General features: G+C 43.8%; 55 protein-coding genes and 2 tRNA genes (2 of these 57 cut by a window edge). 39 read left to right on the top strand and 18 right to left on the bottom strand.

Features of this window, described 5'->3' with window-relative positions; all coding sequences use genetic code 11:
* The 4 genes from xerC to N480_RS08695 all read left to right on the top strand — a co-directional run.
* Positions 1–473, top strand: the 3' portion of a protein-coding gene (gene xerC, locus N480_RS08710) for a tyrosine recombinase XerC (RefSeq protein WP_063372119.1). It extends 454 nt beyond the left edge of the window; 473 of the gene's 927 nt are visible here — the last part of the coding sequence; the start codon falls outside the window, past its left edge; the stop codon is at positions 471–473.
* A gap of 84 nt (positions 474–557) precedes the next feature.
* Positions 558–1,259, top strand: coding sequence for an HAD-IA family hydrolase (locus N480_RS08705; protein ID WP_063372118.1), 702 nt, complete (start codon positions 558–560; stop codon positions 1,257–1,259).
* Between the two features lie 358 nt (positions 1,260–1,617).
* Positions 1,618–2,496, top strand: coding sequence for a dTDP-4-dehydrorhamnose reductase family protein (locus tag N480_RS08700; RefSeq protein WP_063372117.1), 879 nt, complete (start codon positions 1,618–1,620; stop codon positions 2,494–2,496).
* Between the two features lie 29 nt (positions 2,497–2,525).
* Entirely contained in the window at positions 2,526–3,680 is a 1,155-nt protein-coding gene (locus N480_RS08695) for a retropepsin-like aspartic protease (RefSeq protein WP_063372116.1), read from the top strand.
* A gap of 37 nt (positions 3,681–3,717) precedes the next feature.
* Here the strand turns inward: N480_RS08695 and N480_RS08690 are convergent, their stop codons facing one another.
* The 3 genes from N480_RS08690 to N480_RS08680 all read right to left on the bottom strand — a co-directional run bounded on the left by N480_RS08690 (position 3,718) and on the right by N480_RS08680 (position 5,845).
* On the bottom strand, positions 3,718–4,431 hold the full coding sequence (locus N480_RS08690) for a hypothetical protein (RefSeq protein WP_155732799.1): 714 nt from the start codon (positions 4,429–4,431) through the stop codon (positions 3,718–3,720).
* A gap of 117 nt (positions 4,432–4,548) precedes the next feature.
* A complete protein-coding gene (locus N480_RS08685; RefSeq protein ID WP_063372114.1) occupies positions 4,549–5,388 on the bottom strand; it encodes a glycosyltransferase in 840 nt (279 codons plus the stop codon).
* 151 nt (positions 5,389–5,539) lie between these two features.
* Complete coding sequence (locus tag N480_RS08680; protein ID WP_063372113.1) at positions 5,540–5,845, bottom strand: DUF6482 family protein; 306 nt, start codon at positions 5,843–5,845, stop codon at positions 5,540–5,542.
* Positions 5,846–5,972: 127 nt separating this feature from the next.
* Between N480_RS08680 and N480_RS08675 the strand changes: the two genes are divergently transcribed.
* On the top strand, positions 5,973–6,695 hold the full coding sequence (locus N480_RS08675) for a pseudouridine synthase (protein ID WP_231102241.1): 723 nt from the start codon (positions 5,973–5,975) through the stop codon (positions 6,693–6,695).
* Here the strand turns inward: N480_RS08675 and N480_RS08670 are convergent.
* Positions 6,684–7,067 carry an MAPEG family protein gene (locus tag N480_RS08670; RefSeq protein WP_063372112.1) on the bottom strand — a complete coding sequence of 128 codons (384 nt, stop codon included), beginning with the start codon at positions 7,065–7,067 and terminating at the stop codon, positions 6,684–6,686. The two genes, N480_RS08675 and N480_RS08670, sit on opposite strands and share 12 nt — an antisense overlap.
* A 291-nt stretch (positions 7,068–7,358) precedes the next feature.
* On the opposite strand from N480_RS08670, the gene N480_RS08665 reads away from it, so the two are divergent.
* Both N480_RS08665 and N480_RS08660 read left to right on the top strand, forming a co-directional pair.
* Complete coding sequence (locus tag N480_RS08665; protein WP_063372111.1) at positions 7,359–8,231, top strand: DMT family transporter; 873 nt, start codon at positions 7,359–7,361, stop codon at positions 8,229–8,231.
* Positions 8,232–8,326: 95 nt separating this feature from the next.
* Positions 8,327–9,397, top strand: a complete 1,071-nt coding sequence (locus N480_RS08660) for a sensor domain-containing diguanylate cyclase (RefSeq protein WP_063372110.1) — start codon at positions 8,327–8,329, stop codon at positions 9,395–9,397.
* A 15-nt stretch (positions 9,398–9,412) separates the two neighbouring features.
* Here N480_RS08660 and N480_RS08655 read toward each other — a convergent pair whose 3' ends face one another.
* On the bottom strand, positions 9,413–11,722 hold the full coding sequence (locus tag N480_RS08655; RefSeq protein ID WP_063372109.1) for a penicillin acylase family protein: 2,310 nt from the start codon (positions 11,720–11,722) through the stop codon (positions 9,413–9,415).
* 244 nt (positions 11,723–11,966) lie between these two features.
* Between N480_RS08655 and N480_RS08650 the strand changes: the two genes are divergently transcribed.
* From N480_RS08650 to folX, 6 genes are all read left to right on the top strand, one after another.
* Positions 11,967–15,296, top strand: a complete 3,330-nt coding sequence (locus tag N480_RS08650; RefSeq protein ID WP_063372108.1) for an ATP-binding protein — start codon at positions 11,967–11,969, stop codon at positions 15,294–15,296.
* A 106-nt stretch (positions 15,297–15,402) separates the two neighbouring features.
* On the top strand, positions 15,403–16,017 hold the full coding sequence (locus N480_RS08645; protein ID WP_063372107.1) for a YceH family protein: 615 nt from the start codon (positions 15,403–15,405) through the stop codon (positions 16,015–16,017).
* 89 nt (positions 16,018–16,106) lie between these two features.
* Complete coding sequence (gene nadE / locus N480_RS08640; RefSeq protein ID WP_063372106.1) at positions 16,107–16,943, top strand: ammonia-dependent NAD(+) synthetase; 837 nt, start codon at positions 16,107–16,109, stop codon at positions 16,941–16,943.
* 236 nt (positions 16,944–17,179) lie between these two features.
* On the top strand, positions 17,180–17,887 hold the full coding sequence (gene folM, locus N480_RS08635) for a dihydromonapterin reductase (RefSeq protein ID WP_063372105.1): 708 nt from the start codon (positions 17,180–17,182) through the stop codon (positions 17,885–17,887).
* A gap of 66 nt (positions 17,888–17,953) precedes the next feature.
* Positions 17,954–18,511 (top strand): GTP cyclohydrolase I FolE, encoded by a 558-nt coding sequence (gene folE, locus N480_RS08630; RefSeq protein WP_063372104.1) that lies wholly within the window; start codon positions 17,954–17,956, stop codon positions 18,509–18,511.
* A gap of 19 nt (positions 18,512–18,530) precedes the next feature.
* A complete protein-coding gene (gene folX, locus N480_RS08625; RefSeq protein ID WP_063372147.1) occupies positions 18,531–18,902 on the top strand; it encodes a dihydroneopterin triphosphate 2'-epimerase in 372 nt (123 codons plus the stop codon).
* A gap of 39 nt (positions 18,903–18,941) precedes the next feature.
* On the opposite strand, the gene N480_RS08620 is transcribed toward folX, so the two are convergent.
* Positions 18,942–19,367 carry a YqaA family protein gene (locus tag N480_RS08620; RefSeq protein WP_063372103.1) on the bottom strand — a complete coding sequence of 142 codons (426 nt, stop codon included), beginning with the start codon at positions 19,365–19,367 and terminating at the stop codon, positions 18,942–18,944.
* 100 nt (positions 19,368–19,467) lie between these two features.
* On the opposite strand from N480_RS08620, the gene N480_RS08615 reads away from it, so the two are divergent.
* The gene (locus N480_RS08615; RefSeq protein ID WP_063372102.1) at positions 19,468–19,977 is read left to right on the top strand and encodes a TlpA family protein disulfide reductase; all 510 of its coding nucleotides are present in this window, start codon (positions 19,468–19,470) and stop codon (positions 19,975–19,977) included.
* 26 nt (positions 19,978–20,003) lie between these two features.
* A complete protein-coding gene (locus N480_RS08610; RefSeq protein WP_063372146.1) occupies positions 20,004–20,435 on the top strand; it encodes a DUF2721 domain-containing protein in 432 nt (143 codons plus the stop codon).
* Between the two features lie 315 nt (positions 20,436–20,750).
* On the opposite strand, the gene N480_RS08605 is transcribed toward N480_RS08610, so the two are convergent.
* Positions 20,751–24,791: a S8 family serine peptidase gene (locus tag N480_RS08605; RefSeq protein WP_063372101.1), complete on the bottom strand. Its 4,041-nt coding sequence runs from the start codon at positions 24,789–24,791 to the stop codon at positions 20,751–20,753.
* A gap of 363 nt (positions 24,792–25,154) precedes the next feature.
* Here N480_RS08605 and N480_RS08600 point away from each other — a divergent pair, with 363 nt between their 5' ends.
* Positions 25,155–25,607: a c-type cytochrome gene (locus N480_RS08600; RefSeq protein ID WP_063372100.1), complete on the top strand. Its 453-nt coding sequence runs from the start codon at positions 25,155–25,157 to the stop codon at positions 25,605–25,607.
* 83 nt (positions 25,608–25,690) lie between these two features.
* Here N480_RS08600 and N480_RS08595 read toward each other — a convergent pair whose 3' ends face one another.
* Positions 25,691–25,873 (bottom strand): PA3496 family putative envelope integrity protein, encoded by a 183-nt coding sequence (locus tag N480_RS08595; RefSeq protein WP_063372099.1) that lies wholly within the window; start codon positions 25,871–25,873, stop codon positions 25,691–25,693.
* A 353-nt stretch (positions 25,874–26,226) separates the two neighbouring features.
* On the opposite strand from N480_RS08595, the gene N480_RS08590 reads away from it, so the two are divergent.
* On the top strand, positions 26,227–27,015 hold the full coding sequence (locus N480_RS08590; RefSeq protein ID WP_063372098.1) for a DUF2884 family protein: 789 nt from the start codon (positions 26,227–26,229) through the stop codon (positions 27,013–27,015).
* Between the two features lie 35 nt (positions 27,016–27,050).
* Here the strand turns inward: N480_RS08590 and N480_RS08585 are convergent, their stop codons facing one another.
* Positions 27,051–28,481, bottom strand: a complete 1,431-nt coding sequence (locus N480_RS08585; RefSeq protein ID WP_063372097.1) for a PLP-dependent aminotransferase family protein — start codon at positions 28,479–28,481, stop codon at positions 27,051–27,053.
* A 122-nt stretch (positions 28,482–28,603) separates the two neighbouring features.
* Between N480_RS08585 and N480_RS08580 the strand changes: the two genes are divergently transcribed.
* On the top strand, positions 28,604–29,530 hold the full coding sequence (locus tag N480_RS08580; RefSeq protein WP_063372096.1) for a DMT family transporter: 927 nt from the start codon (positions 28,604–28,606) through the stop codon (positions 29,528–29,530).
* Here the strand turns inward: N480_RS08580 and N480_RS08575 are convergent.
* The gene (locus N480_RS08575) at positions 29,523–30,356 is read right to left on the bottom strand and encodes a diacylglycerol/lipid kinase family protein (protein WP_231102243.1); all 834 of its coding nucleotides are present in this window, start codon (positions 30,354–30,356) and stop codon (positions 29,523–29,525) included. The two genes, N480_RS08580 and N480_RS08575, sit on opposite strands and share 8 nt — an antisense overlap.
* Positions 30,357–30,611: 255 nt before the next feature.
* Between N480_RS08575 and N480_RS25290 the strand changes: the two genes are divergently transcribed.
* The 4 genes from N480_RS25290 to N480_RS08560 all read left to right on the top strand — a co-directional run bounded on the left by N480_RS25290 (position 30,612) and on the right by N480_RS08560 (position 32,095).
* On the top strand, positions 30,612–30,761 hold the full coding sequence (locus N480_RS25290) for a hypothetical protein (RefSeq protein ID WP_155732798.1): 150 nt from the start codon (positions 30,612–30,614) through the stop codon (positions 30,759–30,761).
* A 210-nt stretch (positions 30,762–30,971) separates the two neighbouring features.
* Positions 30,972–31,062: transfer RNA gene (locus N480_RS08570), tRNA-Ser, on the top strand.
* Between the two features lie 19 nt (positions 31,063–31,081).
* Positions 31,082–31,174, top strand: a tRNA-Ser gene (locus N480_RS08565).
* Between the two features lie 168 nt (positions 31,175–31,342).
* Positions 31,343–32,095 carry an MBL fold metallo-hydrolase gene (locus tag N480_RS08560; protein ID WP_063372094.1) on the top strand — a complete coding sequence of 251 codons (753 nt, stop codon included), beginning with the start codon at positions 31,343–31,345 and terminating at the stop codon, positions 32,093–32,095.
* Positions 32,096–32,099: 4 nt separating this feature from the next.
* Here N480_RS08560 and N480_RS08555 read toward each other — a convergent pair whose 3' ends face one another.
* Both N480_RS08555 and N480_RS08550 read right to left on the bottom strand, forming a co-directional pair.
* On the bottom strand, positions 32,100–33,212 hold the full coding sequence (locus tag N480_RS08555) for an aminotransferase class V-fold PLP-dependent enzyme (RefSeq protein ID WP_063372093.1): 1,113 nt from the start codon (positions 33,210–33,212) through the stop codon (positions 32,100–32,102).
* Entirely contained in the window at positions 33,199–34,392 is a 1,194-nt protein-coding gene (locus N480_RS08550; RefSeq protein WP_063372092.1) for a PrnB family protein, read from the bottom strand. Before N480_RS08550 ends, N480_RS08555 begins: the two co-directional genes overlap by 14 nt.
* Before the next feature lie 137 nt (positions 34,393–34,529).
* On the opposite strand from N480_RS08550, the gene N480_RS08545 reads away from it, so the two are divergent.
* Genes N480_RS08545 through N480_RS08530 form a run of 4 tightly spaced genes read left to right on the top strand, consistent with a single transcriptional unit; the run spans position 34,530 to position 40,159 of the window.
* Positions 34,530–34,991 (top strand): Lrp/AsnC family transcriptional regulator, encoded by a 462-nt coding sequence (locus N480_RS08545; protein ID WP_063372091.1) that lies wholly within the window; start codon positions 34,530–34,532, stop codon positions 34,989–34,991.
* A gap of 20 nt (positions 34,992–35,011) precedes the next feature.
* Positions 35,012–37,759, top strand: a complete 2,748-nt coding sequence (locus N480_RS08540) for an ATP-binding protein (protein WP_063372090.1) — start codon at positions 35,012–35,014, stop codon at positions 37,757–37,759.
* On the top strand, positions 37,735–39,006 hold the full coding sequence (locus tag N480_RS08535) for an alpha/beta hydrolase (protein ID WP_063372089.1): 1,272 nt from the start codon (positions 37,735–37,737) through the stop codon (positions 39,004–39,006). The genes N480_RS08540 and N480_RS08535 overlap by 25 nt, the downstream gene beginning before the upstream one ends.
* Complete coding sequence (locus N480_RS08530; protein WP_063372088.1) at positions 38,996–40,159, top strand: GNAT family N-acetyltransferase; 1,164 nt, start codon at positions 38,996–38,998, stop codon at positions 40,157–40,159. Before N480_RS08535 ends, N480_RS08530 begins: the two co-directional genes overlap by 11 nt.
* Here N480_RS08530 and N480_RS08525 read toward each other — a convergent pair.
* On the bottom strand, positions 40,139–40,729 hold the full coding sequence (locus N480_RS08525; protein WP_063372087.1) for a DUF938 domain-containing protein: 591 nt from the start codon (positions 40,727–40,729) through the stop codon (positions 40,139–40,141). The two genes, N480_RS08530 and N480_RS08525, sit on opposite strands and share 21 nt — an antisense overlap.
* Positions 40,730–40,927: 198 nt before the next feature.
* Here N480_RS08525 and N480_RS25285 point away from each other — a divergent pair, with 198 nt between their 5' ends.
* From N480_RS25285 to N480_RS08505, 5 genes are all read left to right on the top strand, one after another.
* Complete coding sequence (locus N480_RS25285; protein ID WP_155732797.1) at positions 40,928–41,098, top strand: hypothetical protein; 171 nt, start codon at positions 40,928–40,930, stop codon at positions 41,096–41,098.
* A gap of 98 nt (positions 41,099–41,196) precedes the next feature.
* A complete protein-coding gene (locus N480_RS08520) occupies positions 41,197–41,568 on the top strand; it encodes a hypothetical protein (protein WP_231101537.1) in 372 nt (123 codons plus the stop codon).
* A gap of 8 nt (positions 41,569–41,576) precedes the next feature.
* Complete coding sequence (locus N480_RS08515; protein ID WP_063372086.1) at positions 41,577–42,953, top strand: class II fumarate hydratase; 1,377 nt, start codon at positions 41,577–41,579, stop codon at positions 42,951–42,953.
* 223 nt (positions 42,954–43,176) lie between these two features.
* Entirely contained in the window at positions 43,177–43,758 is a 582-nt protein-coding gene (locus N480_RS08510; RefSeq protein ID WP_081231799.1) for a hypothetical protein, read from the top strand.
* Positions 43,755–44,141 carry a hypothetical protein gene (locus tag N480_RS08505; protein WP_063372085.1) on the top strand — a complete coding sequence of 129 codons (387 nt, stop codon included), beginning with the start codon at positions 43,755–43,757 and terminating at the stop codon, positions 44,139–44,141. Before N480_RS08510 ends, N480_RS08505 begins: the two co-directional genes overlap by 4 nt.
* Positions 44,142–44,477: 336 nt before the next feature.
* Here the strand turns inward: N480_RS08505 and N480_RS08500 are convergent, their stop codons facing one another.
* Complete coding sequence (locus N480_RS08500; RefSeq protein ID WP_063372084.1) at positions 44,478–45,470, bottom strand: zinc-dependent alcohol dehydrogenase family protein; 993 nt, start codon at positions 45,468–45,470, stop codon at positions 44,478–44,480.
* A 98-nt stretch (positions 45,471–45,568) separates the two neighbouring features.
* Between N480_RS08500 and N480_RS08495 the strand changes: the two genes are divergently transcribed.
* On the top strand, positions 45,569–46,459 hold the full coding sequence (locus tag N480_RS08495) for a LysR family transcriptional regulator (protein ID WP_063372083.1): 891 nt from the start codon (positions 45,569–45,571) through the stop codon (positions 46,457–46,459).
* Positions 46,460–46,464: 5 nt separating this feature from the next.
* On the opposite strand, the gene N480_RS08490 is transcribed toward N480_RS08495, so the two are convergent.
* Both N480_RS08490 and N480_RS08485 read right to left on the bottom strand, forming a co-directional pair.
* On the bottom strand, positions 46,465–47,271 hold the full coding sequence (locus tag N480_RS08490; RefSeq protein ID WP_063372143.1) for an SDR family NAD(P)-dependent oxidoreductase: 807 nt from the start codon (positions 47,269–47,271) through the stop codon (positions 46,465–46,467).
* A gap of 148 nt (positions 47,272–47,419) precedes the next feature.
* Positions 47,420–48,127 carry a DUF2306 domain-containing protein gene (locus N480_RS08485; RefSeq protein ID WP_063372082.1) on the bottom strand — a complete coding sequence of 236 codons (708 nt, stop codon included), beginning with the start codon at positions 48,125–48,127 and terminating at the stop codon, positions 47,420–47,422.
* A 189-nt stretch (positions 48,128–48,316) separates the two neighbouring features.
* On the opposite strand from N480_RS08485, the gene N480_RS08480 reads away from it, so the two are divergent.
* The 7 genes from N480_RS08480 (at position 48,317) to N480_RS08450 (ending at position 55,854) form a co-directional block, all read left to right on the top strand.
* A complete protein-coding gene (locus N480_RS08480; RefSeq protein ID WP_063372081.1) occupies positions 48,317–49,540 on the top strand; it encodes a helix-turn-helix domain-containing protein in 1,224 nt (407 codons plus the stop codon).
* Positions 49,541–50,108: 568 nt separating this feature from the next.
* Positions 50,109–50,894 (top strand): iron-containing redox enzyme family protein, encoded by a 786-nt coding sequence (locus N480_RS08475; RefSeq protein ID WP_063372080.1) that lies wholly within the window; start codon positions 50,109–50,111, stop codon positions 50,892–50,894.
* Positions 50,887–52,158 (top strand): pyridoxal phosphate-dependent aminotransferase, encoded by a 1,272-nt coding sequence (locus N480_RS08470; RefSeq protein ID WP_063372079.1) that lies wholly within the window; start codon positions 50,887–50,889, stop codon positions 52,156–52,158. Before N480_RS08475 ends, N480_RS08470 begins: the two co-directional genes overlap by 8 nt.
* Positions 52,159–52,204: 46 nt before the next feature.
* Entirely contained in the window at positions 52,205–53,944 is a 1,740-nt protein-coding gene (locus N480_RS08465) for an FAD/NAD(P)-binding protein (RefSeq protein WP_063372078.1), read from the top strand.
* A 21-nt stretch (positions 53,945–53,965) separates the two neighbouring features.
* Positions 53,966–54,496 carry a cupin domain-containing protein gene (locus tag N480_RS08460; RefSeq protein ID WP_063372077.1) on the top strand — a complete coding sequence of 177 codons (531 nt, stop codon included), beginning with the start codon at positions 53,966–53,968 and terminating at the stop codon, positions 54,494–54,496.
* Positions 54,496–55,251: a sulfite exporter TauE/SafE family protein gene (locus tag N480_RS08455; protein WP_063372076.1), complete on the top strand. Its 756-nt coding sequence runs from the start codon at positions 54,496–54,498 to the stop codon at positions 55,249–55,251. The genes N480_RS08460 and N480_RS08455 overlap by 1 nt, the downstream gene beginning before the upstream one ends.
* 18 nt (positions 55,252–55,269) lie before the next feature.
* Positions 55,270–55,854, top strand: a complete 585-nt coding sequence (locus N480_RS08450) for an O-methyltransferase (RefSeq protein ID WP_063372075.1) — start codon at positions 55,270–55,272, stop codon at positions 55,852–55,854.
* An 8-nt stretch (positions 55,855–55,862) separates the two neighbouring features.
* Here the strand turns inward: N480_RS08450 and N480_RS08445 are convergent, their stop codons facing one another.
* The gene (locus N480_RS08445) at positions 55,863–56,081 is read right to left on the bottom strand and encodes a TIGR02450 family Trp-rich protein (protein ID WP_063372074.1); all 219 of its coding nucleotides are present in this window, start codon (positions 56,079–56,081) and stop codon (positions 55,863–55,865) included.
* Positions 56,082–56,178: 97 nt separating this feature from the next.
* A protein-coding gene (locus N480_RS08440) for a methyl-accepting chemotaxis protein (protein ID WP_063372073.1) crosses the window boundary here: on the bottom strand, positions 56,179–57,671 show its 3' portion. The gene runs 499 nt beyond the window's last position; 1,493 of the gene's 1,992 nt are visible here — the last part of the coding sequence; its start codon lies off the right edge, out of view — the gene reads right to left on this strand; it ends in the stop codon at positions 56,179–56,181.

The following is a 57,671-nucleotide window of genomic DNA, read 5'->3' as shown; positions in this document are numbered from 1 at the left end:
TCATGTATTCCAGCGGCTTGCGCGTGAGCGAGCTGGTTAACACAAACTTGCACGACATTCGCGAAGGTGAAATACGCGTACTCGGTAAAGGCAGTAAAGAACGGGTTATCCCTGTGGGGAAAAAAGCCCTTGAAGCCATTGAAACTTGGCTTAAGTTTCGACCTCTTTTTGCCCACGATGAAGAGCAGGCTTTGTTTGTTAGCAAACGAAAAACACGCATTTCTGTGCGACATGTTCGGGCACGCATGAAAGAATGGGGCATAAAGCAAGGTATCTCAGCCAATGTCCATCCACATAAGTTGCGTCACTCATTTGCCAGCCATTTGTTAGAGTCCAGTGGCGACCTTCGGGCTATTCAGGAAATGCTGGGCCACAGCAGCTTGTCTGCCACGCAAGTTTATACGCATGTCGACTTTCAACACTTGGCCAAGGTATATGATCAAGCGCACCCCCGCGCCAGACAAAAGAAATAATACACATTAGACACTTGCATTTTGCTCCGTAGCCGTGGTTTTCGCGTACAATAGAATGATACAGCACTGAGCACAAAGAGTACTATGCGATTTAATAGAGCTATTTCTCCCATCAAGGTTTTAAGCTTTGATTTAGATGACACACTTTACAATAACCACCCTATTATTCTTAATGCCATAGAGGCAATGCAAAGTTACTTGCAGTCAATCCCTGAGTGGGCCAATCAAGAGGGCGACTATTGGCTTAAGTGCAGACGGCACATTGGTGAAACGAAGCCGCATTTAAAAGATGATGTCACAAATTGGAGAAAGGTCGCACTTGAATATGGTATGTCACAACTAGCATTAACAAATGAAGAAATAGCAAGACATTCATCCAATGCTTATCAAGCATTCGCCAATGCACGTAGCAACATTACTGTGGCTCAATCCGTCTTATCCTTGTTACAAGCACTAGACAAAAAATATACGCTTATTGCGATTACCAATGGCAATGTGGAAGTTGAAAAATTTAATCTTGCAGGCGTCTTCACGCATGTGTACCTTGCAGGCCCTGACGGAAAAGCAAAGCCTGATACTGCCTTGTTTGAACGTGCATGTCATGACCTTAAGGTCAATCCATCAGAGATATTGCATATAGGGGATAGCTTGGATACCGATGTGCAAGGTGCTAATTTAGCTGGGTGCCACAGTGTATGGCTCAATAATCAGTCAGCTAGCTATGCGTACAAAGGGTTAGCAGACATTGAGATCCAAGATATTCATCAACTCGCCTTTTTAAAATAGGTTAAGTTAGCAACCGCGAATTGCACCACCAAACCCGCGGGCTATGCCCGCTTAAACTCTACAACTTCCTACACAAGCATTCGTGCGCCTGAAAAGAATACACGTCATTTAGAGTAAGCAATGATTTGCGTCTCAGTATATTAAACACCGTCGTTAATTTATGGCTGAACCGTTCATCATGTGTTTAGCACGTACTTTTATTGTTTCGTAAATATTATTTGTTCCTTTTGCTGGCACATCCTACAATCTAAATAACGAAGGTGTCCCCAATTAAATAAGTAAATTATCGATATTACTTTTTATAAGCTGCCTTCCAAGGTTAAGATGAAACAAAAGACGATGAGGTTACACTCTGTTTATGAAGAAGATAGCTGTTACTGGTGCTACAGGTTTACTGGGACGCACACTCATGCAAGTGCTCGCACATTCAAATACGGTCATTGGCACAGGTTTTAGCAGAGCAAAACCGCCTATTGAGCAACTCGATTTGAACCAAGAAACGGCTGTTGTCGACTTTTTAGATAAGCACCGACCCGATGTGTTAATTCATGCTGCCGCTGAGAGAAAACCAGATATCTGTGAGAACGACCATCAGGCCACGATTGCATTGAATGTGAAAGCAGCAGAGTTTCTAGCTAACCAATGTAAAGCGCGTAAAATTCACTTTATATTTGTCAGTACTGATTATGTTTTTGATGGAACATCAGCACCTTACCTTGAAGATGCGCGCCATTCTCCAGTCAACTTTTATGGTCAAAGTAAAGCCCAAGCGGAACAAGCTATTCTCAGCAACAGCGCACTTCATACCATTATTCGCGTGCCTGTATTGTATGGTGAAGTCGAATATCTCGCAGAATCTGCGGTCACGGTCATTGCTCAACAGATACTTGAACAGCCAAACAGTCAACATGATGATTGGGCAGTTCGATTCCCAACCCATGTTGAAGATATCGCTTTAACGTTACAAGCACTCTTACAGCAACCAGAGTCAAATCTTGGCGGGATTTTCCATATTTCCGATAACCAATCCATGACCAAATATGACATGGCCAAACATATTGCAAAGGTCGTAGGTAAGGACGCTTCGGAGCTCATTTCTGTCCCAGAACCAACGCAAAATGCAACGAGGCCCTATAATTGTGCCTTAAAAGATTCTCGGTTATCGGCACTCGATATTCAATTCACCCGCGAATTTGCAAATGCCATCAAGCAAGTATTAACGCCTCATCTCAAATAGTAAAATAGGTAATTAGGGAGCCCTTAACCATGCGTTCAATAATCAATCTGATTCTACTTTGCTCCCTATCATTGAACATCTACTTAGATTGGCAACGACCTAACTCATTGTTGCAAAAAGTATTGGGTGATGATGTAGCAACACCGTTAGTTACAAATGCTGTTGCTAGTTACACGGCAGAAAAAGTTGACCAACCGCCAACTCATCCAGCCCTTGCCCAAACTCAAAATAACGCTGCAGAACAAAGTTTTGCGAATGGCGACCTACTAGAAGCCCTTGCGCAGTGGCGAGCATCTCCCTCACAATCACCGTCAATCAGTACCGTTCATAACTGGATCAATAAGCTCAAAAACTCCCTAAGCAGCGCTACGTCTACGGCACTCGCTGAGTATCTTTTGTTTGTGCAAAACTATCTTGCCATCGTGCCTAATGACTTTCTCGCATTGCAATTTGAGGCAGAGATTTATGTGGCACAAGGGGAGCGAGTTGAAGCAATTTACCGTTTTATACGACTTTTTCAACAGTATCCAGAGCATGCGTACCTTAAAGAGATTATCACCGAACTCATTAGTATGGAGTTAAATGAATTACTCGAGCAAAGTAATTGGCATGAATTAATTGAAAAAGGTCAACTTTGGCTGAGTGAGCAGCCTGAAAACCTCGTTTTAATTGCACATATTGCCAAAGCTTACTTAGCACTCGATAATAATTTAGAAGCGGAGTTGTTACTGACCCAATTGAGCAAACAGCAGCAACAACACCAATTGATTGCTCCGCTCCTCGCAGAGCTTGATAGCAAGCATCAGCAAGTTGAAACTATCCCGCTAGTTCGACATGGCGAGCATTATATTTTGCAAGCCAAAATAGCCGGACAACAGATTGACTTAATGATAGACACAGGAGCGAGTACAACAGCGCTCACCTCGGCGCAATTTGACCTGCTGGCCTACGATGTCAACTTTTTAACTTCGCGACGGGTAAGTACAGCAAATGGGATTGTCGAGATACCATTTTATCAAAGTGCGGGGATCCAAATTGGGTCTAAACAGCAAACCCCTTTCGAATTCGGTGTCATGACATCTTCCACACAAGGACCAGGGTTACTCGGGATGAATTTTTTGCGCCATTTTAAGTTTGAAATTGACCAGCAAAATGCCCAACTCATTCTCAAGCCACGACAATAAAGAAGATAAATTCCAAGAGAGCCTACAAACGGTGGGATTACTTTGCCGAGGTTGAAAGTCTTCTATTCATAAAAGTTAATTCAAGCGGTGATTGATTCGCCTCACCTATTCCACCACCTGAGATATGCACAACTTCAAAATGCTCAGACATACGCTCAATAAATTGCGTGACCTTAGACATGCAATCAGGTACTGGTGATAGTTCGATTGTCACAACACTCAACATACTCTCAAGTTTAATAATGTCGTCAACCATATGATATTCATCACACGACATGCTGATATTTAGCATCGTCGCGTTATCTTCAATGGTCCCGTATACCGCAATGAGTGTTTCTAAACTAATATCCACTTCATTGGTATGATCACTGACACGGCGACGTAATAGTCGGTTACCACTGCGGTAAAAAGCATACAGCAGTACGCGGTTAAGAAGTGCTTTTACATGATGCTTGCTTTGCTTTATTCGACCAAATAGCGCACTTTGCAGAGACTTCACACCACTGCTCAGCGCACTACTGACAATAGAGGGTAAGCTCAATTGGTAGTCCACACCCACGACCTTACAGTCGGGGTTTAACTGCTGAAAAGCTTTATCAAACGCCCAGTTTTCATCAGCCCCTAAAGACAGCAATGTTTTCGTTTTAGCGATAGCACGTGCGGGGATCAGGTGACCACGCTCATGTTGCTCACCTACTCGCACGAGATCAGTACACTGATTTAATTCCAGTTGTAATTTATTGATCTCCACAACAAGTAACACCAATTTAACCTAAGTTAGTTTAAGTGTAACTTTAATATCTATGATTGTTTTAATAAAGTGTGAATTTAAGTCAAAAAGTTTTGTAAATATGTTTTGTGATCTCAACTATCTCGGCACAAAGAGCCTGCTCAAGAAACCAATCAACATATTGGGAAGAGGGTATTTTTGATACACTTTATTTAAAAACTGCTGCCAAGCAAGGTCTTTGAGCCGTCGAATTTCTTGCTCATCTATTAAACCTTGATACAAGTGAGCAAAGTCTTTTAAAAATTGCACGTCCCTTCGCCTGTTGTTCTTTGCGTAGCCTTTTCCTGCGTAGTGAATAAAGCCTTTGTGGCAATAGTCGTCTTTACCAAACATGTCCATACGATTGAAGTCAGAGCTGATTGGGTGATGCATTAATTGATTGCGAAACAGCTCATAATTGAACAATGTTTGCTCATAAAAGCGGATTTCATTGCATACTTGTTGCAAGCGAGGCAAGGTCGCAAAATCAAACAAACGACACCCTTTAGAAGCTAAAATCACACCGACATTGTAATAAATCGGTTTATTGTCAAAAGTTGGCCAATCAATTTCGCCCAGCACATCTTCTATTAACGATTTCTCATGGTAACGCTCGCATACCTCTCCTTCATTGAGCATATACACGGTATCCAAGTCATCATATTTTTCAAAAATATCCTCGGTATCGGGGTGCACTAAAATATCAGCGTCTAAATATAAAACACGGTCATACTCTGCTAATAACTGACCGATCCGCAATTTTTCGGCCCACGCTGGATTTGCGCCAAATTTGGGAGATTGAATATCAACTTTAAAAGTTAATGAGTCTGCAACAACTAAATCAGCCCCTACTTTCTTAGCATAATGGCGGAAACTATGGATAGCTGCTTGATACATAGGATTATCGCCAATCGCGAGTGTAAAAATTACTTTATTCAATCTACCCCCCCTTACTAATCGCACTTAAATAACTAAGAAAGTTATGCTCATTTTAGCCACAAAGTAGCCCTTTATTGACGGCTATCATCATAATTAGTTCAACAGAAAATGGGAAAAATAACGCAAGTGGCCCCAGCAATTCGAGCACATCCTAATAAAGTTTATTATCACCAAACGGGACTTCAAGCTGATTACTACCTTTACGCACCGGCTGACCAATCATTTCATCATAGGCACTTTGATGGCGAATGGTCATTTGATGATAGTCGATATGGCGCACTACTTTTTGCAACGCCAATGGGTTACGTGCTCGAATGGCATTCCCTTCATCATCCACAACAATATATTCAGCTTCGCCCACACACGCTATTAATTGATACAAAGCAACATCTAATGAGTTTGCTACAAATTTGGTGACCGGTTGCATGTCACCCAGCACTGCCAGTGTTATTTTCATAACCTTGCTCCAAAACAATGGTATACGTTCCCTCTCCAAATGCGGTTTAATCCAAACAATAGAAAGCAGTTAATCACCCGCACACATTTGATATACTCGCCGTATGTTTTGCTGAAGTTAGTAGTTTATGCCTGAAGAATCTAACCATACTCCCCCTATGCGCCTAGCAAAGTATTTAAGCCATTGTGGTGTATGCTCCAGACGCCAAGCATCTAGACTAATTGACCTAGGACAAGTGTTGGTAAATGGCAGGCCAGCCAACCATATAGATCATGTCAACGACCAAGATACTGTCATCGTCGGTGGCGAGCTCGTTACAGGGTTAGCCGAAAAGTTACTTTATCTTTACCATAAACCGGTGGGCATCGATTGCAAACTCAATGCACATGACCCGCACAGCTTAATCCACCACTTACCCAGTGGGCCCAGAGTGTACCCTATTGGTCGGCTTGACAAAGACAGCAGGGGATTACTCTTACTTACCAATGATGGTGAGCTTTGCAATGCACTGATCCACCCAGATCACCACCAAGAAAAAGAATATATCGTCATGGTAGATAGAGACATAGATCCACAGTTTTGCCAACAAATGGCGCAGGGAGTTCCCATTGATGGGCAACTCACACTGCCTTGCGTTGTTAAGCAACTCGCACCAAAGACCTTTTCCATAGTTTTAAAACAAGGACTAAATCGCCAAATAAGAAAGATGGCAAAACATTGTGGCCGACGCGTTGTCGATCTCAATCGAATACGTATAGCTAACCTTATACTTGACCCTAACACCCTCAGTGAAGGCGAAGTGTGTCAAATAAACCGAAGCCAGTTAACCCTCACACCCTTAAATACTTAAAGCTACCATTGCAATTGGGCAACCAATGCCGAATAGCCAAGTGAAAGAGCGAAAAGCATCGAGGTCATACCAATAGAAAACACAGTACAACACACGAGCAATAACGTGTGCTATCGCCAACCACTGAGTGGCAGCTGTAATTGTATTGGTACCGAGCACTACCGCTATCGCTACGGCGAAGACGGCCAAGGACTCAAAGCAATTATAGTGGGCAGCCACGGCGCGTGCGCCTTTTCCTGACAGCTGATGTTGCTGTGCTCTTGGCTGTTTATTGTTATAACCACCGAGCTTATGCATCTCAATGATCACCGGAATTTTTGCAAAATACGGCAGCAACATACTGATTAAAGCACAGCTAATTATCATATCCATTGCGATGTCCTTATGTTCAATTCAGCAACCATTCGAGCTTACAAGATGTGGTCAAAAAGTGACAAGGCCTAGTGAGGTAAGAACGAGAAATAAGTAAAGCCACATTGAAACAGCTTGTGGCCTTACGAGTAACATCACTTTAAGTATAAATACTCAACACAAAATCACACTGCGTCAGATTGTCGCACCCGCTAATATAGGCGAGATATATTATCAACATCACTATTTTTCATTCGAAAACCACTAATAATAATAGTAACTTAGTATAAATTATCAAATTTAGAGCCAATCATGGGATGGATTTTATTTACTTGCCTTGCCGCATTTAGCCAAGCTTGGCGAAATGCTTTACAAAGTAAATTGAGCAAGCATGCCAGTGTCGCCGCAGTTACATTAGCCCGCTTCATTTTTGCCCTACCGCTGGCAGGTATATACTTGTATCTACTTTATGTGATTCAACCTGCTCCCCAATTGCAACTGAGCAGTCACTTCTTAGGTTATGTTGTCTCTGCGAGTGTGATGCAAATAGTAGCCACAGCCCTCATGGTGATCTTGTTTAAACAAAAAAGCTTTGCCATTGGCGCGGGCCTAGCCAAAAGTGAGGCCATCGTAGCTGCCATCTTAGGCATGATCTTCTTTGGCTCTGCACTGACTTTTCTAGGTTGGGTAGGTGTCCTCGTTGGAGCAGTAGCCGTACTCATTCTGAGCGGTTTTAGTCTTCACAACTTCAATCTTAAGACCGCGGCTTTGGGACTCGCCTGCGGTACCTGCTTTGCCCTCACCTCTTTATGGGTTAGAGAAGCGAGCCTCGCTAGCAATTTGCCGTTTCCCCATAGTGCTGGCTGGGTGCTAGTTTGGGTTTTGAGTTGTCAAACAGTGATGCTCAGCCTGTACATTACCTTTAAGGAAGCACACTCTTGGTTGGTCATAAAACAAAAACTGCCATTAACACTGCTTGTTAGCCTTACAAGTTGTATCGGCTCTATTGGCTGGTTTAGCGCGATGAGCTTACAGCATGTTGCTTATGTCAAAACACTGGGGCAAATAGAAGTCTTTTTTACGATACTCATCTCTGCTCTGTGGTTAAAAGCTCCCCCCAAAAAGCGTGATACTTTTGGCCTTATTCTCATTGCTATCGCGGCATCCTTAGTGATGATGAGCTAACGGCAAAATTATGCGTTCAGCACAAAGGGATATTTTTCACTGGCGGATCCTTCACCTATACTGGAAATAAACTCGTCAAAATTGTTAGGATCTGCGTGGCAACCAGTCAGCATTACTTCAGTAAACCCGATGCGGTTGAGCAGGTTAAAAATAGACTCTTTAAACAGCTCGCCTATTACTGCTGTGCACTACATAGTTTCTTAATTTTCTTTTTTTGGTACTGTGATGTGCACTTTTTGGCACTGGTCAACATCGGTAGTGTTTTACTATGGATGCTCGGTACGTATTACTTACACCATCAAAAAAGTCATATTGCGCTGCGCCTTTTTTGTCTTGAAGTCACGTTACATTCAGTCTTAGTGTGTGCCACGTTGGGCATGGCATATGGGTTTCAATATTATCTGTGGACAATTGCAAGTCTAATCCTGCTTGATTATCGCCTCAAGTTAAAGCTCGCCTCTATGCTGGCATTAGGTCTTGTGATTACATTTGCCATTTTGTTTGAAATGTTTAATAACGTACCGAATACATTTGTATTCAGCCAATGGGCACCGTATATTCATTTTATCAACGTATTAATTTGTGGCCTTCCTTCCATTTATACCATTGGTCATATTCGTGAAATTACATTTTCTCATCGCTATCAATTGGCCACCCTTGCTGCGAAAGATCCCCTTACAAACCTATTTAATCGCCGTTACGCCAAAGAATTGATCAACAATGCACAAGAGGACTGTTTAGCCACCTCTCGCCAAATGTGTGTGATTATGGCCGACATTGATCACTTCAAAGCGGTTAATGATAAGTTTGGTCATGACGCGGGCGATGAAGTATTGATAGATGTTGCACTAAGGCTGTCTAGATACGCCCTCAATTCAGATATCGCTGTACGCTGGGGTGGGGAGGAGTTCTTACTTGTACTGATAAACTGTGATCTTGAACAAGCACAAGCTCGCGCTGAAAATATTCGCCGAGATATCGCAATGCATGACTTTTACGGAGAAACACTCAAAGTTACGATGAGTTTTGGTATCGCCCAGTGGCACCCTGCACTTCCATTTAGTGTGGCTGTGCAACTTGCCGATGATGCACTATATGCCAGCAAGGCTAAGGGTCGTAACTGTACAACAGCCACAGCCCCTAGCCAGACAACTAACCTAGGCTAATTCATTGCGATGACTTTACCGTTGCTCACCATTGCTTGGTAATAGCTCAATGGTGTGAACAATGTCTCCAGGCAGTAATGGCGTTAACTGGCCCGTTGCATAGGCTTCGAACCCACTTCGATAATAGGGCGAAAGTGGGTGGCCACTTTGTCCACCAGCGACTGTCATAACTGCTTTATGTAGGTGTCCAGGCTGAGCAATAAATCGTTGCGAAGCTCCAAAACTTCTACTTTGTACGGCTGGCATAAACGTATCCCCAAAACCTGGCATTATCGGCATATCTAAAAAACGACTCAGCATGGGCATTTGTTTACTAAATGGATGTTGAATCGTCAAAGCATTTACTTTACCCCACTGCCAGTCAATCATATTACTGCCAAACTTTTGCGTCAGATTTTGCTTGCTTTGGTTATGTGCATCTTCTAAAAGCGCCTGCCAAGACTCATAGCCGCTGCGCCAACTCGCTGGTTGCTTCTCGATTAACTGCCACAAAGCTGGCTCGAAATATCGAGTCAAATGGCGCAGTGTTTCTTCTTCCTGTTTAAGCCGATGCTCAAGCTTAGCGAATGCAATATCAATGACATGAGAGCGAAAATCTTTAACGAGTGTATACCCAATCGAATCACTGCACGCGCACCCCTGCCATGCTTTTAGGTGGTTCAAAACTTGTGCATGATCCTGTCCTTGTGCTTGCGCACGCTCTAATGTTTCTGATAGCAGTTTGTGCCATGGCATCAGAAACCTAGCTTCATTATCTAATTGAAGCGCATTAAAGTCGGCCTCTTCAAACTGGTTCTGCGCAAATAAGCGATCACGGATCTGCTGAGCTCGCGCGCCCAATGCATAACCACCATCACCAAAACGGCGATGATCTAGTGCTGACATAACTCGGGAATTGGCAGTCCATAACTTGCCATTTTTAGGGTTAATAACATGAGGACGATTCTGCTCATTTAATTGCCAAAGTTCAGCTTCTGCTCGCGCAGGTATAACGGCAAGGTCATTAGGAAAAACCCTAGAAGGCAATGCGCCAGTAGGTTGCCAAGCAGCACTCCCTTTACTATCAACAACCATTAAATTTTGTACAGGAATACCAACATTAGTCGCAATTGTTAACGCCTGTTCAACTGAACTAGCCGTCTCAAATTGCAGCAAATTCAGATTTACAGCATAAGGCTGGTGTGCTACCCACTGTAGTGCATAGTTTTTGCCATTGAATGACTTAATTGGCCCAAATTGGCTTACTTTCAGTGCATAGCTGTGTGATTTGCCGTTTGGCAAGCGAATGGTTTGAGGCGCTTCGCTAATTGGATCGCGCTCCGTCAACTCAACCCAGTCAGCAGTATCTAAGTATCCATTAGTAAAGCCCCAAGCAATGTGGTCATTGCTACCGACTACAATTGCAGGCACCCCAGGTAAGCTAACCCCCGTCACTTGCACACGTTCACCCGCTAAGGTGTCATAATTGAGCTGTACGCGATACCAAATAGACGGGACATCTAACCCCAAATGCATATCATCAGATACCATCGCCGCACCTGTCGCCGTCAGTTCCCCTGTCACTGCCCAATTATTGCTACCATAGAGTGGCTCAGGTTTAATACGGTGCGCAATAGCCTTGCCATCAACAACTAAATCGGGAATGTTAACGATAGCACGGTTTATTTGGCTGCCATCCAAGGCTGCCTGATAAGTACTCGGTTGTAGTATAAAATCAACCATGTCTTGGCCAAAAAGATCGGCGATGTGAATAAGCGTCTTATCTCTTTTAAATGTCGCTTCCTGCAAGTCCAAATACATACTAAATATCACAAGTAAAGAGTCTGCAGGTTGCCATGGTCTTGCATCTGCTCCAAGCAACAAGTATTCGAAGCTCGACATACCAGATTGCACCCGCCCCTCATTAACGCCCTTTGCATAATTTTCTAATAGCTTGCGCTCTCCTTCATCCATCGCAGCAATGATTTTCTCACTGCGCTGCCGAAATTGGTGAAACCGCATGGATTTATCAAGTGACAGTGCAGCCTCTCCAAACAGTTCACTCAGCTCACCTGCCGCATTTCGACGTAATAAATCCATCTGAAAGTAGCGGTCTTGACCATGTGCATACCCCATTGCATAGGCTGCATCATCACGACTCTTTGCATGAATAATAGCGTGCCCCAATTGATCGCGACTTAATTGCGTCGACGCATCCAATGCGTCACTGTAACCTCTGCCATCTAGAGCTGGTAAGCTCAGCGATAGTAAGCCATAGACAATTGCAGTCATTGCCAACCCAGCGAGAACACCAATAGAGAGCAGAATTTTCAACCATTTCAACATAGACTTTCCTTACATTTAGAGACGCCAATCATTATGTGCCATACCAAACCCAATAAGTTTGCCCTCGCATGTTTAGCAAGTTGCTCGAAGGCAATCAAGAGAATAATGTAATCACCGTATTCTGACATTATGCTAAAGCGCTTAAGTTGCACCAAATTGAATACTAATTAAAGCTTCTCTGGATTTGGCGACTTCAAGCTCAGACAACTATAGTTAAAAGATTCATGGAATCTATTGAAAAGATATGCAAACAGAGACGGTCGTACCGCAAAGGAAAGCATTTCTCTCAAAACTCAGCGTAATCCTATTGCTCGCTGTTATTATGGCGACAGGGTGGTATATCGATCGTGTTAATCATAAACACATGATTGAAGTACAGAAAAATAGTACTTACGAACATGTAAATGTGTATCGCACACGCATAGAGGGAAAGCTTGCGGCCAACATCCAGCTTGTCAGAGGCTTAGCAATTGCTTTGGGCAATAACAATACACTCACCCAACGAGAGTTTGAGCGTATTGCTGCTCCCTTATTTGATTCCGACGATATATTGAGAAACTTAGGTGCAGCACCAGATATGGTCATCCAATTCGTCTACCCTCTTAAGGGCAACGAACGCGCAATTGGCCTAAATTACCTGACTCATCCAACACAAAGAAAAGAAGCATTACAAGCTAAAGAGAGTGGTAAAATCGTGTTAGCTGGTCCCTTAGAGCTGATGCAAGGCGGCGAAGCACTCATCGCCAGAGTGCCTGTATTTACACCTGAAAAGTCATTTTGGGGTTTATTATCTGTGGTAATCGACATGGATAAGCTGTACGCCAGCGCGCGCATAAATAAACTTGAAGACAATTATCAAATCGCTATTCAAGGTCAACACGCACGTGGTGAGGAAGGTGCTTATTTTTATGGTTCACCTGATATCCATCGCCTCAATCCACTGGCTTTCAATATTAATGTACCCTCTGGCTCTTGGGTTCTTTACGCAGCTCCGCGATTCGGTTGGTCAGGCGAAGACTCCGCACTATGGCCATTTCGTCTGGCGCTTTTCATCATCGTCATATTTTTTATCATCGCGTTTGTCTTTTTTACACGGCTATTAAGACAACTTGAGGACCAAGCCAATTCTCTTACAAGCATGGGGTCACTTGCCCAAGTGGGTGCCTGGTCGGTAGATCTAAACAATCATAAAATTAGCTGGTCTACCGTCACTCAACAAATATTCAATGTCCCTCAACATTATCAGCCATCTTGGATGGGCAGTACTGAGTTTTTTAAGGAGGGAGCCCAGCGGAAAAAGTTTCAAGACGAAATGGGCTCTGCAATCAAAAAAGGAGCGTCCTTTGAAGGAGAGTTTTTAATCATCCCCAAGGGCAAGCCACCTTGTTGGGTTTTGATAAAAGCGCAAACCAAAAGAGTTGGCGCCAAAACACTCGAGGTCTTTGGCTCAATTCAAAACATTCATGATCGTAAAACCATGGAAGTTGAACATGAGAAAGTTGCTAAAAACAATGAGTTACTGGCACAACTGAGTACACATGAAGCGATACTAAATAATCACTTGGATCGCGCGCAGGAACTCTGTATTGATATTGTATGCCAAGGGGTAAATGCCAATAGAGCCAGTATATGGCTATTTAACCATGAGCAAACACACTTGTACCCTGTGTGCTTTAGCAACACCAAAAAAGATAGACTCCAGCATTTCCCACCTTGGCGAAAAGCTTCTCAGTCTGCTTTATTCAATGCTCTTTTAGAAAAAACACCGATAGAAGCTTGGGCTGCAACAAGCCATAACATCACCCGCTCAATTGCAGAGCAATATCTCTCTCCGTTTGAAATCGATGCCATTGTGTTTATGCCGATACTCTTTAAAGACAATATATTTGGCGTACTTAGTGCCGAGTTTAATACCTCTTACCCCCAGTGGACTCTAAGTGATCGAAGGTTTCTAAAAGCCATTGCAGCCATGATTGCCAGTTTATATAGCAGCCAGCAGCAGCAACAGGCGCAACACAAAGCAATCATGGACAAAGAGCTCGCTGAGCAATCGGCAAAAGTCAAAGCAACATTCCTTGCAAGTATGAGCCACGAGATTCGAACTCCTATGAATGGCATACTAGGCATGCTAGATGTGCTGGGCAGTTCAAATTTAAATGATGGACAAAAGCGACATTTAGGACTTGCGCAAAGTTCAGCAGAGTCATTGCTGACTATCATCAATGACATTTTAGACTTTTCGAAAATTGAAGCAGGGAAAATGACCGTCGACTTAGTCGAAGTTGACCTTGTGCAAATTATCAGTGATTGTTTCGCGGCGTTTGCGCCAAGAGCTATTGAGCAGCATACGGAGCTGTTTTTAGATAGCCGTAACATGCAATGCCAATTCGCTAAAACCGACCCACATCGGCTCAAGCAAGTGCTCAACAACTTAATCAGTAACGCCATTAAATTTACTGAAAATGGCAAGATCACCCTGACTTGTTACACCGAGCAAACAAATTCAAACTCGCGTTTATGGTGCAGTGTTGAAGACACGGGGATTGGCATAAGTAAGGTACAACTTGATAAGATCTTTGAGTCATTTACTCAAGCCGACCTCTCAACAACGCGTAAATTTGGTGGCACCGGACTAGGCCTTACCATTGCCAAGCAACTGTGCGAGTTACTGGGTGGCGCATTGCATGCCTACAGCAAACTAGATGTAGGCAGTACCTTTACATTTTATATCGAATTACAAGACGCAAAGCCTATCGAAGCGATAGACAGTACCAGCAATTGTCTGGTGATTATCGACCAACACCCTCAGACAGAGCTGAGCGCACGCCATATGCTCAATGCATGGCGGATCCCAACAGAACACTTTATTGACGTGCCAGAAGCGCTCGACTTTGTTGAATCACAGCATAATTTACAGCCCGCTTTTATCATTACAGCATCAATTTTGACACAAAGCTCTGAGTTAGATTCACAAGCACTGTTGAACTTAATAAAGAAGAATAAATTCAAGTACGCAATTTTATGCCACACCTTAGATGAACTCTCTGCTCACCCTCAATTTAATAGCAGCAATACCCTACTTGCGCCTCTGACACCTGCTAACGCTTTATCTTTACTAAAAAATGACCCTGCTCAACTACACTCCCAACCTGACCTCAAGTTGGGATGTAGGGTGCTATTAGTTGAGGACAATAAAATAAATCAGACCGTTGCGCTGAGTTTTTTAAGTAAGCTAGGCGCCAATGTGGATTGTGCGGCGAATGGCCGAATTGCTTTAGAGTGCCTACAAGCGTCCACATCGGTTTATGATGTGATTTTAATGGATTGCCAAATGCCAGAAATGGATGGCTACACCGCTACACGTGAAATTCGTAAAGGCGTGTGTGGCGAATTACATCAAGACTCGGTCATAATCGCATTGACGGCAAATGCAATGGAGGGCGATGAAGAGAAGTGTCTCGAGGCAGGCATGGATGCCTATTTAAGCAAACCTATAAATTTTGAGCTGTTGACTAAAGCACTCCACGAGTGGACCAGTACTGCTAGGAAAATATCAATAAATAGCATAGAGTAAGTTTAGTTTTGGGGACGCATCTCGCGCTTTTATAAGTATTTTTTGCTTGGTCATTGCGCAGCAAACATGTGTTTCAAGTTGTACAAAGTATTAAAAAAGGAAATCTATGAAACTCAGCAATATTGAACAAAGGCTCATTGGGTGCCTACTAGAGAAAGAAACAACCACCCCAGATCAATACCCTTTATCGGTGAATGCATTGACCAACGCCTGCAATCAAAAGTCTAATCGCGATCCGGTTTTATCTTTAAGCGAAGCCGAAGTGCTCGACGGTCTTGAGCAACTAAAAAATCGTCGGCTGGTAATGTGTGACGAAGCGCTCTCAGGCCGAGTATCCAAGTATACACACCGCTTCTGTAATACTGAATTCAGCAGCTTACAACTAAACGAGCAACAGCGTGCCATTGTCTGTTTAATGCTCTTACGTGGCCCTCAAACGCCAGGGGAATTAAGAACTCGAAGCGGTCGCCTTGCTGAGTTCAGTAACGTTGCGCAGGTAGAACAAGCACTTTCTGAATTACAAGCACAAGAGTTGGTTGTAAAACTGCCCAGAGAGCCCGGAAAACGCGAGAGCCGCTACCAACATCTGTTTGGCGACACCGAAGTACAGAGCAACACAGAAGAGCCACTAGATGAACCGAAAGAATTGACAGCTTTGTTGGACGAAATAAACCAACTAAAAGCTGAATTAAATATAATTAAGCAACATCTTGGGCTTTGAGCAACATATCACTAAAACGCCATTGCTCCGAGACTTTAGGATCATTTAAACTGCAATACATAAAATAGAATTAGGCCAGAGGATTTCCAATGCGTGAAGCAATTATTGCCGAGATGAAAGTTCAACCTACAATTGATGTTGCCGAGCAAGTGACGCGACGAGTACAGTTTATTAAACAGCGCTTACTGTTATCCCATTGTACCAGTTTGGTACTTGGCATTAGTGGCGGAGTTGACTCATCGACATGCGGACGTCTTTGCCAACTTGCTGTGAATGAATTAAACCAAGAGCAAAGCGACAAAGAGTATCAATTCATTGCGATGCGCTTGCCGTACGGAGTTCAAGCAGATGAAGATGAGGCTCAGCTAGCGGTGAACTTTATTCAGCCTAGTCAAAGGCTCACCGTCAATATCAAGCCTGCTGCAGATGCTTTACATGAGCAAGCATTGCTCGCAATGAAAGATGCCAATCTCCACTTACCACAACAAGCCCAAGTTGACTTTATCAAAGGCAATGTCAAAGCCCGCCAACGCATGGTTGCACAATATGAAATTGCAGGGCTAAATCAAGGTCTGGTGGTTGGCACTGATCACAGCGCTGAAAATATCACAGGTTTCTATACAAAATTTGGGGATGGTGCATGCGATCTAGCACCTTTGTTTGGCTTATCTAAACGTCAAGTAAGAGCGGTAGCTGCTTATTTAGGCGCGCCAGATCAGTTGGTTAACAAAGTGCCAACAGCCGACCTAGAATGTGATAGACCAGGATTGACTGATGAAGAGGCACTGGGTTTAAGCTACGACAACATTGACGATTTCTTAGAAGGTAAACCCGTAACAGAGGAAGTTGAGCAAAAACTAATTGCGATATACCAGCGCACACAGCATAAGCGTCAACCCATTCCGACCATTTACGACCAAGAATGACCGATTCACTGCCTTTGAATTATGGATGCATTGTTCAAAGGCACCCAGCCTTACCTTCACTATTAACAGTTTAATAACACGAGTTATATACAGCCACAGAAAAGTCATGCTAATTTAGTGATCATTAAGCCTTTTCTACTCGTATTACAAGCCAATTCAAAACGAGAGACTAGAGCTTCACTTTATCGTCAGCGGATTTAAGGCCACGAACAGTGCTATTGAACAAAGGAAACTCCATGAAAGCCCCTATTTTGATAACTGGTGGTGCACAGCGCATCGGCCTAGCTCTTACAAAATATTTTATCGACCAGGATGTGCCGGTCATCATAACTTATCGAACTAAGCACGACGAGGTCGCAACCTTAGAAGAGCAAGGTGTAAAGTGCATCCAAGTGGACTTTGATCACCCCCAAGCAATTGAATCTCTCGTCGCTCAAATCAAGGGACACACAGCACAACTGAGAGCCGTGGTCCATAACGCCTCCAGTTGGGATTGTGAAAAACTAAACCCTGATCACAATGCGCTGTTCGACAACATGATGCGGATCCATGCTAAAACGCCTTATCTGCTCAATATGGCACTTGCTTCCTTGCTACAAGCTTCAGAAGACGGAGCAGACATTGTCCATATCACAGACTACGTTGCAGAAAAAGGCAGCCCAAAACACATTGCATATGCGGCGAGTAAAGCAGCCTTGGATAATCTAAGTCGCTCCTTTGCTGCTAAGTATGCACCTCACATCAAGGTGAACTCCATCGCACCATCATTAATCATCTTTAATGACCATGACGATGCTGCGTACAGAGAGAAAACCCTCAAGAAGTCTTTAATGGGAATAGAACCTGGGTGCCAGGAAGTGATTTCAGCTATAGAGCTTTTGTTAAACAGCAGCTATATAACAGGTAGAACACTTGCCGTCGACGGCGGCAGACACTTAAAGTAAATACTGAGCGTCACAGCGCCTCACGCCGCTGTTGACAAGCTCTTACAAAGAATTGCGAGTCATATTATGCATGATGAATTAAAAAACAGTTATAAACAGATCATCAACGCGGTTGGTGAAGATAGTGAAAGAGAAGGCCTACTGGATACGCCAAAGCGTGCTGCAAAAGCAATGGAATACCTTACTCAAGGATACAGGCAAACTCTGTCAGAAATTACCAACAATGCGGTATTTACATCAGATGCAGATGATATGGTATTAATTCAAGATATTGAGTTGTATTCAATGTGCGAGCACCATTTGCTGCCTTTCGTTGGTCGTTGTCATATTGCTTATATTCCAAATGGTAAAGTGTTAGGCTTATCTAAATTTGCTCGCATTGTAGATATGTACGCACGTCGCTTCCAAATTCAAGAGCAGTTAACACATCAAATAGCAAAAGCAGTCGAGGAAGTTACTGGCGCAAGAGGCGTTGGGGTCATCGTCGAGGCAAAACATATGTGTATGATGATGCGAGGCGTAGAGAAGCAAAACTCACAGATGCGCACCTCTGTTATGCTAGGCAACTTCAGAGAAGACGCAAAAACGAGAAACGAGTTCTTACAGCTTGTGAAAAACGGCTAAATTGCAAGGATATGCCATGATGCATAACGCGATTATAAATATCACTAACCTCCGATTAAGAACGTATATTGGTTTTAACGACGAGGAACGTGAGAAAAAACAAGATGTGGTGATCAACATTGAGATCCACTACCCTGCTGATACGGAGTGCTTGCAACAAGATGAAGTTGAGCATGCGCTCAACTACAAAACCATCACCAAAGCAGTCATTAAATTGGTTGAAGATGGGCACTTTTTGCTACTGGAAAAATTAGTCGCTGATATTTTAGAGCAATGCCATCAACACCCTGACGTCAGTTTTGCACGGGTGCGTGTAGATAAACCTCATGCACTGCGGTTTGCCGACTCAGTCTCACTCACATTAGAGTGGACCAAAGCGCTGAACCAGTAGAACCCATGATACGGCGTCAGCTATCAACGACGCCGTGCTTTAAAACACGCCCATCGCCAATGCGATAACTAGCGCATATCGCAGCCCTTTACCCAGCGTCACCAACAGCAAAAACAGGCCTATTCGTACTTTAAATATACCTGCGACCAATGTCAGCGGATCCCCGATGATTGGCAACCATGCAAACAATAAGCTCCATGGTCCATATTTTTGGTAATGCACTTGCGCCTTTGCCAAACTCCGCTCTGAAACAGGAAACCAACGATAATGACTCAGGGCCTCAACACGCGTACCTAAATAATAATTAACACAACTACCCAACACGTTGCCCACTGTTGCACAACCCCACAACATCAATATCGACCCCATTTGTTTTGCAACCATACCCGATAACAAAAGTTCTGACGATGCAGGTAAAAGCGTTGCCGAGACAAATGCACTAAAGAAAATACTCAGATAAACCATACGTTAAGAAAAGCCTACTCGTGACAAAGCACATGACAAAACTTGCCTTGTTCTAAAAAATACGCGTAAATAGGCACAGCCTAACATAAGGACAATAACAATGATAAAAAGACGTATAAATACAGCGCTCATCAGCGCAATTTGTCTCTCTATCGCAGCTTGTGGCACGACAGAATCAAATACCCCTAATCCCACTTATGAAACCTACATCGGTGTCGGAGAGACTTTTAAACACACTCACTTTCACGATACCACTGGTCGAACGATTGACTTAACACAACAAACAGGTAATAAGCTCATCATTCTCTTTGCTACATGGTGCTCAGACTCCAAACGCACATTCAGTGAACTTAATGCCTCACCACTTGTAAATGACGATACCCTCACCATATTGGCAATAGGTAGAGAAGAAAACAGCAATTCACTCACTGAGTTTGCCAAAAACTATCGTGTCACGGTGCCATTAATCGCTGATGAGGACCGAAAAATTTATCGCCAGTACGCCAATAAAGGCATCCCTCGGCTGATCCTACTTGATGAAAATAACCGTGTGGTCAAAACTTTAATTGGAGAAAGCGAAAATATAATCGAGCAAGTCACGTGGAACTAACTTCAGATGTCATCAATATACTAACAATGGCGAAAGTCATTCAAACAGCCGTTGCCCCAGTTTTTTTACTGACCGGTATCGCTGCCTTTTTGGGCGTGCTGTCTAATCGATTGGCTCGGATCACTGACCGAGCAAGACTACTCGATAGAAAGCTCAATGCTAACCCAGATGAAGCATTACACTTTACCCTTACTCAGGAAATGCGCGCTCTTTTGAAACGCTCTCGTTGCATCCACATTGCCTTTAGCATGAGCGTGTTAAGTGCTCTTATGGTTTGTGCAGTCGTAGTGCTGTTATTTATCTCTCACCTGTATACCTGGCCGTTGGGTATCACAGTTTCAAGTTGCTTTATTGCCGCAATGCTTTTACTGATCGGTGCCTTTATTTCATTACTGGCCGAAGTCATGCTGGCCACAAGGAGCATGAGGCGTGGAATGATATTTAAAGATATTGGTTGAGTTTACTAAGCTGTACTCTCGTAACCGTGCTAGCATATTCCCAGCTTAAGTTATCAATAATACAGTTCGGGCATATCACGCCCCTTTAAACTGTTCTTTGCTGTTCAATATTCATTTTTTTACGTGCCCATTAGCCGAACATGTGGCGAGAGCCTTAACAATTAAAGTGAACCGCTGTACTACTATACCCGCACTACAAGTGCCACTTGGACCAATAAAAAGACTGAATTAAAGCCCACTCCCCTAGCTTTTAGACGTAAAAAAACACCGGCAATTGCCGGTGTTTTCTATTCGTTATTGCTAATGATTAGCAGATTACTTTTGCTTACGACGACGTAGTGCAGCAAATGGTGCAGCTAGTAACGTCAACCAAGCTAGTGAACCTGAATCATCATCACCGTTATCTTCTGCAACATCGATTAGGCGCATTTCAACACGTACTTTATCTGAGTACTTGCCTTTAGCGTCTTTCGCCATGATGTCGAAGCTGAACTGACGGTCAAATTCGAAGTCTAGGTTACCTGCAACAGCAAGCTGACCTTCTGCATTGACAGACACAAGTGTAGTACCAGTGATTACAAACTCAGTTACGTCGTTATCGAAGTCTGAGAATGCGATTGTGCCGATTGCAGTACCTACTGGGCTGTTTTCTTCGATGTTGAAGCTCTGACCTTCTTCAATCATTGGCTTGCCTTCAAGCTGATCTTCCTCAACGTTGAATACAACTGTTACAGCTTCTGACTCAAGGCCATCCGCATCAACCGCAGTAACCATTACTTCTTGTTTTGCACCTAGGTCAAAGTCAACTTCACCAGCAACTGTGATTTTACCTTCAGCATCGATTGCAAATGCGCTAGAGCCGTCAAGTTTGAATGAAGCAACATTGTTGTCTTGGTCCATGAACTCAAGCATGCCAACTTCTGTACCAGCCTCAACGTTTTCTTTCACGTCAAACTCTTGACCTTCAGCAACTGCTGGACGCTTCTCATCATCAGTGTCGATTTCGTTCGTGATGTTAACTGAAATCTCAGCTTCGCTTGAGATGTTACCTTTCACGTCGATTGCAACAACTGATAGTGTTGCCATGTACGCTTCTTCGTAATCTAGTTTTGCACTGTCAGCAACCACTAGCTCACCAGACTTAGATACTGAAATACCAGCATGTGTGCTTGAACGTACGAAGAACTCAGACACAGCTACTGTGTTGTCTTGCTCAACTAACTCGATTTGACCAAATACTGTACCTGTCGCAGTGTTTTCAGCAACATCGAATGTCGCTTCAACAATTTTCGGAGCAACTGTTGCAGGCTCTGTTGGGCCAGCTAGGTCTTGTGCTGTGATTGGTTCTACAACACCATCGTTACTTGCGATAGCAAATGCAGATGCAGAGTTAACATATGCAACCGCACCTGGTGCTAGAGTAGTAACAGGGTTGCCGTCTTTGTCTTCTAACTGCGCGTTAGACGTTGCAAATGTAGTAGTGCCTGCAAGTGTATCAGTCACTGTAGAGATACCTAGTTGATAGTTATCATAACCTACAGATGCTTCAATGCGCATCTCTTGACCTAGGTTAGTAGTATCTAGACCGATTAAGTCAGAACAACCAGTGAATGTGATTGTGTTACTACCACCTTCGTGAAGCATACCTGTTAAGAATGCCCATTGAGGAGCGCCATCAACAATCTGACCACTAACTGTACGTGCACGACCGATAACTGCTGCGCTACGACCTACATCGTTGTAGTTTGCTAGAGCATAGTCATAAACACCATCGTTGTTGATGTCTAGGTTCATTTGGTAACCAGCCTGACGGTGCATTAGTAGCTCGTCGTCAAGTACAATTGAACCAGTGAAGAATGCGCCTGAGCTACAGTTATCATTTGCAAATACGTTGAAAGTAACACCTTGAATCGCAAATGGCTTGTCACCTGAGTCTGCGTCGTTAGTTGCAACTAGTTGGTCAGTCGTTACATTGATTTCAGTGAAACCAGTGTTAGTTACCATCAGACGGTCTGCATCGTCGTAGCTCAACGTTACTGTTTCAGCTGGCTTAGGTAGCACGTGGTAAACTAAGTGAAGATCGTGGTCGCTGTCCGTTGATGCATCATTGAATACTAGCGCACCGTCAAATTCAGAAACAGTTAGTGCACTCGCACGTGCTGCTAGATCATTCGCTGATTGTGGGTTAGGAAGATCCCACTCAGGTAGCTTGCTTGGGTCGATAGTGATTGTTACATCAAACTCAACCGCTTGACCTGCAGGTACAGATACTTCAGCAGGGTAGTCCCAGCTAAGTGCACCAGTAGCGTCATCGTTTGCGAAACGTGCAACTTTAGATAGCGCGTAAGTCTTCGCTTCCGATGAGAAGTTTTTCAACGTTACAGTTTTAGTGTAAGACTTCGTTTCTTCAAGTACATCAAAACCAAATGACAATGCACCTTGGTTTGTGTCAAATCTTTCTTGCTCAACCCATGCAACCGCTTCTGAAGCTACTGCTTTCTCAACATCAACAAGACCCGCACCAATTAAACTGATAGGCGCTAGCTCTGCGTTAGCATTTAGCGTTGCAGGCTCCATGATGACATGTAGGTTTGCTGTATTCATTAGAACAGCTTTAACTTCTTCAGCAGATAGCTCAGGGCGTGCTTCACGTACTAATGCTACCGCACCCGCTGTAATCGGACCTGAGAATGAAGTACCTGTAGCGCCTGCTAGTTGATCTTGAGTACCAGTTGCTGCAACCTGAATGTTAACACCAGGAGCTGTGATTTCTGGCTTCAGTAGGCCATCCATTGAAGGACCACGTGAAGAGAAATCAGCAACTGTATCGATTGCTAAGTGAGACTCTACACCAAAGTTAAACGTAGGTTGTTGTCCTGTCTTAAGAACATCTTTAATGGCATTACCAGTGTCCTGGCTCACCGAGATAGTAGGAATAGTTACAAGGTCACTAGAACCACCAAGACCTGGCGCACCACCAGCTACGTTATTAGCAATGATTACATACTTCGCACCTTTCACTTGTGCACTAATTGCTTTAGTTACGAAAGCACATGAACCACGGTCGATTAGTACCGCTTTTCCTACGAAATCGACGTCATCGCCAAAGTCCACACAACCTTCTTGGTTTGTTTCAGGGTAAACAAGTTCAGTATCTTCGTTAGTGAATGAGAACGGGTCTTGTGGACCAAAGCTCGCAGTACCCACTTCAACACGGTTACCATCTACCATACCAACAGCAAATAGATCGTTAAGCGTTGGGTGACCCATTGCACCTACAGATAATGCGTTAGGTGTTGTACTTGGACCACCGATACGGAATGGGTGGTTACCATCGTTACCTGCTGAGATAACAACGTTTGTACCAAGCTTAACTAGTTTATGAATAAGGTATTGAGTACCATCGATAGCAGACGTTTCAGTAGAACCAAACTCGCCACCAAGTGACATGTTAATTACGTCAACACGGTCGCTGATATCGCCGTCACCATTTGGATCCATCGCATCTTCAAGTGCACCTAGTTGTGCTGCAAATGGACAACCACCGCCACACACAGAGTAAACATATAGTTCAACATCTGGTGCAATACCAGTTACAGAGTGAGATACAGAAGTACCGTGCGAAGAAGCACCGTCATCTGGGCTAGTTGGATCAGGGAAGTTAGGATCGCTTTCAATTGGATCTGGATCATCACGCATGTGGTCATAACCACCAACTACCTGACCTTGTGGCCAAGTTACCGCTCTTGGATCAGATTGCGCTTCTTCATACGCTTCTTTAGTACCTGCACCGCCAAACACTTTGTGCGTGTAGTCAATACCAGTATCAAGTACCGCTACCTTTTGACCTTTACCAGTATAACCAGCCAAGTTAACTGGCGCTGCTTTGATGTACTCGTTTGCATCAGCTACGTGCAATTCATAATCACGAAGTGGAAGTACACGCTCTACATTTTTGTTTTTCTTGATTTGAGCTAGTGCTTCTTCAGATGCTTCAACGATTAGTGTTGACGCTAAGATTTTCGTTGAACCAACAACCTTAACATCTGCAATTTGTTCAACTAGTTGCTCAGTTACGTCTTGTTGTGCCGCTTCGATAGAAGCATATGTTGCACGCGCGTCGCTTGAAGAGTAGTTACCGCGTACCATTAGGTCTGCAGCAGTTTCTTGCTTAAGTACAACTAGAAATGCTTCTGCACGGTTTTCTTTAAGAGCAGCTTGGTCTACTTTTGCTACTGCTGTGTTAGCTAAACGAGTTGTATTGGTCTCTAGTGATGCAGCACTTACTGACGCTGCTGTAAGAGCACCTGAGACAGCCATAGCTACCGCTGTCGCTTTAAATGAATACTTGGCCATAGTTTCCCCTAGGACTTGTTGTTTAATTTGGTGTTTATTTATATTTAGAGAGTAGAATCAATCATCAATATAATGTGACTACATGGTTAATTGCAATAATAGAAATACAATTAAGTTACAAATATTGCAATTTGACTTTTCACAGATTAATAAACTGCTGTTTTATATGAATAAAATTCAATGTAAAAGAAAGTAAATGAATGAGAAATAAATTTCCTGTAAACAAGACGTGCCGACAAGATTCCATTTAGCAACATATCAATTTTTATACAACTTATGATTACCAATCATTAACCACATTTCCCTTGCTAATTTACACAGAAACCCTTAAAAAGGTGTGGAATTATTTATTTAGGGGCACTTATGAAAAAAACATTAACATTGTTGGGTCTGCTAGTCGGACTCAGCTTCAATAGCCAAGCTGCCAGTACAATGTTTGAAAACAGCGAAGATGCAATTGAATACCGTAAAGCCAGCTTCCAGTTAATCCGTTACCAAATTGGTGACATGGGTGACATGTTAAAAGGCAAAGTTCCATTTGATGCAAAACGATTCTCCGAGCGTGCTCACAATGCAGCTCAACTCTCCAAAATGCCTTGGGAAGCATTTACTCCAGATTCAAACAAAGGTGATACAAGCGCATTACCCGCTGTATGGAGTGATAGAGCTACATTCGATAAAAAAGCGAGCGACTTTGCAAAATACGCAGAAGCATTGGCTGTCGCATCTAAGTCTGGAGACAAGAAGGTGATTGCTAAAGCGTTTAGAAACTGGGCAAAAGGCTGCAAAGACTGTCACAAGTCATTTAAAGACTAAATAAGCGCTCAAAAAAGTACGCTAAAAACGTGAACAAGAGAGTAAAAAGTCTATACGCTTCTCTCTTGTTCAAATTGCGGTGACTACTCATCAAAGTAGTCAAAGTCATCATCTCCTAAGTTACGCCTTAAACGCTTCTGCTCTAAATAGTCATCCAGCTTCTTGCGCACTTTCTGGCGCTGCCTGTTGGCATCTTTATCATTTAAAGCACCAAACTCATCCTGATATTCTTCGTCCAAAGGATCATAGGAATATGTTTTACCCATGATAGACTCCTATTCAACCAAACTATGCCAGCTTCCAACAGTCTGGCACTGTCATTGACGCTATGCACACAATGTCACATTAAGTGCAAACTTCATCCCGTCGGCGCACTATTGCACATAACGTTATTTAGTCTTAAATAAGCGACTTTGACAGTGAATGATTTTTATCGTGACGATTTAAAAAATTAATTAGACCAATTATTAGTCAACCCCACTAATTAGTGGTTAATATATATACCCAGTTTCAAATAAAAAAGAGCAAGACTAATATAACCCATTGATTAGTAATGATTACGTATATTGGCACTGAACTTGATATTCCTTATCTATCATCAACGTATAAGGACTCCACAATGAAACAAGCGCTACTCGTTGCAGCCATTCTATCGACCACGCCAGCACTGGCACATGATGACAATCACATGGCTTTTTCTGTCGATAATTGCCAGGTTGAATTTCAAAATAATGTTGCAATTACGCCAACCGAAGTCGCCATCACAACACCCAATTCACAATCACTTACCATTGATGCAAGCGGTCAAGCCTTCATTAATGGCCAGCAAATAGATGTGACAGAACAGCAACAAAGCGCTTTAACTCTCTACGCAGATACATTGCGGGTAGAGCTACCTAAAGTCGCAGAAATGGCGACAGATGCAGTAGAAGTAGCCGAAGTAGCACTTAACGAGGTTGCTATCGCATTTGACTTAGATGGATTAGACAAGCTCTCTACGGTACTTGATGAAATCAATCAGGAGATCCAGGCCACCTTTTACAGGCAAGGCAGCTTTGTCATGGGAGAGCAGGCATTTGACAACTTCAGTGAAAACTTTGAGCATCAGTTCGAAGAGCGAATTGAAAGTGCAGTGCAAAGTGCCATGTTTGAGTCCATCGGCTCTTTGCTGGTCACCATTGGTTCAGAGATGAACAATGCCGATGGCAATATGCAAGCTTTTGAACAGCGTATGGAGAACATGGGTAAACAAATAGAAGAAAAAGTCACAGCACAAGCTGAACAATTAGAGCGCCGAGCAGAGTCACTGTGTAGTAACTTTGAGCAAATCGCTGAGCAAGAAGCCTCTTTATCTCATGCCATCCCAGCACTATCCAGCTACAACCTCATGCGCTTCACAGCAAATTAGCAACACTTCCAACCAAATCAGTGGCGGGCACATGTTTATTGCTCGCCACTTTTCATCTGTGCTATTAACTGACCCAGCTTTTTCAAATGCGCTTCCACGTGTTCGTCCCAAGGCAACCCATAACTAATACGGATACAATTTTGAAAGCGCTCAGAAGCACTAAATAACTGACCGGGCGTTAAGCTAACTCCCTGTGCCATAGCAAGAGAGAACAATTTCCCACCGTCAAAACCAACGCCTAGTTCAAGCCAAACGACACATCCGCCGCCCGGATCGCTAACACGCACATCCTGAGGGAAAAATTGACGAATACAACTGAGCATTTTTTGTTTGTTATCCATCAATCGTAGCCTCAGCTTTCGCAAGTGACGTTCATAATCTCCAGATGCCAAATAATCAGCTAAGACCCACTGATTAATCAAAGAGGAAGAACAGCTCAAAGCGCGTTTAATACGCCTTGCCTGAGCCACAAAGCCAGGCGCGACCATCCAACCTACACGGTAACTAGGTGCCGCCGTTTTCGAAAAGGAGTCACAGGTAATGACTTGACCAGCAGATGCATAATATTGCGCTGGTTTACCTCGATATTTAGAGAAGTGAAGGTCGCCATAAACGTCATCTTCAATCAGTGTCACGTTTTTAGACACAAGTATATCTAACAGTGCTTTTCGCCTGCTCTCAGGCATCACACTTCCCAGTGGGTTATTGATGCTTGTTGAACATATACATGCACTTACATCATGCTCGTCTAGCGCTTTTTCAAGATCCTCTAACCATAACCCGTCATCTGGACAAACCGGGATCTCGAGAGCACGCAAGCCTAAATTTTCAATAAGCTCGATGATGCCGAAATAGCAAGGAGATTCAATCGCAACCACCTCTCCGGGTTTTGTCACGCACTGTAAAGCTATAGCTAACGCCTCTTGCGCCCCATTTGTGATCACAATGTCATCCGAGGAAATAGTAAGGCCCATGTGTAAATAGCGTTGTGCAATTTGTTTCTTTAATCGATCCAATCCATCCATTGCGCCATACTCTAGGATCTGGCTTCCAGCTTGCTTTAATGCCTGTCGCATCATTTTAGCTAGCACTTGCTGATTGCTCATTGCAGATACAGGGTTTGCAATGCCAAAAGGCGCGTTATGAGGCGAATGTATCCCGTCATAAACTTGTTCGATCAAAGTCTGTTTATTAACTTCGGTCGGCTTGACAGGTAGCTTGCAGCGCTTGGGTAATGCACTTTTATCACTGTCACTCAAAAAGTAACCAGACTTTTCTTTTGAATATATACGCCCTTGCGCTTCCAACTGGTAGTAGGCTTGCTTTACCGTCGGGATGCTTACCGATAATTGTTGCGCCAATTTACGCAATGATGGCAACTTGGTACCAGGACTGAGTAGCTCATTCGTGATCATCTCATTGATCACATCAATCACCTGCTGGTAAAGGAATTGTCCGTGATGCATTGAATTCTCCAGCTCACAATCTGTACAGGTCAAAAAATCATTTTTCTGTATCTATTATACACAGACTTTCGGAGTAAACTGCAACTCGCTGCAATAATCAAGTTATATCAAAGGGAACGACAATGAAAAATTTGTTGCTATACATCATTACTGTTCTTATCTGGGGATCAACTTGGCTGGCAATTGAGTTTCAACTTGGCCAAGTTAATGAGGTTGTTTCACTATTCTACCGTTTTGCAATTTCAGCATTGTGTATGTGGGCCTTTGTCATTTGGCGTAAATTACCAATGATGCAATTCAAATTAGTCGATCATGGCTTTTTTATCTTATTAGCAGTAGGTAATTTTGGCCTCAACTACTTGCTACTGTACTGGGCACAAGGGAGCCTAACATCAGCGATGGCGTCTATCGCTTTCTCATTTATGCTGGTTTTGAACATACTGAATACTCGACTGTTTTTTGCCAAACCCATTGCAGTAAAAACTTATTTTGGCGCGCTGTTAGGGGTATCTGGCATCATCGCATTATTTTGGCAAGATCTCAGTGCGGCCAGCTTTTCTTCTGCAACCTTTGTTGGGTTAATATTAGCTTTAGCAGGTACGTTCGTCGCCTCTTTAGGCAATATGGTCAGTATTCGTAACTCCAATCAGGCAATCGGGGTGTTAGAAGGCAACGCTTGGGGCATGCTATACAGCAGTATATTACTTGGCTTGTACGTTCTGTTCAGCTCACAGTCTTTTACGGTTCAAGCAGATACAAGTTATTGGCTCTCTTTATTGTACCTCGCAATTTTTGGCACCGTAATCGCCTTTGCATGTTACTTTTCATTACTCAAAAATATTGGACCTGAACGCGCAAGTTACATAATCGTGCTGTTTCCTGTTGTTGCGGTATTGCTGAGTACATGGTTTGAGGGCTTTACATGGCAGCTCAATACATTTTTTGGTTTTGGGCTTATTTGCCTTGGCAACTTATTAGTGTTAGTTCCAAAACAGGTACTTACCAAATTTATACGCCGCCCTATATCGCACGCTGCCAATCTTAATTAAGCACTTTAAATTGCAGCAACGCCGCTTTGCATTTTACCACCGCGGGCGTTGTTGCAATTAAGTCACCATCCGCCTCTATAGGTAAACCTGACGTTTTTATCTTTAGCTGTTGGCATGACCTTACACTGACCCAACGCAATCGAGTGTGCTTTCCAAATAACATCAGCGCAAAACACCATAATCGCTTGTACCAAGCGACTGCTGGAATCGTGATTACTTGTAACACGCCATCGTCTAGCCGTGCATCAGGAGCTGGCGTTAAGCCCGCCGCAAAATGACGTCCATTGCTAAATAGGCACATCATAGTTGCTTGAAGGCCATCCTCATATTCTATGAGCGTACCTTTATATGAAGCCAACTTCATAATACCGGCGATGGTATAGCTCAATTTGCCGAAGGGCTTCTTTCCACCCATTGCCAAAACCACTTCAGCATTGAAGCCCACACCTGCGATATTGATAAAGTAACGGTTACCAACCTGACCAACATCAATATTGCGTGCCACTCCGGCAAATATGGTACTTCGCCATTGTTGTGTTGAATAGCCAAACTGCCGACTAAAATCATTTCCCGTACCACAGGGCAGCAATGACAAAACAACTTGAGTACCTGCAATAGCATTAACGGCCAAATTGAGCGTGCCATCCCCTCCCAATACTATGAGCTGTGAGTATTTAGGAATAAGGTCCTTTATCTGTTTAAGATCCGTTTCAAAATGGCCGCTTGTCTCATACCAATACAGCTGTATTGCATGGATTTTTGCCTGTGTATTTAGCCATTTTGAATGTGCTGAAAATTTCTTCCCCTGCTGTGGTCTATAAATCACTAACAAACAAAAAAACTCCTAAAATAAAATTATCTGAATAACTATTCAATAATACAAAAAAAACCCTGAAAAACCACAAAAAACGGGCACAAATCAATGAATATTTATTCACAACATTGGATAAAACCCAAAAAAAACAACCTTTTCATTAGTTTTTCTAATGCTACAACAACAATTTTTATCGTTTTAATTTTATTCGATATGAATGCAAAATAACCATGTAACCAAACAATAGTCATCGTAGGAGACACAGATATGCTTAATACAGCTGCTGCGTGCAGCAACACGCAAACCACAACTAGCCCAACGTTAAACACTGCCCAAGCGCCACGCGTTCAATGGAAACAGTGGTTAAGTAAAATTGGCCGAACTTTACAACTAAGTTATGTGGTCATGCATAAGTAAATCTGTTGACCTCCCTGTGTGGCATACCCTTTTCATGCCACACTTTTTGTTTTGCAACGCATCACACCATAAAATTTCCCCTTAAAGATTGCTCCAAAGTACAAATTTCGGGCAAAAAATTCAATAACTTCGGTTTTTTGTGTGTTTTTTCAGCAAACGATTAAAAAACTATTTACAGCACCTAATTCGATAAGTATTATCTTTGCCCATGGAGAGATGGCTGAGTGGTTGAAAGCACCGGTCTTGAAAACCGGCATACGTTAATAGCGTATCTAGGGTTCAAATCCCTATCTCTCCGCCATTTTTAAAAGTTTTGCGCCGGAGAGGTGGCCGAGTGGCTGAAGGCGCTCCCCTGCTAAGGGAGTATAGGGTTTGTAGCCCTATCGAGGGTTCGAATCCCTCCCCCTCCGCCAGTTCTTTGTGAAGAAACCGTCCGTTGGACGGTTTTTTTATGCCTAAAATTTGTCACACCATTTATTTCTTTTTGTACATTATTCATTTTTTACTGCACTTTTCTCTTTTAATTAACTGGTCAGATGTGTTAACAATAAAAAGATGAACTCGCTTTGGCTTGCGTGATAATGCAGATCCATTTTATTGAAGGTTACATTCAACAAATTTACTTAGTCGAATACCCTGACAAACTCCTATTGCTTGATGGATGCTGTCGAGCAGATGTAGACACAGTATGTCATTACATTACGCATACACTCTCTAGACCAGTGACCGATTTGAAGTTAGTGGTTGTCACCCATATGCACCCCGATCATGCTGGCGGCGCTCACCTTTTGCGGACCATAACCGGCGCACAAATCGCAACGGCCAACATTGCAGGGCATTGGTACAGCGGTATAGATGGTATATTGATGCATTGGTCAGATATGATTCTGGCTTTGTGGGTCGCAGGTAGAAAAAACAAAGCAAGAAAGAATATTTGGTATGCCCGCAAGTTAAAAGCCGATCACTACCTCGAAGATACTCACCCCCTACCTGGCTTCGAAGATTGGCAAGCCAGACACACACCGGGTCATACAGACCGAGACTTGTCCCTTTACCATCAAACGCGTAATTGTATCTATGTCGCCGATTTATTCGTCAAAGTTCGAGGAGCTTACATTCCCCCTTATCCTGTGTTCTACCCTAATCGATATAGAAACTCATTGGAATTAGTAAAAAAACTAAAGCCCCGCACCGTTATTTTGGCTCATCAAGGCGAAATAGACTTTCAAGATATAGACTTTGAAAAGTTAGAAAACCAGGCGCCAAGCGTTCCTGTCACACATTGGCGCTCCGTCAAAGCCAAAACCAAACGCGCATTAGGTTTGACTAAATAATCTGCTAATCAACAAATCGCTGCACAGTGTCAATAAAGCGTGAGACTTGCTCATGGCTATTGTAAAGATGTGGCGATACACGTATACCATGCTTTCTTACATCAATGGCCATGCCTTGCTCTTTCAAAGCTTGAGCGCACGCTTCAAGCCGCTTACCCGGATTGACAATGGCAGTCCCCGAACATCTTGACGGGTGCTGTGGCGACATACACCAAGGTGATAATGACTGCCAAATTTCAGCTAGCAAACGTAAATTATGCGTGCGTACTTTTTCGCTTCCCATTTGGGCAAATGCGTCAATACTGTGACCTGCCAAAATATAAGGGGCAACCGAGGGTGTACCACCCCAAAAGCGTAATACCGTGTCATGTGGCGCAAAATGATGAATATCGAATTCAAAAGGGTTCTGATGGGAAAACCAACCAACGTCCTTTGGCTGGCAGTCAAACATCGTCGCTGGGTTCACCCAAAGGTATCCGGCACCGGGACCGCCACATAACCATTTAACACTGGATCCCACCACACAATCCGCCTGCCAGTAATGCAAATCAATCGGCAAAATACCAGCAGACTGCGCAATATCGACCACAACACGAGCATTTTTTGACTTTGCACATGAGATGATATCGCTTACCGGCGCTTGTTGACCGGTGTTAGAGTATACGTGACTGATAAATACCAAATCATACTCAGTGCCCAAGTAGCGCTGCCACGTGTCTATACAGCTCATGTCTTCGGATTCGGGTATGAAAGTCAACTCAACGTCCTGAAGTGCTTGTTGCAATACAAAGCCCATACTGGGAAAGTCATGCTCGCTCAGTAGTATCTTCACTTTCTGGTTTTGAAAATCTGAGAGGCTCATTAGCCACTTCGTTAATCCACTAGACAAATTTGTTTGTGGACAAAATTCGCTGGCACTGCCCCCTAGCAAACTTGAAAGCGCAACCCTAAATCGCTCCACGCCCTCAAGCCACTGCGCCCAAGGCTCTTGATTAAGCTGCTGCCATGGCGCCATAAACTGACGGTTAAAGTCTTGTTGCGCACTTTTTAGCATCCGTCCCACGGAGTGACTGAGTAAGTAGTCCTGCGATGGCAAATAAAAGTCATGCGCTTGCATTGTCGCTCCCCTCATTGAGTGTGCTTCTGAGCTGCTGAATATCAGCAAATCGTGTTTCCAAGTCACTCCGCTTAGCCGCTGCGCGTTTATCCCTTAGGGTCTCTAAATGCTTGAGCAGCACCTCAAGCGGTGGCCCGCTGGCAGTCACTTTATCCAAGTGCGTACTGGCCATGTACTTTGCGGGATGACAAATATACTTCTCCACCAACTGATTATGATGCTGGATTGCGGTGTCACCATGAAGTTTACACGCTTGCAAAAATGCTTTTAATGCCTGCTGATACCATGCTTGATCACGACACGTTTGCGCTTCCAAAAACGCATCCATTAAATTCGGTAAACGCATACATTCACGTAATGTCGCCTGATCTTCAGGCATCATATACAATAATTTTTCCACTAAAATTTGTGCATAATCAACATCATTGGCACGGCATAAACCGAGCATTAAATCAATGACGTTGATACCAGCAAAGTCACCAGCATTTGCCCCGCGATAAACTTCTTTTCCAACGCGATATGGTTTGTAATAAGGCCTCACAACGTAAAAGAAAGATTCGGTGTCCAATTGCTTAAACAGGGTTTGGTTCGAAGCTATCACATCGAGTAAAGCGCGTTTCACTTCTTCAAACAAGACCGGCGTCATAGGGTGGGAAATACCCAAAGGCTGAATTTTTAATAATGCTTCAGCTGCACGTTTATACGCTAATATGCCCCGTGTATTGTAGTCGATAAATAATTGTTCAGCGGGGTCACTTGTAAAGCGCTTGTACACACCATTGATTGCTGTATTGTGAGTGGTCAAATGAGCGGTTGCGAACCTCGGTGTTACGCCGATAGAGGAACCGATATGCATGGCCAACGCTGATGCAGCCTTCAATGGCGAGTAGTGCTCCCGACTCGGCTCCGTGATTTCATGACGACGACAGGCCGCCATATACAAGCCAACATTGCCCAGTAAATCGAAAGCGTTATCAAAACCTTCGTCGGTATTCCCCTCAGCAAGTAGTGCTTCTATGTACTGCTCACCTTGCTTTAAAAGCTGCTGTTTAAGTTCTTCACCCACGCCTTCTACGTTAGCGCGATCAGATTGGGCGCTGTAAACCGCTTCGAGCTTATCATTGAGTTCGACAAAATCATTTCTTATCCAGATATCAAAATCTTTTGTTAGTTGCGTCATTGTCAAAATCCTAAAAATCACATCATTGACAGGCTAACAAAAGTAGCAGAGGGATATTTGCCAATTACTTGATAATCGTTAAACTCAATTAGTGAATAACTTATTTTTTAATAAATAATTTAGCAGATTTAACTAATATGCCTGATATTGATAACAAAGATCGTATTTTACTAAGCGCTTTGCAAAATAATGCTCGATTGAGTAACTCCGCGCTAGCAGAACAAGCCAGCCTCTCGGATACCCCCTGCTTACGGCGTGTCAAAAAACTCCAACAAGATGGGGTAATTTTGGGGTATCATGCCGATATCTCACCGCAAGCGGTTGGCTATTCAGTTTTAGTGTATGCGTTTATTCGCCTAACCAAAAATTCAGTGCAGGCAGCCGAAAGCTTTGAACAGCATGTGGATGTGTTAAAAGAAGTACGAAGTTGTTCTGTCGTATCAGGTAGTCATGATTATTTACTTGAAATCATTGCAGCAGACTTGCCTAGTTATGAGCACTTTGTGAAACATAGCCTCGCGAATTTAGATTACATTGCTGCGGTAGAGTCAACGATTGTTTTAAAGCAGACCTTCAACAAACGTGGAGTGCCGCTATGATTTGGAAAGGCAATTAATTCATGCAAGTTCAGTTTCGCTCGCCAATACATAATATAGCCGCTTATGCACTGCTTACTTTGGGCTATTTTGGATTCGGAAAGCTCTTCACGCTATTTGCCTTTCAAGATCAAGTATTACCAATATGGTTGCCAGCAGGCATTGCTTTAGTTGGCTGCTTTTTATGGGGTTGGCGATTTGCCCCCGCAATATTCTGTGCCTCTGTACTGTTTAATTGGACCACTTATTTTGGCTTACAATCACCACTGAATAATTATGGCGAAGTATTACAAGTCATGATTGTCGCGTTTGGTGCGCTTCTACAAGGACTGATCGGTGGTTACTTGATGCGTTTATGGCTTGGCGATCCACTGTTGATGCGCTCTCGAAAATACATTGCTTATTACGTATTGTTAGTTGGTATTTCGGTCAACCTTGTATCAGCCAATATCGGCATGTTGTCACTGAGCCTTTTTAACCCTCTATATGCATTTTCACAACACTGGCAAAACGTGATTGCCTGGTGGCTAGGTGATAGCCTCGGCATTTTGATCTTCACACCACTGCTACTGATGTTGCTGAACATCACGGTATTTACCAAGCGGCCTTATCAGCATAAGCGGATTATGTTTGCTACCTGTGCAATTTTATTTATGTCAGTGACCGCAACCACTTACCTATACAATTTAGGCAACTTAAATGCAGCAAAACGAGAAGCGCAGCGCGAGATCAACATTATTGAAAACTTGGTACTTCGCCACGTTAACCTCAGCATGCTTGCTGTACAAGGTATGGCGGCAAAATTGCAGTCGCTACCTGAATTTAACCATGCACAATTCAATCAAATCGCTGAACAGCAAAGGCAACGCTATCCGTTCTTATTTGCGCTCTCTTGGGGGCAAAGAGCGCATCAGTCGCAGGCACAGCAAGTGCAGGCCGAGCTCGATAAGTTGTACCGTAACGAAGTTAGTATTCAAGGTGCTCCGCTGTCTCCTACTGATCCCTTGGTGATAGTAAAATATGTCTCTCCGCAGGCAGAGAATTTCTCTTCGTTGGGGTTTAATATCTACTCGCGAGCTAACCGTAAAGTCGCGCTAGAAGATCCTGAAATAATTTTACAACCACGTGCCACTAATATCGTAAAGCTCATCCAAACGACACCTGCTAAGTCTGCTTATGTGTTATTTTCTCCCGTCTTTGAGCAAAGTAATATCCAGCAAGACAGCCATGCCGCCATAACAGGGTACGCAATCGGAGTTGTGCAAACGGATGTGCTGTTAAACTCAGTCTTAAAAACAACGCTCGCCAGCAATTACGATTTGGCCTTTTTTGATGGTAATAGCGACACGCCATTTTATAGTAACCACAACGCCCAACTGCGGCCCTATAGTACGAATACGCACTACTCCACTCAGATCCAATTTGCTGGACAAATGTGGCGGCTCACTCTGGCAATAAAAGACAGCTATATTAGCGAACTTAACCACCAGCAAACGATCTGGCTGCTCACTTTGCAACTCAGTATTTGCGCACTTATTACCTTTATCGTGCTGCTTTACAACTATCAAAACAACGCGCTCAATCACCTCGTGGCGCAGCGTACTGAGTCGTTAAACTTAGCGCTACAAGATGCACAACAAGCCAACCAAGCTAAAAGTCGCTTTCTTGCTAACATGAGCCATGAAATACGCACACCGCTCAATGCCGTGATTGGGTTTGCTTCGTTGACGCGCACGACTGAGTCTCCAAGCACACTCCAAGGCTATATCGACAACATCAATATGGCAGCCAAAACCCTGCTCGATCTGGTGAATGATATCCTCGACATCACAAAAATTGAGTCCAACAAACTCCAAATTGAACAACACAGTTTTAATCTTCAAGAGTTGCTCAAAAGGTTAGACAGCCTTTTTGCTGTCAGTGCCGCTGAAAAAGGCCTAAATTGGAAATTGCACACCAATGTGGAGCATGCACTGTGGTTAAAAGGAGATGAACTGAGGATTGAGCAAATACTTATCAACCTATGCAGCAACGCAATCAAATTTACAGAGTCTGGCCAAGTTTCCTTGCACTGCGAAATATCCGAAAGTGCCGCAGACTACCGCGTCCAGTTTACAGTGGTAGATACAGGGATAGGGATTGAAACGAATCAACTAGAGCAAGTCTTCGCACCATTTTCTCAAGCTGACAGCTCAACCTCTCGACGCTTTGGCGGAACAGGGCTAGGGCTGACAATTTGCAAAGAGTTAAGCGACCTAATGTCTGGTAGCCTCACGGTTGAAAGTACGCCTAATGTAGGCAGTCAGTTTTGTTTTAGTCTGCGCTGCCCTTTTGGCGATGCCTCAAACACACCATCACAGCATTATGACTTAGCACAGATCAAAAACCTCAACATCTTAGTTGCGGAAGATAACCCAGTGAATCAAATTGTGATCAAGTCTATGCTAGCGTCATTTGAGGTTACCTACCAACTGGTGAGCAATGGCCAGCAAGCCGTTGCGCGAGTGCAAGAAAGCCAGTTTGATCTCATTCTAATGGATTGCCAAATGCCAGTGCTAGATGGCTATCAAGCGACTTCAACTTTACGGCAAACATATGATCACGATACCTTACCAATCGTGGCACTAACTGCGGATGTCATGCCTGAAGACAAGGCATATGCCATTGCAATTGGTTTTAATGGCCATCTTGCAAAACCCCTTGATCGCGATAAGCTAGGTGCATGTTTAGATCATTACGCAAAACTATGCTCAAAAAATTCATCGGGTTAATCTCAGTACTTTGCACAATCGGTGTAGCAGCACACGATTGTACGACCTTGCCAGCAAATCTTCAGCAGTTTGTTGATGGCAAACAATCTGGTGAATACCGTATCGCCAACGACGTGGGTAGTGCAACAATTTCAGTGAGTAATGACTTAGCTTTTACTCACTATATTGAAAGCAGCAAAGCTTTAATTCAAGCTCGTAATAAACGCGCAGACTTACCTTGCCCACTCCCACATTTAACTCAGATCCAAGGTAAAACAACTAAAGTCGTTGATCACCTTGCCCCCTATGAACTTAAGCAAACCAACAATGACAAAGCCATTTTGCTTATTCACGGCCTGACTGACTCCCCGTATATATTCAACACCGTAGCACATGACTTATATCAACAAGGTTTTAATGTAAGAACCCTACTTTTACCGGGCCACGGTACGGCGGCTGATGATCTGCGTCACGTTAGCAATCAGGATTGGCAACAACATGTGCAATATGCCGTACAGCGTACCGCCGCAGATTTTAAGCAATTTGCCATAATGGGCTTTTCAACGGGGGCAGCCCTTGCAACTATCGAAGTCTCAAAGTCACGGCCAAAAAACCTCGCCGCACTCGTTTTAGTTGCACCCGCAACAGAGTCTCACAATAAAAACAGTTGGCTAGCTCAGTGGGTTGATTGGCTGCCATTTGTTGATTGGCTAGATAAAGATGCCGACTTAGACTTTGCCAAGTATGAATCTTTTCCGTTAGCTGCGGCAGCGCTTGTGCATAACGTGATGATCGAGATGATGAACATCCAGGTGCCCAGTGACCTGCCAATTTTGGCTATTATGAGTGATGTCGACGCCACCATAGATAGCCAAGCAACGCTAAAGTTACTTAGCCGTTGGGCTGAAAACCACCGCACCGAGATAGCGCTCAGACTCTATGCCAACAATCAGGTGGCTGTGAGCGACCACATCGCTTTGACACAAGTCAGTCAATTAGAAAAGATCAAAGATATGTCACATGTGGGGCTCTTATTACCCCCAGAGCATCCTTACTACGGCGAAACTGGTCACTACCGCCACTGTGGTAGTTATTTTGAGGATAACAATGCGTACGCTGCATGTAAGAGCGCGAAAAATATCACTTTTGGTGAGCATCATGCTGAAAATAAAGCCGCATATACACCGCTTGCACGGGCAACCTTCAACCCAGATTACACAGGAATGATCGCGCAATTAACCGCTTTTTTGGACAGTCATGTTAAGTAATCAAGCATTTGAACATAGGTTTATTAACGCTGTATCTCAAGTATCTAAAGCGGATTGGCAGCGCTTAGCTGGCGATACCCTGTTTACCAGTTACGAATGGCTCCATGCTTTAGAACAAAGCCAATCTGTTGGAAAGCACACTGGCTGGCAGCCACACCACTTAGTGATATACAGCAAACATCAACAACACCCTATCGCAGTCCTGCCGGGTTACATAAAAAGCCATTCTTATGGAGAGTACGTGTTTGATTGGGCATGGGCTGAAGCCTATGAACGCCACAACCTTGAATATTATCCAAAATGGATTAGTGCCGTGCCATTCACACCCGTTGTTGGGCCAAGGTTGCTGTGTCAATCTCCTTCGGACGCCCTACACCAATATATTTTGGATACGCTCGATCAAGCAGCAACGGCGCATGCGTGGTCAGGCCTGCATATTAACTTTGAGCCAATGTCTCAGAGCTGGCCCAAAGGAGAGCTAATAGAACGCCACGGTGTCCAATTTCATTGGCACAACCGCAATTACGCAAATTTCGATGCGTTTTTAGACACCATGAAAGCACGAAAACGCAAAATGATTAAAAAAGAACGTGCACAGATCAGCAAATCAGATATTCAAGTCAGATGGATAAATAAAGAACAAATAACGCCTGATGTAATCTACCAGTTTTACCTGTGCTATTGCCAAACCTACCGCAAGCGTTCTGGACACAACGGTTACTTAACTCAGCAGTTTTTCACCTTGCTCTTTGCAAATTTACCAGACAATACTGCGTTGTGCTGCGCATACCGAAGCGACGAAAACCACCCAGACAGTGGTTTTATTGCGGCCAGTCTGTACTTGCAAGATGGCAATACATTATACGGGCGCTACTGGGGCGCACTTGAACACAACGAGCACTTGCACTTTGAGCTGTGTTACTACCAAGGAATAGAAAGAGCCATCGAGCACGGCTTACAGCGATTTGATGCAGGTGCGCAAGGAGAGCATAAGCTGCTCCGCGGTTTCGAGCCGATTTACACTCATTCATTCCATACTCTAACACACCCCTTGTTTAAACAAGCTGTCGCCGAATTTATCACGACGGAACGCAACCAACTTGCCCACTACTTTCAACAGTGTCAATCGCTGTTACCGTTTAAAGAGCAATAAGCGATTATTTGCCGGCATTGCGTGATCATGCACCAATGCCAAACCCGCTTTTTGGGCAAGCTCACAAATCCATTCAAAGTCTCTAATACCACTGTGCGGATCGCGCATTTTTAAAAACGCATCAAATTCGGCATTACTGGGTGAGGTAAAATTCCCACGATAATTAAAAGGTCCATAAATGGCTAACTTACCCTTTTCGGCTATATGTGCAGCGACACCTTTAAAGAACTGTTCAACCAGCTTGGCAGATACAATATGTAATGTATTAGCGGTGTATATCACAGGAATATTATCAAGGGGCCAGCTTTCATTATTCAGATCCAGCTCCAACGGTAATCTCAAGTTGGTCAGGTTTGCTTCTTCACACCAGCTCACAATACCACCGTGATTGTGCCGCAAGTCCGAAGTCTGCCAAATTAAAGTCGGCTGCGCTTTTGCAAAATGCACAGCATGCTGCCCCGTACCAGAACCAATTTCCAATACTTGGGACGCATCAGCAAGAAACGGGGCTAACTTTTGCAATATGGGATCTTTATTATTTTCACAGGCTTGGGAGAAAGGTTTTGTCATTTTGCACCTAAATTGATCAATTACGCGCCTAATTGATGCAACTTTCTTTGAATATTGCAAACTTTAATCAGTTAAATTTAATTACTGTACTGATTAATAAAGAGAAAAAAATTTTGGTATATGGTATGCAAAAAAATGTGTATTGGCTATAAGTACTTAAGTATAGCCCGTTCAAATACCCTAATTGGAGATACCAAAATGAAATGTTCCAAAGTCACACATATGCCCAACTTAAGTTTAGGTCATATCCCTGAGCCCAACCCCCCTGAATCAGAACCAAATTACCAACAAGAGGTGGCAGACTTATTAAGCAGTAAAGAACAAGAGAAAGAGCAAACCACCGAACAGTTCATTCTTGGCTACAACTAGGTAGCTATTACGTCAATACAATCCCTAGAGCAAGGGTTGCTAATCTCCTATTTTAGTGTAATGATAATAATTATCGTTACACTAAAATATAATGCGCTATGGTTACACCTCAAGTCCTTTGCCAGTTTCAGCCCCGCTTAGATACACAATGCCAAAGACCTCATCTTGATGCTCCTGTTCATGTGGCACAATTTATTGAGGACGGTTTTAACTTAGCCAAATGGTATGAACGAAAACCCTGCGTGTTATTACAAGAACTCTATCTACGACGTGTCTTTTTTGAGTTGCTCAACCACATTGCCGACCCTTTGGTCCACCAAAGCTTTAGACAGCAATGCTTTGAGCAACTTCACAAGCCCCTTCTCGCATTAAAGCGATTTTACAAAAAACAACATCGTTCCATGGCACCATTTTACCGCCTAGAGCGAGAAGCGCGGATCATTAGTCACGAATTTAATCCCTTTAATTAGGAGTCAGTATGACCACTTACCGTACCGCATCTGATAGCATGGGCACTTTAGAAGTACCTGAAACAGCACTATACCAAGCACAGACGCAACGTGCCGTGAATAACTTTCCCGTCAGTGGACTAACCATGCCCGTTAGCTTTATTCGCGCGCTTGCCTATATCAAGCAAGCTGCTGCTGAAGCAAACGCAGAACTTGGCCACTTAGACAAAGAGAAAGCAAAAGCCATTACAACAGCCTGCCAAGCGCTCATTGATGGTGAACACCTTGATCAATTTCCTGTTGATGTATTCCAAACAGGATCTGGCACCAGCTCCAATATGAATGCCAATGAAGTGATAGCAACACTTGCAAGTCAGCAAAGTGGCTTAACTATTCATCCCAATGATGACGTTAATATGGGGCAAAGCTCTAATGATGTTATCCCAACAGCTATTCACGTAAGTAGTGCGACATCAGCCGTATATGAACTCCTTCCTGCATTGAAGCACCTATCTCAAGCAATCGAGAGAAAGAGCAAAGAAGTGGGCCATCATGTCAAAACGGGGCGTACTCACTTAATGGATGCCATGCCAGTAACTTTTGCACAAACCCTAAGCAGCTGGCAACAACAGATCGATTCTGCCTATGAAGGCATTTTGGCGGCACTTGATAAAGTGTATCAGTTGGGCCAAGGTGGTACAGCTGTGGGCACAGGCGTCAATGCTGATAAACAATTTGCAGCCACGTTCAATACATATCTCAGTAGCAATGTCGGCATTCGCTTCAGCCCAAGCCAAAACTTTTTCTACAATATTGGCTCACAGGATGCCATTGTCGCATTATCAGGCCAATTAAAAACGTTAGCAGTCGCGAATATGAAAATCGCCAATGACTTGCGTTGGATGAACTCGGGCCCACTGGCGGGTTTATCTGAAATTGAGCTACAGGCGCTACAACCAGGTTCATCTATCATGCCTGGAAAAGTAAACCCTGTGATCCCAGAAGCCGCAGCAATGGTAAGTGCGCAAGTCATTGGTAATGATGCGACCATTACTGTTGGTGGGCAGTCTGGTAACTTTGAACTAAACGTGATGCTACCCGTTATTGCTTTCAATATTTTGCAAAGTATTGAGTTACTCGCAAACATATCGCGATTGGTGGCAGATAAAGCAATCGCGACATTTAAGGTGAATGAGCAAAGCATCCAGCAGGCATTGTCACGTAATCCAATTTTAGTGACAGCCCTTAATCCTGTGATCGGATATGAAAAAGCGGCAGCGATCGCCAAGTTGGCATATAAGGAAGGACGCCCTATCATTGAAGTGGCAGCTGAGCACACGGACCTGAGCGAAGATGAGCTAAAAACTCTACTTGACCCGCAAAAGCTCACCGAGGGTGGTTTGTAAGTTAAAAGCGCTCTAATCTTATGGAGGGTGTGAACTGCAACTGCACAATTGAACTGCTCACTTGAGGCTATTCAGCTGCAATAAAGGTGAGCAGTGGCCAACTTAACAATTCAAAGTTAATTGTGTAGATTTTACCCAGGGTCAGTTCACTTACCCTCACGCGCTTTCACTTGTATCTAAACAAAAAGCGCGGCACACTGTGAATAAAAAAACAGGATAGATTATGAACGCACTTAAGCTAACACTAGCTAGCCTAGTAATAATATCAGGATGTTCAAGTACGGAAGCTGGCCCAGAGCCTGCGCAACCGGAAAAGCCACAACAGCAAACCAAAGAAGTCAAAAAAACAAAGGCACCTGCAACTTTGCAAACTAAGTCCGCCACTCGCCATGATGCTGGACTCAGTAAGCCTCTTCCAGCTTCAATGGCCACCAAAGCGGAACCAATAGCCAAGTACGATCAAGGCGCAATTGATGAAGCAACACTGAAAAATCAATTCGCTTACTTGAAGTTCATTACCAAAGACAAAAGCTGTGATAGCAGCAGTCAATGTCAGGCAATTCCGGTAGGGAGCAGAGCTTGCGGTGGACCCTCTAGTTACTTAGTGTTTTCAACTAAAACGGCTGACCACAAAAAAGTCTATGAATTGGCTAAAAAGTTAACTCATGCCGAGTCACAGTATAACGCCAAAACAGGCATGATCAGTATTTGCGAACACTTACGTCAACCGGCAACACAATGTATTGAAAATACTTGTGTTAAACTAGAGGGCACAAACAAATCACCAACTAGGGACTATCGATGAAGCGAAAGGCCGGTACGATCTTTGGCATAACACTTACGCTTTTAGCTGGGTGTGAAGCCACTTACACAGACACAGAGCAGCAGGTTGAGCCTAATGAAGAAGGGCCTCTCGATCAACTCATTGCGGACAAAGGCTGTGATGCAAGCTTTCAGTGTAAGGTCATAGCCGTCGGCGAACGATTGACATGTGGCGGGCCAAGCAAATATTTGGTGTATTCTTCTCGCAATGTGGATGAAGTGCAAGTAGAGCGCGCAGCACAGCGTATTACAGCTGAAGAGAAAGCCAGAAATAGAGACGCAATCGCCAGTGATATGTGTGAACCCGTCTTACCTATACAAGCCTTGTGTATCAGCAGTACCTGCCAATCCATCGTGCTCAAATAAGCAAAAAGACAGTAGCACGCTCGCTACTGTCCATTTACCCAGCCAGAAAATAGTTCAGTGCAACCAGTGGTACAACACATACTACGCACAGCCCCGCGAGCCCCAAATATTTCAAGACCAATCTTTTTTTGATCCAGTAACAATACATAAAGCGCAGCAAATAAGTGGAAGCGACCCCAAATAACGCAAAAATCAATAATAGTGATAACAAGTAAAAAGACACTGACAACTCATAAACTTAGAATCATAAATTTATAATAGCGGCAGTGCCCAAAAAGCGCACCTATTTTAATCTTTGCAACATTATCTGTGTTTCTTTCCTTTGTTCGCAGCCCATTACCACTGATTACTGACAACCACTTTTCCCATCGCTTGACCACTGGCCAGTCTGTCGTGTGCTTTAGCTATTTCAGTAAACGAAAATGTGCTGCTATCCAGTACAGGAGTTAAGTTTCCAGAATCCACAATATCTGTCATTGCAGCGAGAACTTGATGGTGTTCTTCGCGTTTCACGTTATGCAACATTGGGATAAGCATAAATACCACGTGCAAAGATAAACCTTTAAAATGCGCAACAGACAAATCAATCTCCGCCAATGATACGGTCGTGGCGACTTGGCCATTGAGTGCAGCTGCTTCAAAAGAGTTTAATAAGTTGGTACCACCAACGGAATCATACACCAAATCAAATCCCGCACCGTCGGTGTGTGTCGCCACATAGTCAGTAACCGACTCAGTTTGGTAATTAACCGGTGTGGCACCGAGCTGCTTTATCAACTCGAGTTGTGTATCTTTGCTACCCGTGGCATATACTTCTGCGCCAAAATGCTTCGCCAACTGCAATGCAATATGACCCACACCGCCTGCTCCGCCATGCACTAATACCTTTTGTCCACTTGAGATGCCCGCACGCTGCAAGCCTTCGTATGCGGTGATACCTACCAGAGGTAAAGCCGCAGCTTGTGCCATGTTTAAACGCTTAGGTTTATGTGCAATGAGTTTAGCGTCAGCTACCATGTACTGTGCAAGCGCTCCTTGAAGATCCGCCAGACCTCCTGCGCAACCGTAAACTTCATCTCCTACTTGAAAGCCGTCTACGTCCACTCCAACAGACTCAACAATGCCAGCAAAGTCCATACCCAAAATGGCAGGCAAAGCAGGAGAGAGCGGTAACGCAGGACCCATTTCGCGGATCATCGTGTCTACAGTGTTTACACTGCTCGCCATTACTTTTATCAGTACATGGCCGGAGGTTACTTGAGGTTTTGCTACCTCTGATTCAACAAAAACGTCGCTGCTACCAAATGAATTAATTGTCATAGCTTTCATAATTAAATCCTCATCGTTTGAATGGATTTAGTATATTTTTTAACTATAATTTTGATAATATCTACATAATTACAATCAGTTTTAAGATTTTATTGATAATGAATATCGCACATTTAAAGCTATTTACCCGCATTGCGGCTACACACAATATTAGTTTAGCCGGAAAGGAGCTGGGCTTATCCGCAGCCGTTGCCAGTGCCCATATCAATAAACTCGAAGAAACACTGGGTACTAAACTGTTATACAGAACAACTCGCAAGGTCTCTTTAACAGAAGAAGGGCTCGTATTTCTACCTCATGCTGAGTCCGTTTTAGAAAATATCGAGAGCGCCAAAGCGGCCATTGGCGCCGGTAGTCATACCCCACAAGGAACCTTGCGGATCACTGCTCCCGCTTCTTTCGGGCGCATGCACATTGTGCCAGCACTGGCAGAGTTCACACAGCTCTACCCCGAGTTAAAGATTGATCTGCGCTTGAGTGATACCATCGTAGACATGGTCGAGGGCGGATTCGATATAGCCATACGTAATGCTGCGCTCAGTGACTCCAGTTTAGTTGCCAGCAAGCTCGCCAGCGATACGCGTATTCTATGCGCCGCGCCTGATTATATCGCTAAACATGGTATGCCACATTCACCAGAAGAGTTGCAATCCCACCCTATCATCAATTTAACCGGCATAGATCATTGGGTGTTTGCCAATTCACAAGGCAACATAAAATTTAAACCGAACAGTGGCCTACAAATTGATAATGGAGAAGCAATAAGAGATGCCTGTATTCGTGGGATGGGTATAACTCTGTGTTCTATGTGGTGTGCTTATCAAGCTCTGCAAGAAGGAAAGCTTGTTCAAGTACTCAAAGATACACCTTTGGTCAACGATACTGCACTTTGGGCCGTCTACCCTAATTCACGCTTATTGGCACCCAAAGTGCGGGTTTTTATTGACTATCTCAAGGCTTACATTGGTGATGTACCTTATTGGGAATAGCCTTTTTAGTTTAATTGCGCCGATAACGATGCCAGTGTCGTCATGAGTTCATCCGCTAACTCTGAGTCTGACGCGGCGCTATGTGGCGCACTAAATTGCCCAATATCATTGTCGAAATATAAACCTCCAGCTTGTGCAAACGCATCTGAAAGCGCTGCCTCAACTAAAATATCAGCGCCTTGTTGCACGTTACTTCCTTGCATACCATAAGCTTCATGCACCATTTTACTGCCCAAAAATGACTTTGGGTTCACCGCCACTATCATGGGCCCACTGTGCTTATATTTCTCACCGAGCGAGCCAGACCACATAGTAAGTGCTAACTTACTTTTTGCATATACCGCGCCATCGGATAACCCACTTGGCTGTGTTAATTCAGATACACTAAAGGGGGCTTGCGCTGCAGAAGAAAGGTTAACAACTCGGCCTTGCCGGTTAAGCAGCTCAAGCAATTGCTCAGTTAAAATAAACGGCGCAATCGTATTGACCATAAAGCGTATATCTAGATTATCTGCCGACACAGTTTGTGCGATATTAAAAACACCCGCGTTATTGATCAGGACATCCAAGCTATCGTGATCTCGACGCACTGCTGCAACAAGTGATCTCAACTCCTGCGCAATGGATAGATCGGCGCGATAACGAAACAGTAACTCTTGGCCAAACTGCTCTGACAATTCACTGTACACCGAGTCTAGTTTACTCTGACTGCGTCCATGTAATAGCACTCGGTGCCCCATCGATAAGAATGTCCTTGCGGTTGCAAGCCCGATCCCATCAGTGGAACCTGTAATTAAAACGGTCTTTTTCATGCTTACCCCTTTGCGTTTATCTTCGTTACCATGGGCCATACTGGTTAAGGTTACCAGTAACATTTTTCTTGATAAGGGCTTTTACAATCAAATCAGTTTCAATTTATTTTTGATAATAAATATTCATACCTCATCATTTTCAACAAAACTACTCAGATAAAGCTGGCGAACCGGGTTGAGCCATACTCGTTTGCCTCATAACCATTTCCACAATGGTTAAATTAATTACCATGGCAATGAGTCGGTCATAGCTATGGTGAAATGCCAATAGCGTTTCGTAAACCCCTGCCCAAGCGCCAAATATAAGCTGTAACAAAGCGCCTGTAATTAAAGGGGTGATAGCTGCTAAAGCAAGGGCTACGGCCCTTATCATCCATTTTTTATGCTGTACAACACGTCCTTTTATTACATGTCCTATGGCAGTACAAAAAGCACCACAAATCGCCACACTCATAATCAACAGCGACACAAAACGCCCTCCTAATTCATTGGGTGTCAACATCAAATGCATCCATACGCCTGAAATAGCCATGACGCAACCAGACACGACAGCCAATCGACCTCCCACTTTATGCAGCCTCGGCCGACATACTCTCAAGCGAGGTGAAAACTGCCAGGGCATTGTCAAAAAGAAGATCACTCCAGCCGATGCATGCGTTAATATCGCCGCTGGAGTTGCAAAATACTGCGCATTGATAACATCCGAAACTCCCGCCACTGCGCCACTGCCCAATAAAACTAAGGCAATAATAAAAATAGCTGGAACGCCAGGTATCGCTGTTATTAGTAATAACCCGCTCACCACGGGCCAGTTGAATTTAATCACCTGTTTAGTATGCTGAATTTGTGCTGCCATTGGTTACTCTCTTTTGGATTTGCTAAATCGAGCATCTACTATGTCGCAAACCAAAAAAGGTCTCGTCCTGTCTTATTGGCAAGGACGTTTTTCATCTAAAAAGCACACAAAACAACTGCCTTTAAAAGCACTAACATATTGAAATTAAAACTTACTTTTAGTATAAAACTAAAATCATGGAGCCAACTGATGAGTGACCAGCCGATTCTTTTTTCTCTCAATATTGCGACGCTGTGCATCATCCTCTTTAGCACCCATCAACTGGTTTTACGCGCACATGGCAAGCAAATGTATTGGCTTTTGGCGCTGTGCTTAATGTCGATTGGCATGATCATTTGTATGCCATCAATTCAGCAGTTCATACCTCAGTTTCAAGTGCTCAGTCTGGTGCTGTCATTACCAGCACTACTGTTAATTGCGCCTTGTTTATGGCTATATACTAAAGGACTAACCTCCCAAGTACTCTGGCAGCTTGAAGCCAAGGATATCCGGCATTTTGTCCCCGCGATTTTTGGCGGTTTGATTGCATTAGTCGCGCTGTGCTTACCAACACAATATTTGCACGCAATATTAGTAACAGAAGAGCTCAATGTTGTTGAACAAGCACCTAACCTTATCCGCAATATCATTTATGGCTTACTGATATCCGCATTCTTGTGTGTTTTGGGCTGGGTATTACAGTCTGCTTGGTACGCTTTCAAAATTGTTATCAGACTGAGAATTTACCGCACACAACTTCGAGATGTGTTTGCTTCAACCGAACAAAAAGAACTCCATTGGTTAAACTGGCTACTGATTATCGTAGGTGGGACTTGGATATTTGCCGCAGTAAACTTGGTTATCGACAACCTTTTTAGCCCGATAGATTATGATGTACGGTTGAATGCATGGATGGTTTTTGTGGTGGTATATAGCCTCGCCCTTTGGGGACTAAGACAAAAACCAGGATTCGCAGAGCTTTATAACTCATCACCTAATACAGATACCAACGCGCTCCAGTCCGCCGCAGCCAGTGAAGAAACAGGTAACAAGGAACAAAAATATCAACGCAGCGCACTGAGTACAGATCAAGCAGCCAACATTGCAAAAAAAATAGAGCAGGCCATGGCGAGCGACCTACTTTACCTTGATGCAGCTTTATCATTGCCAAAGCTCGCAGCACATATCCACACATCACCCAACTATATATCGCAAACGTTGAACGAAACGCTAGGAATTCGCTTTTTTGACTTGGTCAATAAATACCGTGTGATAGCCGCGCAAGAATATTTACAAACAACAGATAAGACAATCCTTGATGTTGCCATGACAGTGGGCTTCAACTCTAAATCTGCATTTTATACTGCCTTTAAAAAACATACCAAGCTCACACCTAGCCAATACAAAAAACGGCATCATGAAAACGAGCACTAAGGTATAACAGCCTCAAATTGCCATACATTTTCAATATGTTGTCGTGCCTTTTAAAAAACCCTTTCGCCTAAAATATAAAATCGCACCTTGCTATCGGTTAAAGTTGAAAAAATAAAAATATTTATTCACTACATGATGGTTAGACCACTTGCAACAAAAAAGAGACAAAGCTCCCTCACCGTTCTCTAACTTATATTTCTTTTTTTTATAAAAAATAATAGCTTATTACCCAGCAAAATTAGTAACAACCTGTTACCTTTAAAAATAGTAAAATAATTCACTATAGTTAATAAGTTTACTTTTCCTATCAAAACTATATTAAACAACTAGATATCAAATTTAGTAAAATAAAAGCCTAAAACCGTCATTTAAATTACCTCACAAACCAAATAAGAATAACAATCAACCTCAATAACATAACCATACCCTTATCTGGAACATGGATTATACCTAGACATAGGTCTAATACTTTGATCTTAATTATCGATCAAATACTCTGTAAACAGCAATCCTTTTGCATTACCAGCTGTCCATTTAAAAAACTTGAATAACCAAAAAGGAATTACATATGTCTGCAAATAACATGAGTCAAAAAGCTGAACTCGATGCGTTTTTAACCGCATTAGAAAATCATAAAATATTTAAAAACAAATACTTTTTACATTTAGCAGAAAATAAGTGGAGCCCTGAAAGTTATGCATTATTTAGAGCCAATTTCTTTTATCGCACTGAGTTAACGGTAAAAGGAATTGCGCATGTTTGTGCAAGAGCAGCAGAAGTCAACGACATGGATACCTTAATTTTGTTTTCTTATATTCTTGGCGAAGAGACAGGCATGGGAAATAAAGCTCACTGTCACGAAGTATTCATGGAAAATGCATTAAATTTATTTGGCGGTATGGAGTTTGACTTACACCCATTAAAGGTCGTCGATGCAAAGAATAGCCGTTATATTTTACCTGAAACGCTGGCCTATAGAGAACGAGTAACATCACTTATTTCAAATAGTTACCAGCGAATGCTGGGGGTTGCTATGGCGCTTGAGACCCATGCTGATCATATGCTCACAGCCTTTAGAGAAGGGTTTCGTTTAACCCGTGAACACCTCGACAAAGAGCAGTACTTAAGCAAGGTCGAAATCTATTTTAATGCACATGTAGACAATGGAGTGGAAGAGCGTCACGCCGAAGATGCCCGCCAATGTGTCATCAATAATTGTCAATCACAGAGCGACCTTAATGAAATTATGTTTGGTGCCAACGAAATGCTCAAAGTGCAAGAAGAGATGTGGGAAGCAATGTATGAAAAAACGTTGCGATTAGAGGCCCAAGAGCAGGGAGAGGCTTATGCATAACTCAGTATTTTCTCAAACCTCGCTTGCGCTTAGAGATTCAATAACCCATGGGACGAAAGCCAAAATAGCCAGTATCAACGCCAATTCTGAGCAGCAAGTGATCGACCTTAGCATTGGCACGCTAGACGACATGGCCGACACACGAATTGACGACGCGGTGATCAATTTCATTAAAAATGATGCGAGAGCCATTCATGAATTTGCGCCAGTTACTGGGTTTGCATTTTTACGCGAGTCAATCAGCGACCGAGTATTTCGCTTGCGCGGTTTAAGATATTCACCTGCTGATGAAGTCATGGTGACACCAGGCGGTATCAAAGGCGCCATTACGGTCACGTTTCATACCCTACTCGACCCAAAAGACGAAGTGATTGTTCCATTGCCGAACTGGCCTCACTACGCCGATATGCTCGCATTGCACGATGCAATGATGGTCCCAGTATTCGTTGATGATTTTTATCAACAAGGTCTGCAACCTGCACAGCTAGAAGCAGCCATTACCGATCAAACTAAAATGATTATTCTAGGCGATTGCGTCAATCCCTCGGGCAAAATTTACTCATATAAAGAACAGTGTAAATTGGCCGATGTCATTGCCAAACATAATATTGAGCGTGCCAAACGCGATCTACCAGCGATCCAAGTGTTGTTTGATTGCCCCTATGAATCCCATATTTTAGACGGCCCAGATACCATTTCTGCCTATACATTTACCGACAAAGATCATACTCAGTATGCACTAAGAGACTGTACGACGATTGTCACAGGCCCAGGCAAAACATATGGCATGCACGGCGACCGAGCTGGCTATATTTGTGCGCCAGCTAAATTAGTATCTATGATGGCGCGCGTACAGGTTAACCTAAACTCATTTGCAGCCACCTACGCACAGGTGGCGACGAATGAAGCTATGCAGGCCTATATGGATGACATTGCGCATCAACGTGCCATAGATTCAAGAGCAAATTTGCAAAACTATACGGATCTACTCAATGCCATAGAAGGTGTCATTGCGCCAGTACCACAAGGTGGCTTCTTCATTTTTGTCGACTTATCACATTATGGAGACAAAATTACAGCAGCAGGGTTTGACACCGCACAAGCCTTTATCTTAGAAAAAGCCAAAGTAGCTTCTATTGGCGGTATGCACTTCGCCGAAGGATGTGAGCAACTGCGTCACTTTATTCGTATGAACTGCGGTCGAACTAAGGCAACTCTTGAAGAAGCTGCCAGCCGTATCAGGCAGGCGCTCGAAAGCCTATAGTGAGGTATGGCCCAGCTCGGCTGGGTCAGTAAAAGGAAATTTAACCATGCAAAGTAAAAACATAACTAAGTTTTGCATCGTGGGAACTGGATTTTCTGGGACAGCAGCATTGGTGCACTTAGTGAAGCAACTCATTGCATCTAAACTAGACTGTCGCAATATTGAAGTGGTCACCATAGAGCAGCGTCAAGACAATGGACCCGGTCACCCATATTGCAAAGAAGAACTACTCCCCACGCACTTATGTAACAACCAGACTTACATGATGGCGCTATTTGATAATGACTTTTATGACTGGCTATGTGAGCGCCGGGTGGAGTTGGCCAAGCAAGTACCGAACCTCATTCAAGTGACTCACCCAGAACTAAAAGATGTCATGCTCTGGCAACCCGACCAAGAAGCCTTTTACCCACGAGCACTATTTGGACTATACCTCAAAGCTCGATTCACGCAGTACTGTCTTGTCGCTGAGGAGAATGGCATGCGGCTGAGTCATTTCAATGACTGCCAGGTACTTGATGGCCAATCAACAGACGAGGGATTTGCACTACATTTTCGCCAGTCAGCGAGTTTGAATGCAACCACCAAAGTATTCGACAAAGTTTTGCTAGCGACAGGCCATTGGAATAGCTTAAAACAAAGCCAATTTGATGACCGTGTACTTACCTCGCCCTATCCGTATTCAAGACTAAACACTTGGCTGTCAAAACAGCTGCAACGAGATGCAGAAACAACGAAACAAATTTGCATTAAAGGTATGGGGCCAAGCGGAATTGACGCCATCTTATCATTGGTGGAGTCAGGACAATTTAGTCATAATGCGCAAGGTGATGTCACCGCATTTATTACCGATAAACGCACATCCAAGCTTAAGATCCATGCACTCAGTCGCTGCGGTTTCTTCCCCGCGGTACGTGACAAGCGCATTGAACACCAATTCAAATACCTGACAGAGGAGACGTTCTTCGATTTAGAGCTAAAACAGGGAAAGCGCCTCACGTTGGATGACATATTGCTACTCATTGATAAAGAGCTCAAAGCTGCTTCAGATGGGGCGATTGGTTGGCATGACGTCGCTCACCCACCTTTTAGCTCGGCACTAGAAAAGCTTAAATACGATGCTGCGATGCCTCGCGACAACGCATTGATCCACACTGTGCTGTTACGAGTCAGACGAATGAAGTTTTATCGCTATTTGAACGCAGATGAAAAGCAGCGGTATGACAGTGAACTCGATACGCATTTTATCCGCACAGCCGTGCCCATTCCGCTGCTCAATGCACAAAAATTGATCGTGTTGTTTGAAGCTGGCATATTATCCAGCTGTCAGCTCGGTTATGAGCACAAGGATGCGATAAAAGTGACTAAAACAGACATGGTCGTTACTTTCGGGCAACCCCAAAAGCAACTCCATGCAGATGGCCTTATATTGGCAGCTGGACAAAGCTTTAAACTCGCGCACCATCCAGACAGCTTAGTTAAATCGCTTGTCGCACGAGGGGAGTTGCGTCCTCACACCGAACAAAATTACCAAACCGGTGGTATTCAGTTACAGGGGCATGAGTCCTACCGCGCTATGCGGATTGATCCGAATACCCAGCAAGTGCAAGTATCGCCCTACTTATCATCTTTTGGTGTACTCACTCGCTATTGGCAAAACGAGCGAAACTTTGCAGCTGCATTTGTAGAAGCAGCCCAGAGTGTCGCCCATGACTGGGGCGACCATATTTATCAACATACGACGTCACAACACTCGCGCACAGATCAAGATAAGGTCCAAGCCTAACCGCACGACAAGGAGCAAACAATGGAAATGAAAGAGTTTTACTATGAAAATGGCATTCGCGTCAGCTTATTTAATTTAGATCATAGAGCTGTTCCCTACCATTTTCACCAATCTGTATCCGACATGATTTATTGCGCTAAAGGTGCCATAAACATTGAACTGCCAGATAGACATCAAGTATACCATGTACCACTTGGCGAAGTGTTTCAGATCCCCTCCAAGCTAAAACATCGCTTTGCCAACGCAATGGAACTGGGTAAACCCAGTCGCTACGTCCTCATGCAATTGGGTGAATTCGATATCGAGTTTGTGAAAAACAACAAAAAAATGGATGCGCTACTAGAAGGTGCAACCCATTTTGAATATCAACAAACCGATGTTTATATCGAGAACCGCAAGCAAGATATTCTCGCCTTGGTCGAGCAATTCGCTGCAAATAAACCCGAAGTACTCAATGAAGAAGAACTTAATGATGTACTTGCTGCCTTAAAGCTGTTTGCAACACAGGGAGTCGAGGCACGCTATCCTGAAAATGCACTAGAGAGCGCTTAATGGAGTATACCAACTTCACCATCGCCATTATTTTAGGCGTGTTTGGGTTTGCAGGGTTGGTAAAAGGGGTGGTGGGGCTCGGCCTCCCCCCCATTGTACTGGGCCTGCTGACTGCCATCATTGGGATCCACCCGGCAATGGCGCTGGTCGCGCTACCTGCTTTTATCACTAATATCGTGCAAGCAATCAGTGGCCAGTACTGGCGTACTTTGTGGCAAACACAGCGGCTCTTCTTCTTTTTTGCGACCATTTCAGTCGCACTAGGCTGCCTGTTAACGCAATTCATTGAGCAGGCATATATGTCACTCCTTTTGGGCGTTTTGTTGATCTGCTATGGCAGCCTAGGCATTCTAAAGTTTAAGCCACATATTCGTGTATCTTGGCAACCGCGTGCTGGGATGCTACTCGGTGTGTGCAATGGTGTGTTCACCGGTTTAACAGGGTCTTCAGCCGTGCCCGGTGTATTTTATTTACAGGCCATTGGGCTACCCAAAGAAAAACTCATTCAAGCCATGGGAATTTTATTCACATGTTCGTCACTCGGACTCAGTATTGGCTTGATCTGGCAGGGGGTTTTGACGCCAACCACCAGTGCCTTATCGGTTGTCGCGCTATTACCAGCAACAATATGTATGTATCTGGGGGCAAAGTTGCGAAAGCGCATTTCCGTGGCCTTGTTTCAGCGAATTTTTTACTCAGCGCTGACGTTGCTCGGCGCGTACGTGATCGTTAAAAACAGCGCCCTAATTGTTTAACTCACAAGGAGTGACACTATGCTAAATAACCACTTAACACAGTTATTATCAGAGCTTGCTAAACTTGGAGAAGAAAATGATGCTAAAGCGTCAAATAAACAGTCTAAATACCTCAATATCACCCATGATACCGGCGAGTTTTTGGCTTTTTTAATCAAAGCCAGTAATACGCGGCGTATTCTAGAGCTGGGCACATCGAATGGTTACTCTACACTGTGGATGGCCAGCGCACTGCCCTTTAATGGCCACATTACCACCATCGAAGGGCATGAGCACAAGCACCAACAAGCCCGTAGTAACTTCGAAAAAGCGAACCTCGATGTACAAATCCACAGTGTGCTTGGCGATATATCAACGACATTAAAACAATTAGAGACCCGCTATGACTTAGTATTTTTCGATGCAGATCGCGCCATTTATATGGATATAATCGCCAATATTGAACAATTACTTGTGCCTGGAGGCATCATTGTTTGTGACAATGCAACATCTCACCCTCAAGAGCTTAAGGACTTTATGCACTACCTTAGCCAAAGCCCACACTACACCACGGCCCTAATACCAGTGGGAAAAGGTGAATTTGTCGCACACAAAGCAACGTAGTCGGCTGATTACTTCCAGCCCATTTTCCACGCTGTGGGGTCTTTAAGGTCGCGCCAATTTATATCTTGCTCGCGGTGAGTCATCACCGCCTCGATAATGCACTCGGTGACACGCCCCTCCTCATCAAACTCCACACTGGTGACAATAAAGTGCTTTTCTTTGTGTATAGGGGTGACCGATGTCCATTTGCTATTCAGTAATTTTTTAGGCGTGATGGCATGCTGCATACGAATGTCTACTTACTTTTTTAACCTGTTACGTGCAAAACCCACCATGCGATCATCACTTTCGTGTTGGGATAGGGGATTTCTCCCCTATCTCTTGTTAACGCACCGATTGACTCACCGAATACTGCGCAATCAGTTTGTCCATGACTTTGGCCGCACTTGCAATGTCAGTCGCTGCCACGCTGATCTGTTCCGCACCGGTGACATTTTCTGTCGCCTTTTGGAAAATCGCGGTGATATTCTGGCTCACTTCGTCAATGGCATTGCTTTGCTGCTGAGTATTGCTTGAAACGGATTCTGTCACGAGTTCTACTTGCTGCGCCTGCTCTACGATTTGCTCGAGTGCTTGCTTAATGGCCTCAGCCCGCTGTGCCGCTTCCAACGCATTCTCTTTGCCTTGGGTGATCACACTCGATGCTTCAGATGAACTCGTTTGCAGCTCTGAAACCAATGCGGAAATTTCTTCTGTAGATTTTTGGGTCCGGCTGGCCAAACTGCGCACCTCATCAGCAACCACCGCAAAACCTCTGCCCTGCTCACCCGCTCGAGCAGCCTCAATCGCGGCATTCAATGCCAATAAGTTAGTTTGCTCTGCGATACTCTTGATCATCTCCACCATAGACGAAATGCTGCCCACGCGCTCGTTCAGCGCATCGACAGTGGTTGCAGAGCGCGCCATGTCATCGGACGCCTGCTGAATAACCTGCACCGCATCCGCAACCACTTGCTGCCCTTGCAAAGACTCCTGCGTGACGGTTTTAGCCGCTGCGGCATTTTCATTCATGGAGTTTGCAATCACCTGAATATTGGCGCTCATTTGCTCAGATGCCGAAGCTATCGTCTGTATGCCCGTCTGCTGACTTATCAAGTTTTCTTGGCTCTGTTGGATAGCCGCTGCCGTTTCTTGAGATGAGCCTGCAATCTGCGCTGATACCCTGGCAAACTCCACCAAGTCATCTTCAAATTGCTTCGTTAAATTATTAATGTTCAGGGCTGAACTACCTAAATCATCTTTGGAGATCACATCTATCTCATGGCCCAAGTTTTTATGTAAGCGCGCGATATCAATGCCCTCAGCAATCATGCTCGATTGACGACGACGCAGTCGAATCGCAAAGAATAACGCAGCGGTAACCACCAGCCCGACGACCAAAATTATCAGCTCAATGACCAATACAAGTACCGCCTGCTGCTGAATTTTAATCGCTGTTTCATCCACCAAGTTGAGCGCTTTTTCTTCTGCTTCTTTTAGTATGTTGATGCGATCCGTTGCCGCCCTGAACCACGCCTCAGCATCGAGTCCAAACTCAGCGTTTTTATCGGCTACACCTCGGCGAAATCGCTCAACTTCACGCATTGATGGGTTATCTAATGCCTGTTCGAACATCCGTTTCATGACCAACGGCGATGCCTCCAGTGCCTCATCAAGATAGACCTCTTGCTTGGTTATCAAGGCCACGTATTTTTCTTTAAGCGCAGGTGTGAAGCTGTCTCGGCTAAGTACGTTCGACAATACCGCCCGCTCTATGCCCGCAGATTCTTTTGCACTAGAAAAGTTATAAATGGCCACCAACTCTGAGGCGATGGTGT

Source organism: Pseudoalteromonas luteoviolacea S2607, assembly GCF_001625575.1.
Taxonomy (GTDB): domain Bacteria; phylum Pseudomonadota; class Gammaproteobacteria; order Enterobacterales; family Alteromonadaceae; genus Pseudoalteromonas; species Pseudoalteromonas luteoviolacea_E.
The sequence above is the reverse complement of the archived record's forward strand: the minus strand, read 5'-3'. Positions and strand labels throughout refer to the sequence as shown.

Bases quoted from the DNA above. Each gene is read 5' to 3' on its own strand.
- N480_RS08580 (WP_063372096.1), top strand. From the start codon at position 28,604: ATGAAAAATTTGTTGCTATACATCATTACTGTTCTTATCTGGGGATCA.
- N480_RS08450 (WP_063372075.1), top strand. From the start codon at position 55,270: ATGCTAAATAACCACTTAACACAGTTATTATCAGAGCTTGCTAAACTT.
- N480_RS08585 (WP_063372097.1), bottom strand. From the start codon at position 28,481: ATGCATCACGGACAATTCCTTTACCAGCAGGTGATTGATGTGATCAAT.
- N480_RS08655 (WP_063372109.1), bottom strand. From the start codon at position 11,722: ATGTTGAAATGGTTGAAAATTCTGCTCTCTATTGGTGTTCTCGCTGGG.
- N480_RS08645 (WP_063372107.1), top strand. From the start codon at position 15,403: ATGAAACTCAGCAATATTGAACAAAGGCTCATTGGGTGCCTACTAGAG.
- N480_RS08540 (WP_063372090.1), top strand. From the start codon at position 35,012: ATGCAAGTTCAGTTTCGCTCGCCAATACATAATATAGCCGCTTATGCA.
- N480_RS08550 (WP_063372092.1), bottom strand. From the start codon at position 34,392: ATGACGCAACTAACAAAAGATTTTGATATCTGGATAAGAAATGATTTT.
- N480_RS08535 (WP_063372089.1), top strand. From the start codon at position 37,735: ATGCTCAAAAAATTCATCGGGTTAATCTCAGTACTTTGCACAATCGGT.
- N480_RS08605 (WP_063372101.1), bottom strand. From the start codon at position 24,791: ATGGCCAAGTATTCATTTAAAGCGACAGCGGTAGCTATGGCTGTCTCA.
- N480_RS08600 (WP_063372100.1), top strand. From the start codon at position 25,155: ATGAAAAAAACATTAACATTGTTGGGTCTGCTAGTCGGACTCAGCTTC.
- N480_RS25285 (WP_155732797.1), top strand. From the start codon at position 40,928: ATGAAATGTTCCAAAGTCACACATATGCCCAACTTAAGTTTAGGTCAT.
- nadE (WP_063372106.1), top strand. From the start codon at position 16,107: ATGCGTGAAGCAATTATTGCCGAGATGAAAGTTCAACCTACAATTGAT.
- N480_RS08505 (WP_063372085.1), top strand. From the start codon at position 43,755: ATGAAGCGAAAGGCCGGTACGATCTTTGGCATAACACTTACGCTTTTA.
- N480_RS08480 (WP_063372081.1), top strand. From the start codon at position 48,317: ATGAGTGACCAGCCGATTCTTTTTTCTCTCAATATTGCGACGCTGTGC.
- N480_RS08445 (WP_063372074.1), bottom strand. From the start codon at position 56,081: ATGCAGCATGCCATCACGCCTAAAAAATTACTGAATAGCAAATGGACA.
- N480_RS08460 (WP_063372077.1), top strand. From the start codon at position 53,966: ATGGAAATGAAAGAGTTTTACTATGAAAATGGCATTCGCGTCAGCTTA.
- N480_RS08675 (WP_231102241.1), top strand. From the start codon at position 5,973: ATGCCTGAAGAATCTAACCATACTCCCCCTATGCGCCTAGCAAAGTAT.
- N480_RS08485 (WP_063372082.1), bottom strand. From the start codon at position 48,127: ATGGCAGCACAAATTCAGCATACTAAACAGGTGATTAAATTCAACTGG.
- N480_RS08665 (WP_063372111.1), top strand. From the start codon at position 7,359: ATGGGATGGATTTTATTTACTTGCCTTGCCGCATTTAGCCAAGCTTGG.
- N480_RS08455 (WP_063372076.1), top strand. From the start codon at position 54,496: ATGGAGTATACCAACTTCACCATCGCCATTATTTTAGGCGTGTTTGGG.
- folE (WP_063372104.1), top strand. From the start codon at position 17,954: ATGCATGATGAATTAAAAAACAGTTATAAACAGATCATCAACGCGGTT.
- N480_RS08610 (WP_063372146.1), top strand. From the start codon at position 20,004: ATGGCGAAAGTCATTCAAACAGCCGTTGCCCCAGTTTTTTTACTGACC.
- N480_RS08490 (WP_063372143.1), bottom strand. From the start codon at position 47,271: ATGAAAAAGACCGTTTTAATTACAGGTTCCACTGATGGGATCGGGCTT.
- folM (WP_063372105.1), top strand. From the start codon at position 17,180: ATGAAAGCCCCTATTTTGATAACTGGTGGTGCACAGCGCATCGGCCTA.
- N480_RS08495 (WP_063372083.1), top strand. From the start codon at position 45,569: ATGAATATCGCACATTTAAAGCTATTTACCCGCATTGCGGCTACACAC.
- N480_RS08695 (WP_063372116.1), top strand. From the start codon at position 2,526: ATGCGTTCAATAATCAATCTGATTCTACTTTGCTCCCTATCATTGAAC.
- N480_RS08515 (WP_063372086.1), top strand. From the start codon at position 41,577: ATGACCACTTACCGTACCGCATCTGATAGCATGGGCACTTTAGAAGTA.
- N480_RS08705 (WP_063372118.1), top strand. From the start codon at position 558: ATGCGATTTAATAGAGCTATTTCTCCCATCAAGGTTTTAAGCTTTGAT.
- N480_RS08595 (WP_063372099.1), bottom strand. From the start codon at position 25,873: ATGGGTAAAACATATTCCTATGATCCTTTGGACGAAGAATATCAGGAT.
- N480_RS08475 (WP_063372080.1), top strand. From the start codon at position 50,109: ATGTCTGCAAATAACATGAGTCAAAAAGCTGAACTCGATGCGTTTTTA.
- N480_RS08520 (WP_231101537.1), top strand. From the start codon at position 41,197: ATGGTTACACCTCAAGTCCTTTGCCAGTTTCAGCCCCGCTTAGATACA.
- folX (WP_063372147.1), top strand. From the start codon at position 18,531: ATGCATAACGCGATTATAAATATCACTAACCTCCGATTAAGAACGTAT.
- N480_RS08670 (WP_063372112.1), bottom strand. From the start codon at position 7,067: ATGGATATGATAATTAGCTGTGCTTTAATCAGTATGTTGCTGCCGTAT.
- N480_RS25290 (WP_155732798.1), top strand. From the start codon at position 30,612: ATGCTTAATACAGCTGCTGCGTGCAGCAACACGCAAACCACAACTAGC.
- N480_RS08700 (WP_063372117.1), top strand. From the start codon at position 1,618: ATGAAGAAGATAGCTGTTACTGGTGCTACAGGTTTACTGGGACGCACA.
- N480_RS08555 (WP_063372093.1), bottom strand. From the start codon at position 33,212: ATGCAAGCGCATGACTTTTATTTGCCATCGCAGGACTACTTACTCAGT.
- N480_RS08545 (WP_063372091.1), top strand. From the start codon at position 34,530: ATGCCTGATATTGATAACAAAGATCGTATTTTACTAAGCGCTTTGCAA.
- N480_RS08615 (WP_063372102.1), top strand. From the start codon at position 19,468: ATGATAAAAAGACGTATAAATACAGCGCTCATCAGCGCAATTTGTCTC.
- N480_RS08680 (WP_063372113.1), bottom strand. From the start codon at position 5,845: ATGAAAATAACACTGGCAGTGCTGGGTGACATGCAACCGGTCACCAAA.
- N480_RS08510 (WP_081231799.1), top strand. From the start codon at position 43,177: ATGAACGCACTTAAGCTAACACTAGCTAGCCTAGTAATAATATCAGGA.
- N480_RS08525 (WP_063372087.1), bottom strand. From the start codon at position 40,729: ATGACAAAACCTTTCTCCCAAGCCTGTGAAAATAATAAAGATCCCATA.
- N480_RS08560 (WP_063372094.1), top strand. From the start codon at position 31,343: ATGCAGATCCATTTTATTGAAGGTTACATTCAACAAATTTACTTAGTC.
- N480_RS08620 (WP_063372103.1), bottom strand. From the start codon at position 19,367: ATGGTTTATCTGAGTATTTTCTTTAGTGCATTTGTCTCGGCAACGCTT.
- N480_RS08470 (WP_063372079.1), top strand. From the start codon at position 50,887: ATGCATAACTCAGTATTTTCTCAAACCTCGCTTGCGCTTAGAGATTCA.
- N480_RS08465 (WP_063372078.1), top strand. From the start codon at position 52,205: ATGCAAAGTAAAAACATAACTAAGTTTTGCATCGTGGGAACTGGATTT.
- N480_RS08650 (WP_063372108.1), top strand. From the start codon at position 11,967: ATGCAAACAGAGACGGTCGTACCGCAAAGGAAAGCATTTCTCTCAAAA.
- N480_RS08530 (WP_063372088.1), top strand. From the start codon at position 38,996: ATGTTAAGTAATCAAGCATTTGAACATAGGTTTATTAACGCTGTATCT.
- N480_RS08500 (WP_063372084.1), bottom strand. From the start codon at position 45,470: ATGAAAGCTATGACAATTAATTCATTTGGTAGCAGCGACGTTTTTGTT.
- N480_RS08590 (WP_063372098.1), top strand. From the start codon at position 26,227: ATGAAACAAGCGCTACTCGTTGCAGCCATTCTATCGACCACGCCAGCA.